This is a genomic window from Telluria sp. BA11 (assembly GCF_056680305.1).
Window position 1 is genome coordinate 2,639,702 of the sequence record NZ_CM155275.1, and the last position, 57,671, is coordinate 2,697,372.

The window sequence follows — 57,671 nt, forward strand, 5'->3', positions numbered from 1 at the left end:
GGGCAGGAAGTCCGGCCCGGCACGGTTGGTGCGTTCGCGCGCAATGATGATCTGCAGGCGTTCCTTGGCAGCTGTCGCGCTCTTCTTTTTTTCGGGGAAGAGAAAGGATAGCAGTGCCATCTTACTTGGCTCCGAAGATACGCTGGAACAGTCCCGGCTTTTCGTAGCTGGTAAAGCGCAGCGGGCGTTCTTCGCCCAGGAAGCGCGCGACCACGTCTTCATAGGCTTCGGCCACGTCGGTTCCCTTGAAGTGAATCGCCGGGTTGCCCTGGTTCGATGCGTGCAGCACCGATTCGGATTCAGGGATGATGCCGATCAGCGGAATGCGCAGGATTTCCTGGACGTCCTGGTACGACAGCATTTCGTCGGCGTCGACGCGCTTTGGCGAGTAGCGGGTGATGAGCAGGTGTTCCTTGACCGGCTCCGAGCCGCTCTGGGCACGGCGCGATTTGGCCTGCAGGATGCCCAGGATGCGGTCCGAGTCGCGCACCGACGACACTTCGGGGTTCGTCACGACAATCGCTTCGTCGGCGAAGGTCAGCGCCATCAGCGCGCCGTGCTCGATACCGGCCGGCGAATCGCAGATGATGAATTCGAATTCCATCTTGACGAGGTCGTTGATCACGCGCTCGACGCCTTCTTCGGACAGGGCGTCCTTGTCGCGCGTCTGCGATGCCGGCAGGATGAACAGGTTGTCGCAGTGCTTGTCCTTGATCAGCGCCTGGTTCAGGGTCGCTTCGCCATTGACGACGTTGATCAGGTCATACACCACGCGGCGCTCGCAACCCATGATCAGGTCGAGGTTGCGCAGGCCGACGTCGAAGTCGATGACGGCGGTCTTGTGGCCACGCATGGCCAGCCCGGAGGCGAAGCTGGCGCTCGAGGTCGTCTTGCCAACACCGCCCTTGCCGGACGTCACAACAATAATTCGTGCCACAAATAAGTCCTTTTCAGTATCTGTTCAATTCGAAAGATCAGGCGCGCGACGGCGCTGCGAGCGACTGGATATCGATCCGGTCGCCGACAAGCCGGATCTGCGTCGGCTGACGCGCCAGGTCGGTCGGGAAGCCTTCGTCGAACGTGCGGTAAACGCCGGCGATCGAAACCAGCTCGGGCTGCATCGACAGCGCGAAGATCCGCGCATCGGCATTGCCCGAGGCACCGGCCAGCGCGCGGCCATTGAGCGGCGCGTAGACATGGATGCTGCCATCGGCGATCAGTTCGGCGCCATTGTTGACGACCGCAGTCACGATCAGGTCGGTGCCGCGCGCATAGATGCGCTGGCCGGCACGCACCGGGGTGTCGATCACCATCGGCGCCAGGGCGGGTGCGCCCGGCTGGCTGGCGGCCTGGGCCGGAGCCGGTTCTGGGGCGGGCGCAGGTGCGGCTAGCGCCGGGGCCGGTTCCGGTGCAGGCGTGGCTGCTGCATGCACGACGAGCGGCGGCGGCGTGGCGTGGCCGCCGGCGTGCACGCCGCCCGAGCCATCGTCCAGCGCCAGGCCCTGGGCCCGGATTGCATCGATCATCAACGGACTGGCGCCGCGTACGGCCACAGCGTTGAGGCGATATTTCTTGAGCAGCGCCACGATGGCGGCCCAGTCGATCGTCCAGGCGCTCGAGGTGAAGGCGCTCACGTCGATCACCGCAAACTCATCCTCGAAAAAGTCCGACACGCCGCCCGTCATCGAGGCCAGTGCGGAATCGATCGCCTCGAGGTCTGCCGAGTGCAGGATCGTCGAAATGGCGACGACCGTGGAAATCTTGATCTCGATGGGAAGCGTGGTCTTGGGCATAAAACAGAGTGGTTGGCATTGCGCTTGTGCATTCTACTGTGAAAATTGTAGAAAAGGACAGAAGCGCACGCATCATTCCTAGTGGCAATTGAACATGCATCGAGTTGGAAATTAAGTTCTGTTCTACATCAAGCTCAGGCGCTTGCAACCTTGTTTTTGATGAATAAACTGCTAAGATTGCCAGTGCTTAAAGATCAGCATGGGTTCCTCGACCCTCGATCACCGCTGCTATTTTTTATGGCAGTCCGGGCGGTTGGGGCTTCATTATTCCCATGCGCATGGGCACCGCACCCGACAAAGCTGCGCCCCGTCCCAGGGAAGTCCTGAATAATGCCGGCCCCAGGCCGGTTGAACGGAGAATGAAATGGAAGACGTCGTCATCGTGGCCGCTGGCCGCACCGCAGTTGGTAAATTTGGCGGTACGCTCGCCAAGATCCCCGCCGCCGAACTCGGCGCACAAGTCATCAAGCACCTGCTGGACAAGACCGGCATCGATCCTGCCGCTGTCAGCGAAGTCATCATGGGGCAGGTGCTCACCGCCGGTGTCGGGCAAAATCCGGCGCGCCAGGCTCTCATCAAGGCCGGCCTGCCCGAAATGGTTCCGGGCTACACCATCAACAAGGTTTGCGGCAGCGGCCTCAAGGCCACCCACCTGGCCGCGCAGGCGATCCGCTGCGGCGACGCCGATATCGTCATCGCCGGCGGCCAAGAAAACATGAGCGCCTCGCCGCACGTGCTGTCCGGTTCGCGCGACGGTTTCCGCATGGGCGACGCCAAGCTGGTCGACACCATGATCAATGATGGCCTGTGGGATTCGTTCAACGGGTACCACATGGGCGTGACGGCGGAAAACGTCGCGCGCAAGTACGAGATTTCGCGCGCCGAGCAAGATGAATTCGCGCTGCAGTCGCAGCTCAAGGCCGAAGCAGCCCAGAAAGAAGGCCGCTTCAAGGACGAAATCATCCCGATCGAGATCGTCTCCAAAAAAGGCACCACGGTCTTCGACACCGACGAGTATCCAAAACAGGGCAGCACGATCGAAGCGCTGGCCAGCCTGCGGCCTGCCTTCAATAAAGAGGGTAGCGTTACCGCCGGCAATGCGTCGGGCCTGAACGACGGCGCCGCCGCCGTGATCATGATGAGCGCATCGAAAGCGCGCGAGCTGGGCCTGACCCCGCTGGCGCGTATCAAGGCCTACTCGTCGTCCGGGCTGGACCCGGCGATCATGGGCATGGGCCCGGTGTCGGCCTCGAAGCTGTGCCTGAAAAAAGCCGGCTGGACCCACGAAGACCTCGACCTCATGGAAATCAACGAAGCCTTCGCCGCCCAGGCCGTTGCCGTGAACAAGGAAATGGGCTGGGACACGTCCAAGATCAACGTCAACGGCGGCGCCATCGCGCTGGGCCACCCGATCGGCGCCTCCGGTGCGCGCGTCCTGGTCACGCTGCTGCACGAAATGATCCGCCGTGACGCCAAGAAGGGGCTCGCCAGCCTCTGCATCGGCGGCGGCATGGGCGTGGCGCTGGCAATCGAGCGCGACTGACGCTTTCAGTATCCAACACGGTGATGTGCGGGGCGGCCAGGACGGGCGCCGGCGCCGTCACCGGTTTCGACGTAGCAACCGACAATAAAACTGGAGAAGACAATGGCTAGAGTAGCGTTAGTAACCGGCGGCATGGGCGGCCTGGGCGAAGCGGTGTGCATCAAGCTGGCCGCGCTGGGGTACCAGGTCGTCACCACTTTTTCGCCGGGCAATACGAAGGTCGAGGGCTGGCTCGGCGCCATGCGCGAGCAGGGCTTCGATTTCAAGGCGTATGCCTGCGACGTTTCCGACTACGATGCGGCCCAGGAATGCGTGCGCCAGGTGATCGCTGACGTCGGCCCGGTCGACGTGCTGGTCAATAACGCCGGCATCACGCGCGACATGACGTTCAAGAAAATGGACAAGGTCAACTGGGACGCCGTGATCAAGACCAATCTCGACTCCGTCTTCAACATGACCAAGCCGGTCTGCGATGGCATGGTCGAGCGGGGCTGGGGCCGGATCATCAATATCTCGTCGGTCAACGGCCAGAAGGGCGCGTTCGGCCAGACCAACTACTCGGCGGCCAAGGCCGGCATGCACGGCTTCACCAAGGCACTGGCGCTCGAAGTCGCGCGCAAGGGCGTGACCGTCAACACCATTTCGCCAGGCTATATCGGCACCAAGATGGTGATGGACATCCCGAGCGAAGTGCTGGAAACCAAGATCATCCCGCAAATCCCGATGGGCCGCCTCGGCAAGCCCGAAGAAGTCGCCGGTCTGGTTGCGTATCTGTCGTCGGACGAAGCAGCCTTCGTCACGGGCGCGAATATCGCGATCAATGGCGGCCAGCACATGTCTTGATCGTGCTGGATAGCGTTATAAAGCCGTGGCGACACGGCTTTTTTCTTTTGGGGCCTACGTGAAGCACGCATTGCCATTGCCGCGCGTGATTGCGCACTGCGACTGGAGCATCCACCCTGGCAAGCGCTGGATGGCGGTCGCGCTGCGCGATGTCGACAGCGCCGGCTGGCAAATCGGTCTGCCCGAGCCGGTCGGCGTGACCGCCACGTTCCTGGAACGGCTGGCGGCGCGTTCAAAGGCGCCCGGCCCGGTGCTGGTGGGCGTCGATTTTCCCATTGGGGTGCCGGCGGCATATGGCGCGGCGACGGGGCTGGCGAATTTTGCCGAGCTGCTGGCCACTGTCGGCAGTGGCGCCTGGGAGCGCTGGTTCGAGGTCTGCGATGACCGCGCCGACATCGGCATCCACCGGCCGTTCTATCCGGCCCGCCCCGGTGGCCGCCTGCGTGAGCACTTGCTGACGGGTCTGGGCCACGCCGAGGCCGCCGACCTGCTGCGCGCCTGCGAGCGCAAGACCGACCAGCGACCCGCCGCGTGCAGCCTGTTCTGGACACTGGGCGGCAACCAGGTCGGCAAGGCCGCGCTGGCCGGCTGGCGCGAGGTGCTGCAGCCGCAGGGCGCGCGCATCGCGCTGTGGCCGTTCGACGGCGCGCTGCACGACTTGCTCGGTGGCGTGCGCACGATCGTGGCCGAGACCTACCCGGGCGACACCTACCACCGGCTCGGCATCGGCCGCCGGCCCGTGTGGAGCAAGCGCAGCCAGGCCGGGCGCGCATCCGTTGCGCCCCCATTGCTCGACTGGCTGGCGCAGCGGGGGCATGCGCAGGCGCCGGGTCTCGCGGCCGCGATCCGTGACGGCTTCGGTGCCCACGCCAGCGGCGAAGACCAGTTCGATGCGCTGGTCGGCCTGTGCGGCATGCTCGACGTGGTCGACGGCCACCGCGCCGAAGGCCCGCCGCTTGACGCGCAGGTGGGGCGTTGGGAAGGCTGGGTGCTCGGCCAGGCGGCGTGACCGTGCCCTCTGCTTCTGCATCGCATGCCCGTACGTTACAATCGATTTTCCCATTCACTGACCGTCAAAAGCCCCCATGCCAGTCACGCCGCCGTCGCTGTTCCCGCCGCTCCAGCCGCTTCGTAGCGGGATGCTGGCGGTCGACGAACTGCACACGATCTACTGGGAAGAAGTCGGTAACCCGGATGGCATTCCCGTGCTGTTCCTGCACGGCGGCCCCGGCGCCGGGCTGTCGCCGCAGCACCGCCGCTTTTTCGATCCTGCGGCCTACCGCGTGATCCTGTTCGACCAGCGCGGCGCCGGCAAATCGACGCCGCTGGGCGAGTGGCGCAACAACACGACGCAACTCCTGATCGACGACATCGAGCGCCTGCGCGCGCTGTTCGGCATCAAGCAATGGCTCGTGTTCGGCGGCTCGTGGGGCTCGACGCTGGCGCTGGCCTACGGGCAGGCGCATCCCGAGCGCTGCCTGGGTTTCGTGCTGCGCGGGATCTTCCTGTGCACGCGCGCCGAAGTCGACTGGTTCATCAACGACATGCGCTGGTTCTATCCCGAGCTGTACGATGAATTCGTCGCGCCGATCCCTTTGGCAGAACGCAATGACCTGCTGGGCGCCTACGCGCGCCGGTTGCTGTGCCACGATCCCGATGTGTTCTGGCCGGCCGCGCGCGCCTGGAGCCGCTTCGAAGGCCGCCGCGTCTTTCTGCTGCCGCAGCCCGAGGAAGCCGCCAGTGACACGCTCGACCTGGGCGTGGGCCGGCTCGAGGCGCACTACATGGTCAACGGCGCGTTTCTGGACGAAGACCAGCTGGTGCGCGACGTCGGGCGCATCGCGCATCTGCCGGCCGTGATCGTGCAGGGCCGCTACGATGTGATCTGCCCGCCGCTGTCGGCCTGGCGCCTGCACCGGGCCTGGCCGGGTTCGACCTTGCAGATGATTCCCGACGCCGGCCACGGCGCGCTCGAAACCGGCATCGCACGCGCACTGGTCACGGCCACCGAACAGTTCAAGCGCCACCGGCGCTCCGAATGAGCGGCGGCTGTTAAACTACGCCAGACCCACACTACAACAAGATCAACGCGTTCTCATGAATATCCAGATCAGCGATATCGGCCACGTCATCCAGCTGGCCATCGCACCCGTTTTTTTACTCACCGGCGTGGCCACCAAACTGACCGTGCTGACCAACCGGCTGGCCCGCATCATCGACCGCACGCGCGTGCTCGAAGACCGGCTCAAGGTCAGCCCCAACACCGAGTTTTCCAGCGAGCTCGAACTGCTGTACCAGCGTTCGCACCTGATCAACTTCGCGATTGCCTCCAGCACCGCCTGCGGCCTGCTGGTGTGCGTCGTCATCGCGATGCTGTTCGCGGGCGACACCACCGGCATCCCGCTCGACCAGTACATCGCCGCGAGCTTCGTGCTGGCGATGCTGGCCCTGATCAGCAGCTTCGTCTATTTTTTGCGCGAGATTTTCATCTCGTCGCGTTTCATGCGCATGCAGCACCAGCAAATCATGATGCAGCAACCGCCGGCACCACTGCCATAAGGCGGTTGCGGCCAGAAAGAATCCCATGCACGACTACCAACGCCCCCCGACCCTGCACCGCTATGCACTGCGCACCGAACTTGAAAACTCGCTGCGCCTTGGCCAGTTCCGCCTCGAGCCCAGCGGCGGCTTCTTGAACCTGTCGTTCTCCACCGCCTGGGACAAGGCCCTGTTCGACATCATCACGCCGAGTGACGCGTGCCTCGTGATCCACAATAGCGAAGAATTCGGCGAACGCCTGCACCGCGCCGTGCAGCGCATGCTGCCCAACTGGGCCGGCATCGATGGCGCCATCGAATACGGCAGCCGTTCGCCGCTGGGCGCCGCGTTCACCAAGAGCGCGGGCCAGGCGCGCGAAAAGGAATGGCAGTTCGCATGGCGCTCGATGTCGCCGGGCGCGAGCCTGAACCCGATCGTCGTCAAGATCGGCAGCATCGAAAGCTTCGCCGAGCTGCGCGACCGCGACAGCCACCTCGCGTAAAACCCGCCAGCCGTGTTTAGACGCACGGCTCGACAAAATCGCGGTGTAATGCCGCGATGACTATCTCTTCTGCCTACGCGCACCTGCTTGCGCCGCTCGACCTGGGTTTCACCACGCTGAAGAACCGCGTGATCATGGGCTCGATGCACACCGGGCTCGAAGACCGCTTCTACAACTACGGCAAGCTCGCCGCGTTCTATCGCGAACGCGCGCGCGGCGGCGTCGGCCTGATCGTCACCGGCGGCATTTCGCCCAACCGCCAGGGCTGGCTGCTGCCGTTTGGCGGCACGCTCAATTTTCTTGGCGACGTGCCGAACCACCGGCGCGTCACTCGCGCCGTGCACGAAGAGGGCGGCAAGATCGTGCTGCAGATCCTGCACGCGGGGCGCTACGGCTACCAGCCGTTCGTCGTGTCGGCGTCGAACCTGAAGTCGCCGATCTCGCGCTTCAAGCCCAAGGCCCTTTCTGAATCCGGCATCGAGTCGACGATTGCCGCCTACGTGCGCTGCGCGCGGCTGGCGCAAAAGGCCGGCTACGACGGCGTGGAAATCATGGGCAGCGAAGGCTACCTGCTCAACCAGTTCCTGTGCGCGCGCGCCAACCGCCGCACGGACGGGTGGGGCGGGCCGATCGAGCACCGCATGCGCCTGGCCGTCGAGATCGTGCGCCGCATCCGCGCGGCGGTCGGGCCGGACTTCATCCTGATGTACCGCCATTCGGTGCTCGATCTGGTCGACGGCGGCAACACGTGGGACGAGGTGGTGCTGGTAGCGAAAGCCCTGGAGGCTGCCGGCGTGACGATTTTGAATACCGGCTACGGCTGGCACGAGGCGCGCATTCCGACCATCGTCACGTCGGTGCCGCGCGCCGCGTTCGCGCAGGTGGCGGGTCGCTTGCGGGCCGCGGTGGGCATCCCGGTGGTGGCCTCGAACCGCATCAATATGCCGCACGAGGCCGAGGCCCTGCTGGCGCGGGGCGACGCCGACCTGGTCTCGATGGCGCGGCCGTTTTTGGCCGATCCCGAATTCGTGAACAAGGCGGCGGGCGGCCGCGCGGACGAGATCAACACCTGCATCGCCTGCAACCAGGCGTGCCTGGACCACACCTTCTCGAACAAGCGCGCTACGTGCCTGGTCAATCCGCGCGCCTGCTACGAGACCGAACTGGTGATCCGCCCGGCCGCGCAGCCGCGCCGGATCGCCGTGGTGGGCGCCGGCCCCGCCGGTTTGTCGGCCGCGACGGTGGCCGCAGAACGGGGGCACCGTGTGACGCTGTTCGATGGGCTGGATCGCATCGGCGGCCAGTTCAATGTCGCGATGCGCGTGCCGGGCAAGGAAGAATTCGCCGAGACGATCCGCTATTTCGGGCGCCGTCTCGCTTTGCTCGGCGTCGATGTGCGCCTGAATACGATCGTCACGCGCGAGGCCTTGCTGGCCGAAGGCTTCGACGAGGTCGTCGTCGCCACCGGCATCCGCACCCGCAAGCCGGCCATTCCCGGCATCGACCATCCGATGGTGCTCAGTTACCTGGATGTGCTGCGCGACGGTCACCCGGTCGGCGCGCGCGTGGCGATCATCGGCGCTGGCGGCATCGGGTTCGACATGGGGGAATTCCTCGTGCACGATCCGCAGGTGGCGCTGCCCATGACGCCCGCGCACTGGATGGGGGAGTGGGGCGTCGATCCAATGGTGGCCACGGCCGGTGGTTTGATGGCGCCGGTGGCGCCGCATCCGCCGCGCCAGGTCTGGCTGTTGCAGCGCAAGAGCACGCGCCCGGGTGCGGGGCTGGGCAAGACGTCAGGCTGGGTGCACCGCGCAACGCTGGTGCGAAACGGCGTGACGATGCTGGCGGGTGTGCAGTACGACCGCATCGATGATGCGGGCCTGCACATCACCGTCGGTGGGCAGGCCCGCGTGCTGGCGGTGGACAACGTGGTTGTCTGCGCGGGGCAGGAGAGCCTGGCCGAGCTGATGCCGGCCGAGGCAACCGGCAGCAGCGGGCCAGGTTTCCACAAGATCGGCGGCGCCGCGCTGGCGGCTGAGCTCGATGCGAAGCGCGCGATCCGCGAAGGGTTCGAGTTGGCCGCGCGCCTGTAAGGCTGGCGCTTACAGCTTGCGCACCACCACGCAGCCGATCGAGTAGCCGGCGCCGAACGAGCAGATCACGCCATTGGTGCCGGCCGCCAGATCGTCCTGGTATTTGTGGAACGCGATGATCGAGCCAGCCGACGACGTGTTGGCGTAGCTGTCCAGGATCACTGGCGCCTCGCCGGGTTCGGCGTCGCGGCCCAGCAGCATGCGCACGATCAGCAGGTTCATGTTCAGGTTCGCCTGGTGCAGCCAGTAGCGCGCGACGTCGTCGGTGCCCAGGCCAGCGGCAGTCAAGGTGTCCTTGATCGTCTCGGCTGCCATCGGGCAGACTTCCTTGAACACCTTGCGGCCCTGCTGGCGGAACAGTTTATCCGGCAGGCCGACGCCGGCTTCGTCGAAGCGGTTCATGAAGCCGAAGTTGTTGCGGATATTGTTCGAGAAGCTGGTCTTGAGGCGGCTGTCCAGGATTTCCCACTGGTGCGCGCCGGTGGCCGTGGCTTGCGCCTCGATGATGATCGCGGTGCAGGCGTCGCCAAAGATGAAGTGGCTGTCGCGGTCACGGAAATTCAGGTGGCCGCTGGTGATTTCAGGGTTCAGCACCAGTACTGCGCGGGCGCGCCCGCCGCGCACTGCATCCACCGCGGTGGCGATGCCGAACGTGGCCGACGAACAGGCCACGTTCATGTCGAAGCCAAAGCCGTCGATGCCGAGCGCTTCCTGCACTTCAACGGCCATCGCCGGGTAGGCGCGCTGCATATTGCTGCAGGCGACCAGCACCATGTCGATGTCGTGCGCCTGTTTGCCGGCGCGCTCCAGCGCCTCGCGCGCAGCAGCTACGCACATTTCGGCCTGCAGCGAAATCTGGTCGTCCGGGCGGTCGGCGATACGCGCCGTCATGTGGGCCGGGTCGAGGATGCCGCTCTTTTCCATCACGTAGCGCGACTGGATGCCGGACGCTTTTTCGATGAAGCCGCTGCTCGACTGCTCGAGCGCCGTCACCTCGCCGGCGGCGATGGCAGTCGCGTGTTCGGCGTTGTGCAGGTCGACGTAGGCGTTGAAGGCGGTCACCAGCTCGTCGTTCGAGATGGAATGCGGCGGCGTAAACAGGCCGGTGCCGCTGATGACGACAGGTATCATGTTCAGGAAACTTTCAAGGAAAATAAGGCCGCTTGGCCGCAAGATGCGCCGATTCTACACGCTCGGCGCGAGCGTGGGAATCGGGTAGAAAGCCGGGTAGAAAGCCGGGCAGAAAGCCGGGTAGAAAGCCGGGCGGGAGCCAGGCTGCAGCGCCATACCTTCAGCGCCCCTGGCGCGCCAGCGTCGTGCCATTGGCGCGGCCAGACAGCACCACCGGCTGGCCCTTCAGGTGGCGCAGTGCCTGGGCCAGCTGGAAGTCGTCGGCGCTGCCGTAATCGAGCGGCTTGCGCTGGCGCGCTGCGTTCAGGAGCCGCATCTGCTCTTCGATGTCGTCCTCGCGCGTGGCGACTTCGGCCCCGCCGCCATTGGTCAGGTGGTGCTGCAGGTCGGCTTCGCGCATGCGCAGGGCGTTCAGGCCATCGCCGTCGGGATATTCATCGACCGGGACATCGGGCAGGATGCCGCGCGCCTGGATCGAGCGCCCGGCCGGCGTGTAGTAGCGCGCCGTGGTCAGCTTGACGGCGGCGTTGCCGCCGATCGGGCGGATCGTCTGCACCGAGCCCTTGCCGAAGGTCTGGCTGCCGAGGATGGCGGCGCGCTTGTAGTCCTGCAGTGCGCCAGCGACGATCTCGGAGGCCGACGCGGAACCGGTATTGACCAGCACGACCATCGGCAGCTTCTTGAATGCCGGTGGCAGGCTTGCCAGCGGATCGGCGCCGCTGCGCAGCATGTAGAACTCGGGCCGGCCATAGAAGCGCTGGCGCGAGTCGGCCAGCTGGCCGTTGGTCGAGACGATTTCGGCGTTGTTCGGCAAGAACGCAGCGGCCACGCCGATTGCGCCCTGCAGCAGGCCGCCGGGATCGTTGCGCAGGTCGAGCACCAGGCCTTTCAGGTCGGGGTCTTCGCGGTACAGCGCCTGCAGCTTGGCGGCCATGTCGTCCACGGTCGGCTCCTGGAACTGCGCCACGCGCAGCCAGGCGTAACCCGGTTCGACCATTCTGGCCTTGACGCTTTTCTGGACAATCTCGCGCCGCTCGACGGTGATGGTGAGCGGCGCTGGCGCCGACTTGCGCACGACCGTCAGGGTCACGCGCGTGCCCGGTTCGCCGCGCATGCGCTTGATGGCGTCGTCGATCGGCGTGCCCTGGACCGGGTGGCCGTCGATGCGGGTGATCAGGTCGCCCTCCTTGATGCCGGCATGGTAGGCGGGCGAATCTTCCATCGGGCTGATGATTTCGATGTAGCCGTCTTCGCTGACGCTGATCTCGATGCCCAGGCCGACGAAGCGGCCTTCGGTGCCTTCGCGCAGTTCGCGAAACGCGCGCGCGTCGAGGTAGGCCGAGTGCGGATCGAGCGACGCTACCATGCCGGTGATCGCCTGCGACAGCAGGGCCCTGTCTTCGACGGGCTCGACGTAGCTGGTCTTGATGACGCCGACGACGTCGGCCAGTTCGCGCAACTCGGCCACCGGCATGCTCGATTCGAGCGACGGTTTGAAGGAAAGGGCGGAAAACTGCATCGTCAGGCCAACGCCGGCAACGATGCCCAGGCCGATCAGGCAGCCATTCTTGAAGGTGGAACCCATGTGATCCATTGTGGCAGCGCGCGCCGGTCGTGGAACCCGAGGCGCTGTGATCGGCCTGAGGTTGCGCAAGCGGAGTATAAACCGGTTCGCGCGCTGTTGTTGGTGGCCCCCATGGTCCTGGCAATGCCCTGCGATTTGGTGGGAAAAACAATATCGACCGAATTGGCTCGAATAGCGATTTGTTACACGCCGTTAGCGAGGGTAAGCAAATGTAAGAGTGGCGCCCGGTATAACAGTGCGCACCTATAGTCGTGACTAGTTTTTCTCTCTCTCTCCACTCTTGAAGTGGTCTTGTCCCGCGGCTTTACTGCCGCGGGATTTTTTTTGGGCGTGTCACCTTGTTGTCACCTTCCAACACATGCATACGCGAGATTTACCCGCCTGCGTGTATCGAAAAGTAAAAAAATCATCACGGCCAGCGCCGTTGCAAGTCCACCCGCTAGAATGTTCTTTTGCCGGCACGCAGCAGGCGCGACCGGTCAGACGTTGTTTATCCCTGCGAACACTTAGCAACCAAGGACTTACCCGTGAAGCGACTTCTCCTGAGTACCCTGACCCTGTCCCTGGCGGCAGCCTTCGCCGCACCGGCCATGGCCGCCGACGCCGCGCCTGCGGCCGCTGCAGCGCCGGCCACTGCCACCGCACCGGCCGGCGTTATCTCCGGCATCGACACCCAGTACATCGACAACAGCGTGCGTCCACAGGACGATTTCTTCACGCACCTGAACGGCAAGTGGCTGAAAGAGACCGAGATCCCGGGTGACCGCTCGAGCTGGGGCACCTTCATGAAGCTGCGCGAAGACACCACGCCGCAACTGCTGGCGATCATCGAGGCGGCGCAGAAGGACACCGGCGCCAAGGCAGGCACCGAAGCGAAGAAGATCGGCGACCTGTACGCCAGCTTCATGGACGACGCACGTCGCGAAGCGCTCGGCTACAAGCCGCTGACGGGCGAGCTGTCGCGCATTCGCGCACTCAAGGACAAGAAGGGCATTCCGGCGTTGGCCGCTCACCTGGGCAAGATCGGCGTGGCCAGCCCGTACGGCATCTACGTCGGCCAGGACATGCGCGAGTCGACCCGCCACGCAACCTACATCAGCCAAAGCGGCCTGGGCATGCCCGACCGTGACTACTACCTGAAGGCAGACGACGCCAAGCTGGCCGAGATCCGCGCCAAGTATCAGGTGCACGTCGAGAAGATGCTGGCGCTGGCCGGCGAAAAGAACGCCGCCGCGCAGGCCAAGGCGATCGTCGACTTCGAGACCGATCTGGCCAAGGTCCAGTGGACCAAGGTCGAGAACCGCGACCCGGTCAAGCGCTACAACAAGATGACGGTGGCCGAGCTCGCCAAGCTGGCGCCGGGCTACGACTGGAAGGGCGCACTGGCCGCCGCCGGTGTGGGCAACAAGATCGACACCATCATCGTCAACCAGCCAAGCTACTTCACGGGCTTCGATGCACTGCTGGCCAAGACCGACCTGGCCACGCTCAAGTCGTATTTCGAATGGCAGCTGCTGCGCGAATACGCGCCGTACCTGTCGAAGGCGTTCGTCGATGAGAACTTCGCGTTTTACGGCACCGCGCTGACCGGCGTGGCCGAGCAGCGTCCGAGCTGGAAGCGCGGCGTGTCGACCGTCGAAGGCACGCTGGGCGAAGCGCTGGGCAAGCTGTACGTGGCCGAGCATTTCCCGGCCGAGCGCAAAGAACGTATGGAACAACTCGTGAAGAACCTGATCATCGCCTACGGCCAGTCGATCGATAACCTGGAGTGGATGAGCCCGGCGACCAAGAAGGAAGCACGCGCCAAGCTGGCCAAGTTCACGCCGAAGATCGGCTACCCGGACAAGTGGCGCGATTACTCGCGCCTGACGATCAAGCGCGATGACCTGGTGGGCAATGCGATGCGTGCGTCGACCTTCGCCTACAACTACAACATCGACAAGCTCGGCAAGCCGATCGACCATACCGAGTGGGGCATGACGCCGCAGACGGTCAACGCCTACTACCGCAGCACGATGAACGAGATCGTGTTCCCGGCCGCGATCCTGCAGCCGCCATTCTTCGACATGCGCGCCGACGACGCGGTCAACTACGGCGCCATCGGCGCCGTGATCGGCCACGAAATCGGCCACGGTTTCGACGACAAGGGCAGCCAGTCCGATGGCGACGGCAATCTGCGCGACTGGTGGACGGCCGAAGACCGCGCCGCCTTCAAGGCCCGTACCGACAAGCTGGTCAAGCAGTTCAACGGCTACGCGCCGCTGCCAGGCTACAACGTGAACGGCGAACTGACGCTGGGCGAGAACATCGGCGACAACGCCGGCCTGTCGATCGGCTACAAGGCCTATAAATTGTCGCTGGCCGGCAAGCCGGCGCCGGTGATCGATGGTCTGACGGGTGACCAGCGCTTCTTCATGGGCTTTGGCCAGGTGTGGCGCTCGAAGATGCGTGAAGCCCAGCAGATCAATCAGGTGAAGACCGATCCGCACTCGCCGGGCCAGTTCCGCGCCAACGGCACCGTGTCGAACATGCCCGAGTTCTACGAGGCGTTCAACGTGAAACCGGGCGACAAGATGTACCTGGCCCCTGAAGACCGCGTCATCATCTGGTAAGGTTCCATGACAAGGGGCCGGCGTCACGAGCGCCGGCCTTTTGCATTGCACTCATACACAAAAAGAGAGAGATAACCATGCAACGAAAACTGATCAGCGCAGCAGCGCTGGTGTTGACCACGTCGTTCATCGCGCCAATGGCGCTGGCCCAGGCCACCACCGCCGCCACGGCGCCGGCCGGTGCATCGTCCGGCATTGCAACGCAATACATCGAACCGTCCGTGCGCGCGCAGGACGACTTCTTCGAACACCTCAACGGCAAGTGGCTCAAGAGCGTCGAGATCCCGGCCGACAAATCCACCTGGGGCGCGTTCCACCAGCTGCGCGATGACACGCTGCCGCAACTGCGCGCGATCATCGAGCGCACCGCCGCTGACAAGAACGCCGCCGCCGGCAGCGAAGCGCGCAAGATCGGCGACTTCTACGCCAGCTACATGGACGAAGCACGCCTCGAGCAGCTGGGCGCCACGCCGCTCAAGGGCGAGATGAACAAGATCGCCGCAATCAAGAGCAAGGCCGAACTGCCTGCGCTGTTCGCCAACCTGAATCGCGCCGGCGTGACCGTGCCGTTCACGTTCTTCATCCACCAGGATGCCAAGGATTCGACCAAGTACGTCGCCGACCTGTACCAGTCAGGCCTGGGCATGCCCGACCGCGACTATTACCTGAAGCAGGACGACGCCAAGCTGGCGGACGTGCGCGCCAAGTACCAGGTGCACATCGAGAAGATGCTGGCGCTGGCCGGCAGCAAGACCGCCGCCGCTGACGCGAAAGCCATCCTCGACCTGGAAACCCGACTGGCCAAGGTCCAGTGGACCAAGGTCGAGAACCGTGATCCGATCAAGACCTACAACAAGGTCGAGTTCAGCAAGCTGGCCGCGATGGCGCCGGGCTACGACTGGAACACTTGGCTGAAGGCCTCGGGCCTGCAGGGCAAGGCAACGTATCTGATCGTCAGCCAGCCAACCTACCTGAAAGGGTTTACCGACGTCCTGAACAGCGTGCCGCTGGCGACCTGGAAAGCATATCTGCAATTCCAGACCGTGAACAGCTACGCGAACTACCTGTCGAAAGCCTTCGTCGACCAGCGCTTCTCGTTCAACGGCACCACGCTGGCCGGCATTCCACAACTGGAACCACGCTGGAAGCGCGGCGTCTCGACACTCGAAGGCAGCCTGGGCGATGCCGTGGGCAAGCTGTACGTGAAAGACCATTTCCCGGCCGAGCGCAAGGCGCGTATGGAAGTGCTGGTCAACAACCTGCTGGCGGCCTACAAGGATTCGATCGACACGCTCGACTGGATGAGTCCGGCGACCAAGAAGGAAGCGCAAACCAAGCTGGCCAAGTTCACGCCGAAGATCGGCTATCCGAACAAGTGGAAGGAATACACAGCGCTGACCGTCAAGCGCGATGACCTGGTGGGCAACGTGATGCGTTCGCGCGACGTCGAATACAACCGCGAACTGAACAAACTGGGTAAGCCAATCGACCGCGACGAGTGGGGCATGACGCCGCAAACCGTCAACGCGTACTACAACCCGGAACTGAACGAAATCGTGTTCCCGGCCGCGATCCTGCAGCCGCCGTTCTTCGATGCGAAGGCCGACGACGCGGTCAATTACGGTGGCATCGGCGCCGTGATCGGCCACGAAATCAGCCACGGCTTCGACGACCAGGGTTCGCAGTACGATGGCGACGGCAATATGCGCAACTGGTGGACCGAAGAAGACGGCAAGCGTTTCGGCGAAAAGACCAAGGCCCTGATCGCCCAGTACGCCGCGTTCAGCCCGCTCGAAGGCTATAACGTGAATGGCGAACTGACGCTCGGCGAAAACATCGGCGACAACTCAGGTCTGGCAATTGCCTACAAGGCCTACAAGATCTCGCTCAAGGGCAAGCCAGCGCCCGTGATCGACGGTCTCACCGGCGACCAGCGCTTCTACATGGGCTGGGGCCAGGTGTGGCGCACGAAGATGCGCGAACCGGCGCAGATCGCGCAGATCAAGACCGACCCGCACTCGCCGGCGCAATACCGCGCCAATGGCACGCTGAAGAACCAGCCTGGTTTCTACGAGGCGTTCAAGGTCAAGGCTGGCGACAAGATGTACCTGGCGCCAAAGGATCGCGTGATCATCTGGTAAGCCTGTGCTGCTGGGAATGTCCCGGCGGCGTTGTATCTGATAATGAATGCAGGAAGGGCCGCTTGCGCGGCCCTTTTTCTATTGTGCTGCCAAGCAGGTTTACCGCGCCAGGCTCGAGTAGCTGCAGGTTTTGGCTGTACTCTTTTTTGGATCGCCGAATACGGCATTGGTGCAGGCAGTGCGTGACGTCAAGGTCTTGAAGTTGTAGTAGCCCGGTGCACCATAACGTACTTCACGGGTCCCAGTGAACGAACAGGTACCACCCTCGGTCGAGCAATTAGTCCAGGTGACTGCCGGCGTCGGCGTCGGGGCAGGCGCAGGCGCAGGCGCAGGTGCAGGCGCAGGTGCCGTCGATGCGGTGCTAGCAAAGCTGCACGTTTTGTTGGTGGCCTTCTTCGGATCGCCAAATACCGCGTTGTTGCAGAGGACCGAGCCAGTAAAGACTTTTGTATTGTAATAACCCGGCAAGCCGTAACGTACTTCGCGCGTGCCGCTGAAAGTGCAGGTACCCCCTTCATTCGCACAGAACGTCCAGCCCGATGGTGCAGGGGTCGGTGTTGGTTCCGGGGTCGGTTCAGGCGTTGGCGTCGGGACCGTCGTGGGGATACCAGCTTCATACGCACCGATATCGAGTGCACCGGATTGCGGACGGCCTTCGCTCGATGCCGTATGCCTGTATTGGGCAATTGGCGTCAAATCGACGCCGCTGGCCGACTTACCGGGGGCAGTACCTGCGTTAATCAAAAGAACATTGGCGAGCGGGTGCAGATCAAACAGGAGACGGTTGATGAATCCAGGCGCCACGGACTGGAAGTTACTTTTTTTGATCGCGTTTTCTTGACTCGTAACCGTGCCGGTACCGCCAAAAATATTATTTTGCAGCAGTATTGGCGTGGTGACCTTGTTGCTAACAAGCACGAACGTGCCGCGCGAGCTGTTATCGTTCAGAAAAGTATTGTTGACAACATACAGGTCCTGGCCCGGATTGGTGGCACCTTCAAGTGCATAGGCCAGCATGCCTGGATTGCTGTAATTGGACGGCTGGTGAATCACGTTGCCAATCACATACGCCGTGCCGCCGTTTGGCAAATCGATCTCGTAGCTTGGATTGCCCGTTGTGCTTGAAAAACGGTTGTAGCTGATCGTGTTGAGTTTGGCACGCGATTTCAGATTGTGGCCAACCTTGGCATCGTGTGAATAGTTGTAACGGAAATTTAGGCTGGCAACGTTACCCACATACAGATTATGGGTCCGGCCATCACCAATGCCATTGAAGGCGAACTCGCTGTATTCAACCACGATGTTGCTGTTCGTATTCGCGTTGCTGAGGATACCGTTTTCATTGTCGTGCAAGTATGAAGAACGCAGCGTGAAGTGGGTACCCTCCAGACGAAGTGCAGCGCCATTCTGGTCAGGAACTTTTGCCCCGTACATTTCCACGTTTTCGATCTTGATATTGTTGCCTTTGACAACCCAGATCCCCTTGCCTTGCGCATTTTTTCCAGCAGCATCAATTTTTGGACGGCCATTGACGCCACGGATAGTCAGATCGTTCGCGTTGATTGCGCACACATCGCCGCTATACGTCTTGTTGCCTGCAATCTCGACGATATCGCCAGTTTGCGCCTTGGCGAAAGCGGCACATGGTGCTGCGTAAGTTTTTCCTGGACCAACTGACAAGGTGGCGGCTGAAACGCTACCAGTAACTGCCAGCGACATCAGCAGCGCAGTGTAACGGAAAGTAGAAGAATTGAACTTCACGGTGCCGAGAGATTGCATGGGAATTATCCTATAAAAATTCCATTTGGGAATTTATCCGGTGGGAAAGTTTTTAAGAATACGATGTTTCTGACGGACAGTTTGTAACGAATTGTGACTTTGTATTCTGGTAATATTTAATAATTAACAATGGAAAGGGTAAATCGGCAACTAATAAGTCCTATATTTTTGGCAAGTCATATGCCGAGATGAAAACGGTTTTCGCGCTCAATGTGATTGTTGAATTGAATTGCTTGTGTCTCGTGCGTTGATTGAGCCAACGATTTTTATTACCTGTCTAATACACTATGAAGATAGGAAATATATTGAATTCGGTACATTGGGAAATTGTATGAATTTCAGGCAGTGGCAAATCTGGCCAGACGCCTGATGCATCGTTGTTCATCCTGCGTTGACGGTGGCAATACCCTCCGCAGAGATGGCGGAGACCGGGCACGCTGCCTGGCGTAGCCTATGAAAATGACGTAGTTTTACCCATTGCTGCCGCGGCCGGAGCACCGATGGCTGGGCGTAAGGGAACTCATTTGTAATTGTTTGCGCCGTCGCTTTTTCATTAAAAAATCAGACGGCTGCGTGACACGGTTGAGCTGTTAATCAGACGCTTTTTAGTTATCTGACCAAGCAGCAAATGCGGATGAAATCAATGCGATCGATCAGCACGGAAGTTATCCGATCTGTTCGTTGGTGCAGAGGTGTGGAGAAATACCGGCCCAGCTGATAAATTTGGGCAATCTTGAGGCAGTGGCAAGAAAGTTGTTACTCTAGTCAGAGCGAAATTATTTCAGTCTTCGTCTCTAGGTTGCACGCATACAACATAAGATGTATTTGAACAATAATGAACATATTCACTAGAACGTCTTTATTGGTCCGCTGAGAAACAATTGATAGATTCTGATGCGATGTGAATATGTGATGAACACTTACTTCAAAGCAGCAACCATATAGTCCACTGCCGCCTTGACCTCGGCGTCCGGGAGAGTGCTACCGCCTTTAGGCGGCATGACGCCTGCTTTTCCTTGAAAACCCTTGATCGCGTGCTCGTACATGACAGCAACCCCTTGATCGACCCGCGCGCTCCATGCGGACTTGTCACCGAATTTGGGCGCACCCACGATGCCAGCACCGTGGCAGGCGATACATGCCGTGTCGTAGGCTTTCTTGCCGCTATCCGCGCTCACCATGACAGGTCCTGCTACCGGCGCACTCATTGTGACGAGAGCCGAATTCACTGGCGCCGGCGCGGAGCCACTTTTCGGATCGGCCACGCTCGCCGGTGCAACGGCGCGCGCGGGTTCGACCGGCTCCTTGAAGCTTGCGCCACTCTGATTTGTCATGAACACGACGGCGCGCGCCACTTCCAGATCGTCGAGATCGGGGTTACCGCCCTTGGCTGGCATCGCGCGGATGCCTTCGACAGCATGTTTAAACACAGTGTCATAGCCTTGAGCCAAGCGTGCGGCCCAAGCATTGTTGTCGCCAGTCTTTGGCGCGCCCGCCAGTCCCTTGTCATGGCAAGCTGCGCATGTGGCGGCATAGACCGCGCTACCTGCCAGCAGGATGCGTGGTGCGTTGGCGTCACGCAGCGTAAAGTTTGCGTCGGAGACAGGGCGGATGCGTGCGGCAATCGCCTCGACGCTCTGGCTGTCAGTGCCCGCGCCCCTGGTTGAGGAGCTCGTCACGAAGGTAACTAACAGAATGATGCCAAGGACGATGACTAAGAAAAATCCCGCGACGGCGATGACCAGCTGTTTTGGCGTGCGAATGAGGGATTCGTGGTCGTGCTGTGCGTCGCTCATGATTTCCTTAATTCAATTAAAAAAACCGGCCACTGAGGCGCTGCGATCTAGTGGCTTTTTTGCAAGTGCCGTCGAGCATCTTATTATAGTGTAAACCTGTATTGATGCCAGGGTTTTTCTGGTGCTGCCCATGGACGTACTCGACGAAAGAATGTATCCTTCGCTACGCTTGTCAGTGCGGCTGTAGCTCAGTGGATAGAGTATTGGCCTCCGAAGCCAAGGGTCGCTGGTTCGATTCCAGCCAGCCGCACCATTTCAACAAGAACATCGATACCTTGCCGGGCCGTTGATGGACAGCTCACAGCCACGTGGCCTGTCATCACACCGAGTCACTGCGTCCCACCTGGTCCACACCCGCTTCGCATTCAGCTTTTCAGCTCCAGAACGCGACGCCCGTATGCAATTTGTCCATGCGGCCCTTCACAACTGTACTGGATACGGTTGTGCAAAGACAGGCGGACAGACGTGCCACATCAGAAGCGCGATGCCCGTGCTGACCACTGTGTCTTGCTTCTCTGCGCTTCCGCTATTTGCTCTTGAGCCCTGAAGTTCGAAAATTGGACATGCGTACCCTGGGTTCAGCAAGCCGCCCTTGGCTTGGGCGAGCAAGCGTTTGATAGGGTGTGGCTAAGCCAGACTGTAGGAAATTCCTTCTATTAAAATATTCATGACTTCTTCTTCCCACCTTTTAGCGGTATGGGAAGCCATGATGTCTCGTTCTCCTTCACCTGCTTTAACAGCGTCTATTATTTCTTCGCAGGGGACTAGCGCAGTCAGATCATTTTTCTCAAACGAGTTGACGGCATCAGCCTATACCAAACTGAACTGCGATCATGACATTGGCCGCGTCATTTTCTGCAAGTAGTGCTCGGAGTTCTGCGGCATGGAAGCCTTGCTGACAGCACATCTAACAGAGCTGAAAAAGCAGTTTGATCTTTCAAGAAGATGTATGGCCAGGGCACTGCGAGATCGAAATCGTTTTCTGCGTGCTGACGAAAATCGATTCCGTGATCTTCAAAAATTGCTCAGCGCGAGGTCCTGATTTCCAAGCACCTTGGAAAAGTCTCCTACGGCAGCTGTGCACTTTTAATGCGAAAAAATTAAATAAGGGTGCACAATTTTTTTCAAAATTCTATGAGCGTGCGATAATCCACGTGCTGTATCTGGCACATGTTAAATTACAACGTCGGCGAGACACGATTCCGCCGCTCATAAAAAGTCAGTCATACATATGTTTTCGGTTAATGCGGGTACGGATCGTCTCTCACTCGAAAGCGAACTGACGATGGAGCCATTAATCGTCGATCTCGACGGTACCTTGGTGCGAACCGATACGCTGTTCGAGTCGTTACTGCTACTGTTTCGCAACGCACCATGGCGGCTATTTGGCGCAATGCCTGCATTGTTACGTGGGCGTGCTGCTTTCAAAGCTTACGTTTCACAGTTTGTTATTCTCCCGGCAGACTCTCTTCCCTACAATGATGATCTGCTCGACTACCTACGCTCGCAGCGTGCGACCGGTCGGCATATAGTACTCGCCACGGCCGCTCATCACTCGATCGCGGGTCGCGTCAGCGATTATTTGGGATTGTTCGACCACGTCTTGGCCACCCAGGATGGCGCCAACCTTAAGGGGCATGCCAAGTTGGCCGAAATTCGCAAGTTGGTGGGTGCAAAGTTTGTCTATGCTGGAGACAGCAACGCCGATTTGCCAATTTGGTTGGAGGCCACTGGCGCCATTCTCGTCGGGGTATCCCCAGCGGTCGCCCGGCAGGTCGAAAAAACTTGCCGAATCGAACAGGTATTTGCGCGCTCAAGTCTATCTGTGGTGGTTTGGATGAAGGCGTTTCGTGTTCATCAATGGCTCAAGAATACCCTGATTTTCGTTCCCCTACTTACCGCATTTTCGTTTAATAATGTATCGAAGTTGATTCCGGTTATCGCAGGATTTATTGCGTTTTCACTGGCAGCTTCCGCTACATACATTTGGAACGATTTGGTCGATCTTGAAAGCGACAGGCGCCATCCGCGCAAATGCAAGCGTCCAATGGCCAGCGGCGCGATTTCGATCCCAAGCGCGATCCTTGCAGCTTGTGCACTAATGAGTACCGGCCTTGTTATTGCCTGTTTGATCTCTACACAGTTTCTGGCGATCTTGGTGGCATACATTGTTCTAACTACCTCGTACAGCCTGGTTCTCAAGCACTACGTACTGATCGATGTACTTATGCTTGCTGTTCTCTACACAGTTCGTATTCTTGCCGGCGCGCTCGCGCTCGAGGAAACAGTCAGCACTTGGTTACTGGCTTTTTCCCTGCTCATCTTTTATAGCCTGGCCATTCTAAAACGTTGCGCCGAACTGATCTCCTTGCAGCAATGCAATGGCAAAGTAACGGCTGGCCGAGATTACCGTGTGACTGACCTCGCTGTGCTGTGGCCCCTCGGGATTGGCGCGTCTCTCTCATCGGTCGTCGTATTTTGCCTGTTTATTCAGGCCGCTGACACCCAGTCAAATTACGTCAACCCCACCTTGCTTTGGGGAGTTGTTCTGGCGATGCTTTATTGGTTATCGCGTTTATGGGTAAAAACTTCACGCGCCGAAATGCACGACGACCCGCTGGTCTACGCAATCAAGGATCGGGGCTGTCGCATAACAATTGCTGCAATGGTTGCCTTTACCATTGGAGCACGCTTCGTTTCGATTTGATATTTGATTTCTCGGGGTTTTGCATGGCATTCAGTACTTTTATTCTTATCTTCAGTAGCGTACTGATTTCAGCGCTCGCGCAGATATCACTCAAGCAGGGTATGTCGTCCTCGACAGTCTCGGCTGCATTGGGGCAGGGCACGGCATCAACGATAACCGCCATTGCAACCAATCCTTATGTGATCGGCGGCCTGTCACTTTATGCACTGGGTGCCGTGCTTTGGTTGTTCGTTTTGTCACGTGTCGATGTCAGCGTCGCTTATCCGTTTGTCGCTTTTGGTTTTATCGTCACAATGGGATTAGCGATCGTCTTGCTTGGCGAGCCGCTGCAGCCCCTCCGCGTGGCAGGGACGTTACTCGTGGTTGCCGGTGCAGTGCTTATCACCCGTTAGTCTGCCAGCCATGACTACCACGCATATGCACCAATCCCGCATTGGCCCAATCAAGCCGATCGAGCGGCCACGCCAACTGCTTCCCGCTTTGGCTATTTTCCTGTTTTCGTTTGTAGTGATTTTTTTTGCGACAGGCTATTTCCCGCCCACCCGGTTCCATCTTGGGCTTGACAATGTCTGGTTTGATGCTGATGTGCCCCGGTATCTTTGTCAGATGGTTGACCGTTATGCCAACGACCACTGGCGCAACAAGGTGCATCCTTTGTTTTCATTTTTAAGTTATCCCATCCCTAATCTGCTTGCCGCCATGCAGATTGAGATTGGCATGGCAGTGCGAGTACAGGTCGCGCTAATTCCCGCAGTCGGTTTGGCTTTTCTCTTCTCGGCGCTCAACCTGGTTGGTTTGAACAGGCTGAACGCGGTGTTGCTTACGGGTATTGCACTGACGAGTTCATCTGCCTTCATGTGGTTTACCATCCCGGAAAGTTATGCATATACGTTTACGGCATTTTCGATTGTGCTGTACTTAGCCGCGCGCGAAGCAAATCAAGAAAAGGTAATGCTGACAAATTGGGTCGCTGCCACTGCATTGGCATTCTCCGTTACCGTCACCAACCTGGTAGTGGGGCTGTTCATCGCGCTCCAGTCTCAGGGGATCAAGCGAACCGTGCGTATTGCGATCTTGGCGGTAGCTGTGGTTGGCATCTTGTCAGTACTGCAGCGGCTTGCATTTCCCCGCTCGGGCTTGTTTTTTCTGCCTGCGGCTGTTCAGGAGGAAACGACCTTCTTCGTCAGCCTGTCCGTCGACCGCATCCGTCAGGTACTATCGATCTTGTATCTGGGCGGTGTAGTGATGCCCGACTTCTCCCGGCATGCAATGAACGCTACTGAGACGGTACTGACCGTGCAGCAAGCCAGTTGGCGTCAGGCTGGCACGACGGCTTTTGTAGCCCTTTTACTGGTGGTTATATTTCTTTTGGCTGGGCTGGGTACCATCGTCATGGCGTGCAAGAGGACTTTGCAGAGGTCCTATGATGGCGCCTTGTTCACGCGCGTTACCGGTCAGGACGGACTGCTGCTGGCGGTCGCCGGGTCGTTGGCTTTCTTGACTGCACTGCATGTCATCTATGGGCAAGAGACATTTGTTTATGTTGGTAGTGTGCTGCCGTTCTTGATCGTCGTATTTGCATATGGCGCGCTGGCCATTTCCCGTTACACCCGTGCCGGGGTCTCCCTGCTGCTGATCGGGTTATTATTAACGGGGGGATATCACAATTTCGCCCGTTGGAAGACTGCGGTAGCTGAAATTTCCGCTCTCAGTGCGCCTCCCAGCAGCAAGGTGATGAGTCGCAATACTTGCTCGTTTGTTAAAAATTACTGATCGCTTTCAATGAATTTGCGGTGTCCAGGCACCTTCGACGTCATCCCGGCATGGTTTCCCGTAGTGCAGCATGGCTCGTATTCCTGGTCTTGTCGTTTTGCCGTCACGGTCTGAGGCCTTGCAGCCGCATCGATGTCCGTGACGCTTCTTCTCTCATGCCCTGACCGTGTTTTCGCGAACAGCTTGTTTGTTCGGCATTCCTGTTTATCTGTGTAAATATGCGCACAATTGACATTTAATATGTCTACAGCTATTGTGCCCTTCGCAATATCATGTCGATGTACAGGTTGTTGAGATCACCTGGATACTCGCGTCACCATGTCCGCCTTGCGGTACTCCCCTGTAACTCGAAAGGCCTTTCATGACGATTGCCCATGGCGTCCGTGACCGTATCGCGCTGCTGCGCTTTGTCATGATCTTTGGCGTCATCGTGCTGCATACACCTGCCTATATCCCCATGGCCGCAGTCGGCTCTGGCTGGTTTGACACAGTCAAAGCATTTTTCCAGTTGGCTGTATTTCGGGCCAGCGTTCCAGTTCTAACGGTCATTTCAGGCTTTCTGCTGTTTGGTTCGGGCATCGACTGCGAACCTGCACGTTGCATCACCAAGAAAGCGCGCACGATCCTGGTACCGTTCCTGATCTTTAATTTGACCTTGCTGCCACTCGCCTTGAGCGCGGAAATGTTTGCAGGAATGGAGTTGTCAGCAAATTTGTGGCCATTCGATCCAGTGCGCTGGCTCAATGCTGCGTTTGGGCTGACGGGGTCGCCGATCAACTATCCTCTCAATTTTCTTCGTGACCTGATCGTGTTGATCCTGCTGGCACCAGTGTTCGGCTGGTTGCTGCGTCGCTACATGTGGCTGGGACTGGTGCTCGTGTCGATCATCTTCATGGGCAATTTTGATGGCAATCTGCTGTTGCGTGACCTGATGGCGGTGTTGTTCTACGTGGGTGGCATGGTGGCAGTGCGTCGCTGGAATTTGTGTGCGCTCGATCGTTATGGCGCAATTTGTTTTGTTGCTTTTTTACTAGCATGCGCCGCTATCGTGCATTTTCGGGTTGGAAATACTACTTACCTGCGCCTGGTGGCGCCATTTCTGATCTGGCCTGCTACCGTCTGGATCGTGCGTACGCCGCTTGGCGCATGGCTGGTTGGCATGAGCAAATATAGTTTCTTTCTGTTTCTGGCGCACGCACCGGTATTACTGCTGACTTGGGTTGTGTATGGGCGCTACGGTAGCGCTATCCCTTACCCGGTGTACTGGGTGTTGGCGCCGATCGCCGTGAGTGCCTTGCTGATCGCTGTGTACCAGGTGGCCATGGCCACGATGCCGCGGGTGTTCGGGGTCATGATCGGTGGGGGCGCCAGAGCACGGACGTCTGTCTCAGGGGCGCAACGCAGCAATAGCGACGATCCTGCCACGGTTGTGAAGGTTTAAGAAGTATCTGCGGTAGAGATCAGCCTGGCGTCGGGTAGCAGCGCACGATTGCATGCCTTCCAGTGCATGCTCAACAGTCAGTGCTAAAATCTTGAACTTTATTGCACTACGGAATTAAGCGAGGTAGTTGTAGTAACATCTCGTTGGTGAGCGATGTGGCGATGTGTGTTGCACCAAGCTGACGCGACCATACAGCGTCGTTGAGTAACAAGGTGTTTCCATGCTATATTGAATGTTAAAAATATGTCAAAAGAGTGAAGCGAAATCAATGTTTAAAAGAGTATGGTCGGACGAGGTCGGGCCAGCCACTACATCGATCTACTTGACCGGTTCTCTTGCCTGACGTCGTCGCGGTACTTGCCCTGCGCCTGAAATGATGGGGGCTTTGCTCGATCGTACCGGCATGGTGCCGATGCTGCGCAATGCCGTGATTAATTGCTTCAACAAACAACTCAATGCATCTTGTGACTACCGGCATCATCGACGGTAGGGAGACGGTCGTGTGGCGCATGCAAAGCAAGCCCCTGGCCTCTCAGCAGGTAAGCGTCATAAACAATTCTGGGGAATAACATGTTTCGGATCTCTAACCACTACGTGTCGAAGATCGTTTTCGTCCTGCTATTTGTGGAAATATTGATCCTGTTAGGCGCAGCCTATGCAGGCGCAGCCATGCGTTTTCTCGACATTGGCGCACCGCTCACAAGCGACCAGTTTGATCACTTCCTGGCTTCGGCCGTCGCCTTTGCCGTGGCGGTCAGCTTCAGCATGAGCGCCATGGGCATGTACCAGCTCGATTTCGACGAGGGCTTGCGCCATCCGTTCTTCATGAAGCTGATGCCGGCGTTCCTGATGGGTTTCCTGATCCTGACGCTGGTGTTCTATGTGGCGCCCGACTTGTACTTCGGTCGTGGCATCCTGTTGCTGGGCTTCGGCCTTGCCGCGGCCGGGATCTTCGTCGCGCGCATCATTTTCTTCAAGACGTCCGAACTGCGCCTGATGCAGTCGCGCATTCTGTTCCTGGGCAATGGCGCGCTGGCCAAGGAATGCAGCGACCTGGCCGTCAACAAGAACAGCTACCACCGCTACAAGGTCGTCGGCTTCATCCCAGTGGGTAGCGACGACATGTGCGTGCCGGCCGCTGACGTGCTCAAGGTGCGCGAAGGCGACTCGCTCGTCAAGATGGCGACCCAATATGGCGCGCAGGAAATCGTCGTGTCGGTGCAAAACAAGCGCGGCAGCTTCCCGATCAAGGAACTGCTCGATTGCAAGCTGCAAGGCGTGAAGGTCACCGATGCCGCCACGTTCTTCGAGCGCGAAACCTGCCAGATCCGGGTTGACTCGCTGCAGCCGAGCTGGCTGGTGTTCGGCGGTGGCTTTGACCAGAGTTTCATCCGCATCTTCATGAAGCGGGGGTTTGACCTGATCTGCAGCACCCTGATCATGGCTGTCACGTTCCCGATCATGCTCGGTGCGGCGCTGGCCGTGTGGCTGGAAGACCGCAATCCGGTGTTCTATTCGCAGGAGCGGGTCGGCAAGGATGGCAAGATTTTCCGTGTTCACAAATTCCGCAGCATGCGCGCCGATGCCGAAAAAGGTGGCACGCCACAGTGGGCGGCGCAGAACGATCCGCGCGTGACGCGTGTTGGCAATTTCATGCGCAAGACCCGCATCGACGAGCTGCCGCAGATCCTGAACGTGTTCAAGGGCGACATGTCGTTCGTGGGCCCACGGCCCGAGCGCGCCTACTTCGTCCAGCAGTTGATCGAAGTGGTTCCATATTACAATGTCCGTCATAGCATCAAGCCAGGCATCACCGGTTGGGCGCAGGTTCGTTATGGCTATGGTTCGTCGGCTGAGGACGCGTTGCAGAAATTGCAGTACGATCTCTACTACGTCAAGAACAACAGCCTGTTCCTGGATGTGCTCATCCTGATCAATACGCTCAAGGTCGTGCTGTTCCGTAGCGGACGCTGATCATCCCGGATCGGCTTGCGGTGTGCGCATCGCAGGTCGATGGCTTTAACGTTTCTATCCCGAATTTTTCAATGGTCGTTTTCATGGATGGCATACGTTGACCACCATTGCCGTCTATAGCTATAGCGTCGCCGCCATCGGTTTCTTGTTGCTGATCGGCCTGCTGTTTACCATCTGGCGCGGCCGCACACAGGTGGCCGCCATTGCCATCGCGTGCGGGTTCACCGCGCTCTGGTCCGCCGCCCTGGCCGGGCAGGCTGCCACTGGCCACGAACTCTGGTCAGTCTGGACCGACACCCTCGAAATCCTGCGCAGCGCCGCCTGGTGCATCGTGCTGCTGCTCTTGCTGGGCAACTCGCGCGACCCGGCCAGCCGCTGGCCGTTCAATCTGCGTACACCCATCTTCATCGGCGCCGTTTGCTATGGGCTTCTGTTGCTGGTGACGGTGTTCGTGCGGACCGACCTGATGCTCAATCTGGATGGCGGCCTGCTGCCCAACGTCACGGCGCGCGTGTGCCAGGCAGTGCTTGGTATGCTGCTGGTCGAGCAGGTGTACCGCAACAAGACGATCCAGGAACGCTGGGCCATCAAGTTCGCCTGCCTCGGCATCGGCGCAATGTTTGCCTACGACTTCTACATGTATAGCCAGGCGCTGCTGTTCCACGACATGCACCCGGATACCTGGGCCGCGCGCGGCATCGTCAATGCGCTGGCCATGCCGCTGATCGGCACCGCCGTCAAGCGCAGCACGTCGCGCTCGAACGCACTGGTGGTGTCGCGCCGTGTGATGTTCCATTCGACTGCACTGTTCGGCTCGGCGATCTATCTGCTGGCCATGGGTTTCGCCGGCTACTACCTGCGCTATTTTGGCGGCAGCTGGGGCGGCGTGATGCAGGTCGCGTTCCTGTGCGGCGCCTTGCTGCTGCTGACCGGAACCCTGTTCTCGGGCACCTTCCGCGCCTGGCTCAAGGTCTTCATCAGCAAGCATTTCTACAGCTACGGCTACGATTACCGTGAAGAATGGATGCGCTTCACCCGCACCCTGTCGTCCGACAGCACGCACATCGGCGAGCGCGCGATCGAGGCGGTCGGTGCGCTGGTCGAAAGCCCGGGCGGCGTGTTGTGGCAGCGCCGCGACGACGACGGCGGTCACTATCAGCCGGTGGCGGGGTGGCAAGCCACCAGCACCGCGACCGAGCCGGCCGACTCGAATTTCTGTCACTTCCTGGAAACCACCCAATGGGTGATCGACCTGCGCGAATATGCGGCCCTGCCCGAAAAATACGGCGAGCTGGTCTTGCCAGCGTGGCTCGTCGCATTTCCACGCGGCTGGCTGGTGGTGCCCTTGATCCTGCACGGCAAGCTGTTCGGCTTCGTCGTGCTGCAAGACGCGCGCAGCGCCGTGTCCCTGAACTGGGAAGTGTTCGACCTGCTTGAAATCGCCGGCAGCCAGGCTGCCAGTTACCTGGCGCAGCAGGATGCTGCCAACGAGCTGATGGTGGCGCGCCAGTTCGAGTCGTTCAATCGCATGTCGACCTTTGTCGTGCACGACCTGAAAAACCTGGTGGCCCAGCTGTCACTGATGAACGCGAATGCCGAGAAGCACCGCGACAATCCCGAATTTCAGCGCGATATGCTCGATACCGTGACGCACTCGGTCGACAAGATGAAAATGATGCTGCAAAAGCTCAGTCGCAACGATGCGCCGGAACGGCCGTTGCCACTGCGCGTCGAGAACGTCGTGCGCCAGGCGATTGCGCTCAAGAGCGCGTTCGAGCCACATCCGGTGCTGGACGTGATCGATGGCGGCCTCTTGGTACTGGCCGACGGCGAACGCCTCGAGCGCGTGCTGGGCCACCTGATCCAGAACGCGATCGAAGCCACGCCGCGCAACGGCCGTGTCAGCGTCTCGATTGCCCGCACGGGCGGGCAGGTCACCGTGACCGTGGCCGATACCGGCGCCGGCATGAGCGAGGAATTCATCCGCGAGCGGCTGTTCAAGCCCTTCGAATCGACCAAGCCGGCCGGCATGGGCATCGGCGTGTTCGAAAGCCGGGAATACATCCACGAATTGGGCGGGGCGCTGGCGTTGAGCAGCGTACCCGCACAGGGAAGCACATTTACCGTCACGTTGCCGCTGTACCGCGAGGCTGGCGAGCGCGCTGCGTGATGAAAGGACAACTGTGAGTCAAAACAAACCGAAACTGCTGATCATCGAAGACGATCCGGGCCTGCAAAAGCAGCTGCGCTGGAGTTTCGACGCGTATGACGTGGTGGTCGCCGACGACCGCGAAAGCGCGCTGGCGCAGATCCGCCGCCATGAGCCGGCCGTGGTCACGATGGATCTGGGCCTGCCGCCCGACCCGGACGGTTCGACCGAAGGCCTGGCCACGCTGAAGCAGATCCTGGCGCTGGCGCCGGAAACGCGCGTGATCGTCCTGACCGGCAACCAGGACCGCGCCAATGCGGTCAAGGCAATCGCCATGGGCGCCTACGACTTCCACCAGAAGCCGCCCGAGCCCGAGGTGCTCAACCTGGTCATCCAGCGCGCGTTCTTCCTGCACAATCTGCAGGAAGAAAACCGCCGCATGCAGTCTGGCCAGGCCGACTCGCCGATGGCCGGCGTGATCAGCCGCGATCCCGGCATGCTCAAGCTGTGCCGCAGTATCGAGAAGGTCGCCCCCACCTCGGCCTCGGTGATGCTGCTGGGTGAATCGGGCACCGGCAAGGAAGTGCTGGCGCGTGCAGTGCACGCGATCTCGCCCCGTGCCAAGGAGCGCTTCGTGGCGATCAACTGCGCCGCGATTCCCGAGAACCTGCTCGAGAGCGAATTGTTCGGCTACGAAAAAGGCGCCTTCACCGGCGCGGCCAAGCAGACCAAGGGCAAGGTCGAGCTGGCCCACGGCGGCACCTTCTTCCTTGATGAAGTGGGCGACCTGCCGATGGCGCTGCAGGCCAAGCTGCTGCGCTTTTTGCAGGAGCGCGTGATCGAGCGCATCGGCGGCCACGAAGAAATCCCCGTCGATGTGCGCATCGTCTGTGCAACGCACCAGAAGCTCAAGGAATTGTGCAGCACGGGGCGCTTCCGCGAAGACTTGTATTACCGCCTGTCCGAGATCGTCGTGACGATTCCGCCGCTGCGCAACCGCCAGGGCGATGCGGCCCTGCTGGCGCACCACTTCAAGAACAAGTTCTGCGCCCAGGAATCGCGCCCGACGCTGCACTTCTCGCCGGACGCAATCGCGGCAATCGAAGCCTATGCCTGGCCGGGCAATGTGCGCGAGATGGAAAACTGCGTCAAGCGCGCCGTGATCATGGCCGATGGCCCGACCATCGTGGCCGACGACCTGGGCCTGCCCGAAGGCGACACGCCGGTCGAAGAACCGCTGAACCTGCGCCAGGTGCGCGACGAAGCGGAGCAGGGCGCCATCGTCAAGGCGCTGGCGCGCGCGGATGGCAATATCGTCAAGGCCTCGGAAATGCTGGGTATCAGCCGTCCGACCATGTATGACCTGATGAACCGCCACGGCATCCGGGGCGCCGGGTGAGCCGCAGCAGGAAGCGCCCCGCGGCCGATGGCGTCATCGTGCGCCCACGCGCGCGCTCCCTGCTGCTGGGCGGCCTGATTACGCTGGCGCTCGGCGCCGGGGTGCTGGTCTACGCCATCGAGCAGGTCGGTGTGATGCCGCGCACGCTGGCGCCGTATATCGAGCGGCGCGCCAGTGGCCATAACCCGACAATTGTACAGACCGGCAGCCTGCTCAGCCGGACCTTGCTGACGCTGGACCGCGGCCCCTCCCACGGCGCAGTGGCCGGGCTGCCTTCATCCCTGGGTGTGCGCCCCGAGCCGGCCGGCGTGATCGGTGCGCCCGGCCTCACAGTCACCACGCCCGACGAACTGCGCGCCGCGCTGGCCCGGGTCGAACCCGGCACGACCGTGACACTGCTGCCGGGCACGTACCGCGTACGTGGGCGCGCGCTCGACGCTAACCGGCCCGGGCGTGCCGATGCGCCGATCGTGGTCCGCGCTGTGCAGCCAGGCAGTGTAGTGCTCGAACTGGACCTCACCGAAGGTTTTCGCGTATCTGCGCCGCACTGGCGTTTCGAGAACCTGGATATTCGTGGCGTGTGCCGCGACGATCAATGGTGCGAGCACGCGTTTCACGTGGTGGGAGAGGGCAGTTATTTTACGGCGATAAACAACCGTATCAGCGATTTCAATGCCCATTTCAAGATCAACGGCCGGCGTGGACATTTCCCCGATCATGGCTTGATCGCATCGAACACATTGTTCAACACGCGCGTGCGGCGTACGTCCAATCCGGTCTCGCCGATCGATTTGGTTGCAGCAAGCGGCTGGACGATCCGGGCGAACGTCATCACGGATTTTGTCAAGGATGGCGGCGATCGGGTCAGCTATGGCGGATTTGCCAAGGGCGCTGGCAGCGATAATGTGTTCGAGCGCAATCTGGTGTGGTGTGAACAACGCCTGGCCGGTGCGCCCGGGCAGCGTGTCGGGTTGTCGCTGGGCGGCGGAGGAACCGGTGCCAGTGTCTGCCGCGATGGCAAGTGCATTGTTGAACAGGAACGGGGCACATTGCGCGCCAATCTGATCGCGGGTTGTTCCGATGTCGGCATCTACATCAATGGCGCCGCGGCGAGTCAGGTTGCTGACAACACGGTGGTCGATACGGCCGGCATCGACGTGCGCTTTCCGAACAGCAGCGCGCAGTTGGAAGGCAACCTGGTCGATGGGCCAATCCGCAGCCGCGATGGTGCCTTGCTGCATCTGGGGGAGAATCGCAGCTCGCCGTTATGGCAAGCGTTCGTTGGCATGCATCCGGTGCGCAACCTGTTTGCTGCGCCGCTCGAGGGCGATCTGCGTTGGGACGGCGCCGCGCCACGCCGCGTCGGCAAGCCGGCGCCGGGTCCGGGGTTGTGTGGCACGCCCCGGACGACCAGCGCAGCCTATGGCGCCTTTGACGACTTCAATGACTGCTTGGGATCCGCCGGTCGCTGAGCGGCGTCAGTCGGCAAGGGTTCTGCAGGCTTTTCACGCAAGCGCTTCAGATAGTCAAAGCATGTCTGCATCGCGCCATACATGCGTGACATGCGTTTCTTGGCCGGGGTCAGGCGCACGATCGAGGCAGTTTGCAGGGAATAATGTCCTTTGAACACGCCGACGTGGACCTGTTCGCCATAGACGGTGTATTCCAGGCCCATGTCATTGCGTCCGTCCACCACGCGATGTGGGTGTGCATCCATGAGGCGTGAAATGGCCATCGTGTACGGCACCGGGCCCGTCACTCGCAGCACCCCCCGCTTGCCGGTCTGGTGCAGGTAGGGGTCATACGTATCAATGTTCTCGAAGACCGTTTCCAGGACCTCCTTGAGGAACGGATGGCCCGGCGAGCAGATGATGTGCCATTGCTGGTATTCGCCGCCATCGAGGTGGCGCAGGTCGTAGACCACACCGAAGTGTTCGAATTCACCGTTGACGTCACGCCATTTTGACAGGATGAAGCGATCATCGGGTTTGAGAACCGAGTCGAGTGGGCGGTTGGCCGAGCTCTTGATGTCCAGGTACACACCGCCGAGCTTGTACAACAGCAGGTAGCGGAAGATATCTGCGCGCGCTGCACCGTAGACCGGATCGATGCGCTGGTAATACTCCCAGACTACAGGCGGGTAGTTACTCTTGATGAAGCTCTCGATATCGGCGTCGTCGTAAAACCGGTATTCCCACCCCGGATTGAGCTCGCGCAGCCGGTTGACGTTCGCCTGCAGCCTTTCAGGAAGATTGCGGTCGTAGAAGGTCTGATGGATGATCCTGGGAATCGTCTGCCCCACGGGCAAGGCATCGAGCAGCTGGCGCTTCGGCGGATTATTCAGGGCAGGAATGAGCAGGGATTTAAGCGACATGGGTGACTGAACAAAAAAGACATGGACGAGGCAGGTAACAGCCCGGATGCAGTACGGTACGATCACCGTCAAGCTTGTTAAAATTTTATCATGGCTGCATTGACTGTCACGCTTATATTCAAGGGCGGCGGCCTTCTTTGCCAGCGCGTGGCGCTGCAGCCACTGCCCATGACCTACCAGGAGCGCATCCAGTCGCCAGTCCAGCGCGCTACTTGGTCGCGCCAGGCCTGGCGCGAGAACGTATGGTCCGCCTGGTCCAGCTGAAAACGGGTGACGCGGCGGGCGCCAAGCAGGCGCTGCCACTTTGGCGTGGCCTGCGCCAGATCGCAGAATTCCCGAGCCGTGAGATCGGCGCCACTGAGTACGACCAGCACGGGGCCGTCGAAGGCATGCATGCCTGCATACATCCGGTCCGGAAGAGCATCCTGGTCCGATGCCTTGGCGCGCGCGCCAGACGGTGAACCGAGCGCCATGCGCGCCAGCTGCAGCATCGATTTGAGGGAACGCGTGTAACTGAGCTTGCCACGCAAGACGTCGCGCCAGAAGGCCGCGTCCATCAGGCGCTCGCGGTAGTAATGCTTGAGCGTGGTGCGTGCGATGCCGTTGTCGGTGCGCACCCAGGGGTTGAGCAGCACCAGGCCGCGCACGCGTGCATCGGAGGCGGCATAAGTGACCGATGCTGATGCGCCGTCGCACAAGCCCCATAGCACAATGTCGCGCAAGCCCGGAACGGCGCGGGTAAACGCGTCGATGGCCGCACGCAGGTCGTCCTCGACCGACAGGAAATCGCGCGGCTCTCCCTGGCTGTCGCCCATGCCGCGGTAATCGAAGCGCATGGCTGCAATGCCGTTTTGCGCCAGGCTGCGCGCCAGCAGCGTGAACTGGCGGTGGCTGCCGGCCCGGTATTGCGGACCACCGACCACAATCAGGACCCCGCGTGTGCACTCGCCTGGCGGCAGGCTCACGACGCCATACAGCCAGTCCTCGTGGCAGCGAAACGCCAGCGCGTGTTCTTCAATCGTCATGGCGGCCCATGCGCAATGCTGCAGAAGTTGCTTCCAACCAAGCCGGGCTGATCGTAATTTCTGACGTTGACCAGAATGGCGGGCAAATCACGGCCTGAAAATGCAGGTCCACACCGGCATTGCGCCAGCTGGCTGCGGCCTGCAGCACGCGCGGCGACGGTTCCTGCCCGGCCGCTGCGATGGCCTCAAACCAGTGCACAGGACAAGACGGCGGCATGGCATCGAGGGGTGGAAGTGCGTCAATGGACGCCGCCAATGCCGGCGCCAGGCGGTAACCGGCCACTTCGACAGCCTGGCCGCTCTGCAAGGTCGCACGCAGGGCATTGGTGCCTTGCTGGCCTGCACCATCTTCGCCCAGCAGGGCGCCAGCCACGCGCAGGCGCAGGAACTGGGTCAGGTAAGCGTGGGCGCTCAGAATCGGCTGCCACAGGAGCATTGAGGCCACCGGATGGGGCGCTGTACGCGCGTAATCGAGGGCCAGCAGTACGCCCAGGCGTGAGCCCCACAGAATGAGCGGCTGGCCCAGACGTTCGTGCAGCCAGGCGGCGCCAAGGGCCAGGTCGTGTTTCCAGGTTTCCCAGCGCGCATCCATGAAATCGCCGCTGCTGTCGCCGCAGCCGTGCAGATCAAGTTGCAGGACACCATAGCCAAGCTTGGCGAGTTCGCGCGCTTGCAGGGCAGCCATCCGACGCGAACGATTCATCTCTTCGGCAAAGGGCGACACATACAGCACTGCGCCAAGGCAGGCCCCAAGCGGCGCGTGGAACAGGCAAAAGCGTGTCCCGCCGGCAGTCTTGAGAAAGAACGGTTCTGCGGCCGGTGCACCGCCGGAGGCGGTCATTCGGGGCGGTGTTGAGCGACGAACTCGGCCAGGGTACCCAAGGTCTCGAACGTTCGCGCGCTGATGTCGTCGTCGTTGACAGTGATGCCGAAATGCTCTTCGAGCGCAGCCAGCAGGCTCACTACCGCCATCGAGTCAAGCTCGGGAATGCTGCCAAGCAATGGCGAGTTAGCATGAAGACGCTCTCCAGCGTCGCCCAGGTTGAGCACATTCGTCAGAATTGTTCTTACTTCATCGAGGTACATATGCGATTCCAGTCCAGGGGATGCATGGCGTCCGTAAAATGAGCGGCACCATAACTTCATTATACATTCGGCAGGAAGCGGACAAGACGCGCCTTGACGGGCGCAGCCAGTCGATGAACTTCTTCCAGCATGGCGTGGCGCGTAAGGCGCAGACACAGGTACCAGACGGCTGCCAGTGGGACTGCCATGATCAGCAAACGCACCATCGATGGCAGACTGGCCGGCAGCAGCCATGCCAGCAGCATGGCAGGCACGACAGTGCCGATCGTGACCACGAGGCTCGGGATCATGGAGCGCAGCATGTTGCCATTGTTGACGCCAAGATTGCGATGCTGTTGCAGGGCATTGATGGGCGCAGTGACGATCGTCGCCAGGCACAGGGCCCAGGCAAATCCGCTCAGGCTGCCGTCATACAACAGCAGGCCGAAGCCGATCCTGGCCAGCAAGGTCACGGTGGTCGGCACTGCACTGAGGTAGGGGCGACCGATGGCCATGACGCCGATCGGGACATAATGGAACATCATGCCCACCGCAGCTGCCAGTACCAGCGGCGCGATTGCCGGCACTGCGGGCAGCCAGGTCGGTCCATACAGCGCGAGGATGATGTCTTGGCCGAGTACGGCCGTGAGCGCGAGGGCAGGCCAGCCGATCCCGGTAAGCAGAGAAGTAGCGCGGGACATGATCGGGGTCAGCGATTCACCACGATAATACGCCTGGGAAAGGTACGAAACAGCGCCATAGCTGACGGTCGAACCGGCTACGTAGCTGAAGATGGTAACGGTGGAATTGGCGCGGCTCAGAAGGCCGACCTCGCGGGCCGAGCCCAGTTTGCCCAGCAAGATGTCGGGAATGGCATTGTTGAGCGCACCGAGACAACTTGAAATAAGCGAACCCACACCGAAGTGGGCCACGCCGCGCCAGTGGTGGAAGGACGGCATCCAGGGCAGGTTTTTTGGGCGGAACGGCACCAGAGCGATCGCGCAGGCAATGATATTGACCAGGTTGCCCCAAGCCAGGCTCATGCTGCCGAAGCCGAGCTTGGCAAGTGTCAGGCAGGTAATGCAGAAGCTGATCGTGCCCACGGCCTGGACCACGGCCTGCTTTTCAGCTGCGAATTCACGCGACAGCATGGCATTGGTGACAGCCCCGAACGGAATCAGGAAAAAGCCCGCTGCCAGCACCTGCATCACGGGAATGATCTCCGGTTCGGCGAACCAGCGGCCGATGGCATTGCTGGCCACTAGCATGCTGGCGCCTATCAGCCAAGACGTTGCAAACACGATGCCGGTGGCCGAGCGGATTTTTTCCGGTGTGAGGTCCGGTTCGCGCTTGAGATAGGTGGAGACACCAAAATCCCGGAAGACGTGGGCAAAATTGACGAATACCAGCGTCATCGAATACACGCCAATCTCGCTGGGGCTGAGCATCCGCGCCAGCAGCACGCTGACCAGGAACTGCAGCAGAGCCGCACCGGAAGACGAAAAAAAATTGATGACCAGCGAACGCCGCAAATTTACCATGATGGACTGCTCAGGTTCGGGGTCGGGCTGAAGCGGGGCGCGTCAGGCGGCGCCGGCGAGCAGGCGCAGGGCCTGGCGCGACGTCGCTGCATACTTGCCGTTAATGAAACGCATGGAACCAATAAAATGGAAAAATGCCGTCTGGTCGGTGCTGCAATCGGGCGTGCCATACTTGGGAAATGGCAGTGCCGCCGCACCGGGCATGTTCGAGGCCAGGTAGTTTGACGTGACCTGCTCCGTGCCCCAGCGGGTCCAGTCCGCGCCAAGCTTGGCTGTCATACGGCGCGAAAAATCGGCCATGGCGTCGGGCATTGCGTCAGAGCGCGGAAAACCGGTGAAACCGGAACAGCCACGGATATAGCGTGCATTCTCCGGCAGGCCGACATTGACCATCTCGGTCTCGGCAATCCCCTGGATATGCGCGCCAGGCCTGATCCACGGCAGCGCATTCTCACGCGTCTGAGCCAGTGTGCGGATTGGCGTGTCAGGCATTTCTCCCAGCACGAAACCGGTACCAGCGCGGATTGCTGCGAGCACTTCCGGAATCGGCTGCACCGTCAAGGTGTCTGCATCGAGCTGGACCACATAGGTGTCACGCGCAAAGCCGGCAATGGCATACAAACGCTCCCAGGTACCGCCACGCGGCATGTCGGGATGGGTGAACTCGTCGGCAGCGCGTAATTCGACATGCGGCAGGTGCTGTGTCATGAGTGCCCGATCTGCCTGGTCGATCGATGGGTCGCAAACGACCACGATACGGCTGGGATTGAGGAAGTGGCAGAACGATTTCACGGCAACCAGGTAAGAATGGACGTCGCGCTGCTGAACCATCGAAAGCAGCATGAACGGCACGTCGCCACGTTGGACAGGAGGTGTTGCCAGGACTCGACTGGCAATCTGGCGGTACTGACGTCGGAAATAATCCTGCTTTACGCGCTCGATTACCCTGCTGACTAGTGACATTCCCACCGACTCCCTTATATCTGCACGCTGTGTCTATTGGCTGCTGTGCACTGATTTGAAATGAACGATTTGCTGGCGCAACGACGAATCCTTTGCATACCACCAACCATTATATGCTGCAACTGCGAAGGAATGCATTCCTGTAGAACATGTTTATTCGGCGTGCGATGGTTGCCGACCCGTAAATCCGTGCAGGGTAGGCGTATGCCGCTTGCGGATCGGCCTGGACCGCAGAGTGTTGACTGCGCCAAAAAAAAGGCTCTGCCGAAAGCAGAGCCAATGTTGCAGTGCGAGATCGATCAGCGCGGTACGATCGCAAACTGCGGCGCCGTCGAGTAGTCCGGCTTCATGCTGCGGTTGTTGAACACGTCCCATGCCCTGGCCGCTTCCGGAATACCGGCAGCATGGGCAACAGCCAGCGCCGGTTGCAAGTTCGCTGGGTAGCCCAGCGTTGAGCTGGCGTAACCCATCATCTGGCCAACTTGCCATTTCCTGCCATTGGCAGCGGTCAGCCAATCGGCCTGCGCCTGGCTGGCGCAGGGCTGGTCGATGAAGCGCGAGCCATCCGGATTGCGTACGTCCTTGCGTGAATCGTTCTTGATGGTGGCACCGCTGAAATTGGCCGCATACAGCTCAGCGAACGTGGCGTACGCCGGCGCCGCTGAGCTGGGACGGAAGTTCAGGTAGTATTCGGCGCCCGAAATCCAGCAATAGCCTGGTGCAGTCATGCGGCCTACCGGGTACTTTGCCTTCCATTGCAGAATTGGTGCGGCTTTTTCAAAGCCGAGTTCGGCCAGGTAGCCAAAGCTCCAGGTCAGGTAGTCATCCTGCCATGGCGCCGAGCCGTCCACCCTGAACGCGTTGCTGCCGGAACCATCGTACAAGCCGAGCTGATTCGGGTTACCTACAACATAGGTCTGGTGATAGAACGCCAGATTGTTGTCGAGCTGCTTGGTGAAGTACGCCTTCAGCGGATGCGCGTCCGGCGTGATGTAGGCAGCATGGCCCAGCGTACGCAGTGACCACGCCTGGCCGCGTACCTGCTGCCAGCGAACCAGACCCTGGCCATCGCCGTGGCCGCCCGGGGCAGTCGCCAGCGGGTTATGCGACGCCCAGAACTGCATCTCTTCCAGATAGTAATAATCGCCAGTCAACAGATACGGTACATAGGCCAGCGATGGCTGGTGTGCGGTATCCGATGCATTGGGCGTGTCGCAATTTGCATCGGCAGCGCAGCGCGGTACCGGCAGCGGACCTTTCTTGGCCATATTGCCATGCAGCGAAATGAACTTGTTCTTGTCGTTATCCGTACGTACCGGCTGGCCGGTATTGTCGTCGCGGTAGTGGATTGACCAAGTGCCGGAGCCGTCCGCGCCCGCCTTTGTAACGTCCCAGGCACGCTTGTCCATCGACAGCAAGTGCATGACGGTCCAGGTAGGCAGGGGACCGATATCGCCGCGACCGCCGGAAGTGTGCATTGCGCGGTTGGCAGGGCCGATCGTCATCGGGCCGGAGTTCGTGTCATTGAGTTGGTAGCCGGCCAGGACATTTTCTGCAGGAACAATGCTCTGGTCATAGTTCGGCACTGCCTTGGTAGCAATCAGATAAGCCGTATTGTGGCGGAAATTGACTGCGGGTTCGCTGGCAGGATTCCACCAGGCGGTCTTGTGCCAGCGCGAGTGGTGATAATGGGTCAGGCCCGTCTTGGCATAGATCGTGCGGCCACCGACATCGACGTTGACGTCATAGGTCAGCGTGCGACCGCTCACGAAGGTCTTGGTGTTTTCCACGATGACATCTACCCGTGCCTGCTTTTCCAGGGCGGGATACCAGCGCACCGCAAAGCGCGCAGTCAATACGGGATGGGGGGCACCGCTGCTGTCCTTGAGTGGCGCATCGGCAATCCACTCGTTGGCGACATTGCCAGCCAGCCAGGTCAAGCGGGCCGGATTGGTCATGGCGTCGCCCAGCGTGGCGGTGTACCTGATATTGTTTGCGGTAACGGTGACCTGGCTGTTCAAACCCTTCTCGAGCAGGCCTTGCGGCGTCGCGGTGATTGTGTCGGCGCGTTGCGCCTTGAGCAGTTCGAGCGGCTGAGACTGGCGGACGGCCAGCGCTGGCAAAACGCCCGAGATGACGACGTGGCGTACCGAGCCGTCGGCATGAGTGGCCTTGACATCGGTCTGGAGGTTCAGCACAGTACCATCCGCAAGCTTGGCCACCAGGCCATCTTTCGGGCTCATGGCACCGGCAGCAATGACCTGGCCAAACGTGAAAGGCACGTTGGTTTGCGCCGCACCGGTATTTTGCAGCTGGATGTCGGTGATCTTCGCGCCAATTTTGATTGTGCTGCCGCTGCTTGGCAGGGGGGCGAAGCTGGGGTTGTTGTTGTTCGTCGTCGTGGATGGCATTGGGGATGACATCCCGCTGCCTGACGTACCAGATGACACTGGCGTCGCCAGCGCAGGCAACGACGCTGGCGCTGGGGTTGGCGAGGTCAACGTTCCCGCAGGCGTTGCAAGTCCGTTGCTGGCAGGCGTGACGGCAGTAACGACGCCAGGAGACAAGCTGCTATTGAGGCTGCCGGCAGACGTAGAGACCAGCTCACCGCCGCCTCCGCCACATGCGCTCAAGACCAGGGCGGCTGCGCCACAACCCGCATACCGCGTCAATCGATAACTTGGGACGGTTGACTTGACAGAAGTCTTTACCGAGACGAGAAGAGGAGTCATGTTCATGGCCATAAGAAAAGTTAATCTGCGAAAATTGCCTTGTAGAACCGAACTGTACCGTGAGTAATTTTTCCCGTAACCATTAATTGCCCAAAAGAAGCTATTTATGCGAGAAAACAACGGAAATTCCTGTGCAAGATTGGCTTTTGTCAAGTAAAAATAGTGGCATTTGCATAAAAAATTTCTTCAAAACAACAAATGTTAAAAATTATTAACATGAGATGTCATGTTGGGTAGCGGGTGTTGTGACCGTGGACTGCAACGCTGCGGCAACGCTGTAGGCAATCGAATGGGACTGGGTCAATGCGTTATGTTAGGATTGCAACATTTATGCAGCGCAGCATCAGTTGACGCGTTCACCAGCACAGAAGGCACAGAAATTGTCATTCCCAGGCGTCGACCGCCCTCCCTCCAGCGATAGTGACCTGGGCCGCCACGACCGCGAGGCGTTCGTCATATCGATCATCGTCCCGACCCGGAACCGCCCTGTGCTGCTGACGCGGGCGCTGGAATGTATCCAGTCTCAGACATTCGGATCCTTTGAAGTCATCGTCATTGACGATGGATCGAGCGCATCCACGCGCGCGGGATACGCAGCACTGTGGGAGGGCCTGGATGACCGTTTTCATCTGCATTTGCTCGGCAGTCCCGATGGCCCTGCAGTCGGGCCATCGGTTTCGCGCAATACCGGCATCGAGGCCGCTCGCGGCGAGATCCTGACATTCTGTGACGATGACGATTTCTGGACCAGCAACGAGCACCTGGCAAGCATGGCGGACGTCTTTACCGCCGATGCGCGCGTCGACCTGTACATCGCCAACCAGAATGCAGTCGCCGCCAGTGGCGTCGTGGAGCGGGCCGATTGGCTACCCGCATTGATGCAGCAGGTAAGCAAGCGGACGCGCAGCCATCCCCTTGGCCATGTCATCGACCTGGACCAATTGATTGCCAGTGGAGGTTTTGCCCAACTGAACATCGTGGCGCTACGCAAGGCAACCGCCACCGCCGTCGGCGGCTTCTGGACCCGCACCACTTATGAGGAAGACCGTGACTTCTTCTGGCGCGTGGCCGATGCTGCGCGCACGATTTTCTTCAATCCCACCGTGGTAGCGCAGCACAACGTGCCGGATCCGACACGGCAGACCAATCTGTCGCGCAGCGTGTCCCAGGCCGAGCGCTGGTTGTTGTCGGTATTGGTGTCCCAGCACATCACGATGAGTGTCCGCAGCGCTGCCATCCGCAGGCTGTGCCAGTCATACGAAGGCGATATCCTGCGCCATCTGTCGCGCTACTGGTCGAATGAAGGCAGACATGAACTTGCTCTGCACTATGCGCGCCGTGCGCTGGCTGCCCGTGCTTCGCTCAAGTGGGCCTTGTATACGGCCGCACTGGCCGGTCGTCATCTGATGCGCGGAAGGACAGCATGAGCACACGACATAAAGTTCTTGTGATCGGCGATGACACGCGCAGTTTCCTGTCGACCGTCCGTTCGCTTGGCCGCCAAGGGCTCGAAGTGCACGTGGCGCCGTTCAACTTTCGCGCCACTGCGCTCAAGTCGCGTTACATCCGCGCGGTGCACTTTCTGCCGTATTACCTCGACGGCGGGCACGAATGGCTCGCGGCGATCGGTGCGCTGCTGCGCGAGCACCGTTTTTCACTGGTGATCCCGTGCGACGAGCGCGGCCTCCTGCCGTTGTGCCTGCATCGCGATGCGCTGGCGCTGTTGAGTCCTTTGGCAATTCCATCGCCCGATGCACTCGACATCTTCTTCGACAAGGTCGGTACGCGCGCGCTGGCCACCTCGGTCGATGTGCCGGTTGCCCCCGGGCGCATGCTCGATGCCGCCGATACGGTCGAGCAGATCGTGGCCGATATCGGTCTGCCGGTGGTGATCAAGGAGCCGATGTCGTACGCCTTGCCGGAGCTATATGTCCGCACCAGTACCCGCATCATCCAGGAGCGGGCCGAATTGCAAGCCTGGCTCGCGCGCCGCGTCGCCACGGGCGAAACCGGTCCGATCCTGCTCGAACAGATGTTCCCCGGCTTCGGTTTGGGTGTCTCCGTGCTGTGCCATGAAGGCGAAGTCCTGCAGGCGTTCGAGCACCACCGTGCGCATGAATTGAACGGCAGCAGCTATTACCGCAAAAGCGCACCGCTCGATCCGCAGCGCCTGGCGGCGGTGGAACGCATGGCGCGCGCCAGCCGCTACACGGGCCTGGCCATGTTCGAATTCAAGGTCGATCCGGCCAACGGCAGCTGGATCCTGATCGAAGTCAATGCGCGTCCGTGGGGATCGCTGCCGCTGCCGGTCTCGATCGGCGTCGATTTCCCGTATCGCTTGTACCAGCTGCTGGCGCTTGGCGAAGCGACGCCCCCGCGCCCTTATCCGGCCGGGCGTTATTGCCGCAACCTGGTGCTCGATATGTGGCAGGCCAGGGTCGGTGCCGCGAACCTGGTGCGTCGGCCCGCCAGACTGGCGCTGCACTGCGCTGCCTGGGCCTGGAGTTTTCACCGCGTGCTGATCGGGCGCGAGCACAACGACACGCTGGTGCTGGACGATCCGCGGCCGGGCTTGCAGGAACTGCGCGAACTGGTCGCCAGCCGGCTCGCGTCGCGTCGCGCCCCGGCGCCGGCGCCGCTGGCGCCGCGCCTGGCCGAACTGTTCGCAGCCAAGCGTGGCCACCCGGTCAAGGTGCTGTTTGTCTGCCAGGGCAATATCAACCGCAGCAGCTATGCGGAATTGAAAAGCAGCCAGCTGTTCGGCACCGTGGCGCACTTCAGCTCGGCCGGCATGCTGCCGCGCAACCAGCGGGGTTCGCCGGCAGTGGCAATCGCGGTGGCAGCGCAGCGCGGCGTCGACATGACGGCCCACCGCTCGCGTCATGCGAGCGCAGCTTTGCTGGAAAGCGCCGATCTGGTGATCGTCTTCGACCGCATCAATCTTGACAGCATCGCGGCGCGCTACCCGGACTTGAAAAACAAGGTGTACCTGCTCGGCGAAACCTGCGCTGAGGCTGGCGCCGACTGCCAGATCCTCGATCCCGAAGGTAAGGACGACCGTACTTTCCAGGCAACCTACGAGCGCATTGACACCTGCCTCGAACAACTCGCCCGGACGGCGCCTGCGCCTGCCACACCCCGGTAATTACAGATGCTCAGACAATCCCACCACCGTCCGGCGCGCCTTGCGCCGGGCACCCCGCCGGTCCTGCTGGTCATTATCGATACCGAGGAAGAATTCGACTGGGGCCAGCCGTTCGACCGCGCCAGCACCGGCACGACGTCGATCGCCGGCCAGCCGTTGATGCACGAGCGCGTGTTCGATCCGCTGGGTATCGTGCCCACCTACGTCATCGACTGGCCGGTGGCAACCACGCCGGCGTCAAGTGCGGTGCTGCGTGGCCTGATGGAAGCCGGCCGCTGCGAGATCGGCACGCACCTGCATCCGTGGGTTTCGCCGCCGCACGATGAAGAAGTCTCGCGCAGCAATTCCTACGCCGGCAACCTGCCGCGCGAACTCGAGTACGACAAGCTGCGCATGCTGACCGAGGCCATCACACGCTCGTTCGGACGCCCCCCGGTGACCTTCAAGGCCGGCCGCTACGGGCTCGGCCCGCACACTGCCGAGTCGATTGCCGCGCTGGGCTACCAGGTCGACGCCAGCGTGGTGCCGTACAGCGCCTTCCTGGACGATGGCGGCCCCGATTTTCGGGCATTCGACGAGCATCCCTACTGGTTCGAAGCCGGCGGGCGCTCGTTGCTCGAGTTGCCCGTCACGACCGGCTACGCCGGCTGGATGCGCAGTCATGGACTGGCGCTGTACGAAGCCGCCCAGCAGAATTGGGCACGCAAGGCGCGCCTGGGCGGCATCCTGTCGCGCAGCGGTGCGCTCGAGCGTATCCGGCTGAGTCCTGAAGTGGCCACCGGCGCCGAAATGCGACGCCTGAGCCAGGCCCTCCATGGCGATGGCTGCCAGGTCTTCACGCTGACCTATCACAGCCCGTCGATGGTGGCGGGCCACACGCCCTATGTGCGTACCGCGGCCGAGCTGGAGCGCTTCATCACGACCGTGTACGATTACTGCACCTGGTTCCGTGACGAATTGGGCGGGCAGTTCCTCAGCGTCTCGGGCCTGGCTGCGCGCCTGCAGGCCGAGTCGGCCCATGCCGGCACGCCGCATCAGGCAGCTATTTGAACAACCAGCAGCCGTCAGCGGCGCGAACGACTTTCGTGGAGAGCCCGACCTTGCCGACTTTCTCGGTCATTATCGCGACGTACAATAACGCCCCGACGCTGGCGCGCGCCATCGCGTCGGTCCTGGCCCAGACGCATGCAGCGCACGAGATCATCGTCATCGACGACGGCTCTACCGATCATACCGCCGAGGTCGTGCAACCTTTCGGTGACCGTATCGTATATGTGCGCCAGCCCAATGCCGGCGTCGCCGCGGCGCGCAACAAGGGCGTGGAGATCGCCACCGGCAACTGGCTGGCCTTCCTCGATGCGGACGATGAATTCACCCCCGAGCGGCTGGCGCTGCATGCCGACTGGATCCGGGTCGAGCCGGATCTTGACTTCGTGGTCTCGGACCAGGAAGCCTGCGAGCCTGACGGCAAGTACGTCTGCCTGTTCCTCGCCGGCTGCACATCGGGCGGCAAGCTGCTGGCCAAGCAGCCGGGCGCGCAGCGCATCCGGATTGAGGAAGCCGATTTCGAGGACCTGATTGGCGACGGCTTCATGGAAACCCGCACGATGAGCATGCCGCGTGCGGCGTTCCTGCGCCTGGGCGGCTTCTCGGTGGAGCACAAGGTGGGCGAAGACCTGCACCTGTTCATCCGCCTGCTGGCCGAGAGCAAGAAGGGCGGCATGGTACCCCAGGTCGTTGCCAAATACTATATTTATCCGACCAGCACCCTGCGCAAGGACCCGGTGGTGGCCGAGGCGCGCTATGCGGCCGCGCTCGAATCGCTGGCGCCGCTGCTGCGCCGCGCGTCCACTCCGGTACGCCGGGGCTACCGTGCCAAGCGCCACGTCGTGCGTATGCGCGCGGCCATGCTTTACCTGCGCACCGGCCGGCACCGCGAAGCGTTCAGGATGGTGCTGCCGTCGCTGTTCGATTCGTTTTCGCTGAGCACCGCGCATGACGTCATATCGATCGCGCGCGGCTGGCCGAAACCGCGCAAGGCCCGGTCGCGCTCTGTCTAGCTGGCGGCCGGCGGGTGGCGCCCGGCCACCAGTGCGCGCAGCCGGCCCAGCCAGGGCCAGCGATACGCGTTGAGGTGATACATGATGCGCACTTCGTCGGTCCAGCGCAGGTGCCATTCCATTACCCGGCCATAGAACTCGATGCGCGCGAAGCGCCCGGCCCCGAAGATCGCGCGCGTGGCTTCCTCACGCATGAGGAGCGCTGGCGAGAGCCCATTGCCAATGCTTTCGTCATACGCCGTCTTGAGCACCACCACGCAGCCACCGCCTTCGATGCACAAGTCCATCGCCGCCAGCCTGTCGGCGATCCAGTAGCGCATTACGCAGGCCGCGCCATGGCCGGCGTACGCCTCCAGCATCATGCGGTAGAAGCGCCCTTGTGCATTGCCGGCCTCCACCGCGGTGCCATCCCTCGACTTCCAGCCGGCGCTTTCGAGCCGTCCGTAATCGGCCACCGCATCGGCCATCTCGTGCACGTCGCGGCTCATCTGCAGGCGCAGCAGCACGCCCTCGTCGGCCAGGCGCTTGCGCTGCTTGCGCAAGTTGGTTCGCAGGTTCTTGCCACGCGTGTTCCAGTAGTCATCGAAGCTGCCGGCCAGGGTGATCCGGGCCGTCTGGATATAGTCGAGGGTGCGCACGGCGTCGGTATCCGCCGGCCGCGCCATCAGCATCGGATCGCACTGGGTCAGGCCGAGCATGACGCCGGCGCCGGGAAGGGCGCGCAACAGAGCCGCCAGCTGCCCCGTGCGCGGCTGCGCGTCGCGCTGCAGCCACAGGCCGACCGGCGCCTGCGCCGGCTGGAAGGTCTGCCAGGCGCCGGCCCCGGCCGGGGTCAGGATCGCCATGATGTCGGTCTGGCCGTCCTGTTCGTGCCAGGCCAGCTGTTCGCGTCCGTTGCCAAAGACAGCCAGTGCGGTCGTGACGAAGTCGAGCGTGAGCAGGGGCGAGCTGCCGGCTGCGGCATGCAGGGCGCGCCAGCGTGCGCAGTGGGCGGGATCGGCATCGAAGCCCGCCGCCGGGATCACCGTCCAGCTCATGACGCCGCTGCCTGCTCGAGCGCGCGGCGCACGGTCGCCGCAAGCCAGGTGCGTTCCGCATCGTCGAGCGCCTGGTGGCAGGGCAGGCCGAACAAGCGTCGCCCCAGTTCCACGCTGTTGGCGCACACGCCGGCATCGACGCCGGGCCACAGGTGCGCGCCAAAGCGCACCATCGGTACGCCAGCAGCACGCAGGTGCTCAAACAGCGCTTCGGGGTGCTCTGCCAGCAGCGGGAATACCCAGGGACAGGCACCGTCGGGCAGCGCGGGAAACAGGGCGCGCCAGCCGGGGGCGCCGGCCAGGGCGCGTTCCAGCGCCAGGTAGTGATGGCGTCGGCGCTGCACGAGGCGCGCGCGCGCGGCGCGGCGCGGCGCAGCACGGTGCGCGAGAACCATGACGAGCGCCGGTCGATCCAGCGCGGATCGAAGTCGAAGCTGCTGTCCGACGATGCAGGGGCCAGCGTTGTCGCGGCCGGCCCGTCGGCCGCTGCTGCGCGCCGCTTGACCCGGTTCCACAGCGCGGTGCGCAGACGCAGCGGCAGGATCAGGGCGGCGTGCAATAACGGCAGGCGCCCCTGGGCAAAGCTGGCCTCGAGGGCATTCAGGGCGGCCTTGGCCTCGAAACCGGCGCCGGCGCTGCGCAATTGCCGCGACGGCAGCCGGTGCCGGTACGAGACCAGGCAACCGCCTTCGAAGATCGGAAAGAATTTCATGCTGCTGCCGATCGCATAGTCGCCGCTGCTGCCGATGTTTACGCCGCCGTGCGCGCCGAAGAAGCAGTGGGCGCAATCCTCGACCAGCCCGATGGCGTGCGTATCGCACAGCGCGCGCAAGGGCGCGAGGTCTTGCGGAAAGCCGAAGAAATGGGTCGCCATGATCGCTTTGACACCCGGACCGATCTTGCGTGCGATATCGGCCAGGTCGATCGTGGTGTCGGGGTGAACGCGGTAGAACACGACTTCGGCGCCGCGCCAGTGCACCGGCGGGATCATCGACAGGCTGTGATAGGCCGGAACCAGCACCGTGTCGCCCGGGCCCACGCCCAGCGCGCGCAGCGCCATGCCGATCGCGATCCGTCCACTCGAAACCAGCTGCACCGCAGGCGCGTCGTCAAGCGCCGGCAAGGTCGGGCCATCCGACGCGAAAGTGGCCAGTGAAAGGACCGGAACGGCAGGGATGGCGCGCATGGGTGTGCTGTTGTTGTTTATTCGCTGCATGATTTCAATATAGCATGCGTTCCCGGCGTTCCAGCATACCGGCGCCCCCCCGGCCGGGCCGGCGCGCGGGTGGCGAAACGGCTATGCAAGCGCTTGCAGTCAGGCCCGAACTGGTAAGATGGCGAATGCGCCGCGCTACTCCCACCTCAGGCGGGCACCAGATCCGAACCCGATGAATTATCTGATCCACGACAGTATTTTCGAGAGCGCAGCGCGCACCCCGGATGCCGAGGCCCTGGCCCATGGCGCTTTGCGTTGCACCTATGCCCAACTGGCGGAGCAGGTGCGCGCCGCGGCTGCCCTGTTTCTGGCGCATGGCCTGCAGCCGGGCGAGCGCGTTGCCGTGTACATGGAAAAGCGCATCGAGAACGTGGTGGCCATGTTCGGTGCCGCTGCCGCCGGCTGCGTGTTCGTGCCGGTCAATCCGCTGCTCAAGCCCGAACAGGTGGCCTACATCCTGGCCGACTGCAATGTACGCCTGCTGGCGACCACGCCTGAACGCCATGCCCAGCTGGGCACGGCGCTGGCCGGCTGCCCCGACCTGGGCGCGCTGCTGCTGACCGATGGCGCCGCAGCCGCTACGTCCACGACGTCCCCCACGGATACTCCCGCGGCCCAGCCCGCGATTCTGCGCTGGGCGCAGCTTGAAGGCAGTACCGCCGGCATGGCTGCGACGCCCCATTCGCGCATCGATACCGACATGGCCGCTATCCTGTACACCTCGGGCAGCACCGGTGCACCCAAGGGGGTGGTCCTGTCGCACCGGAATATGGTCGCGGGCGCTGCCAGCGTTGCCAGCTATCTTGACCTGTCTGCCGCCGACCGCCTGCTGGCGGTGCTGCCACTGAGCTTTGACTATGGCCTGAGCCAGCTGACCACGGCGTTCCTGCGCGGCGCGGCAGTCGTGCTCATGAATTACCTGTTTCCGAAGGATATCGTCGCCCTTGTGCAGGCCGAACGCATCACCGGCCTGGCTGCAGTGCCGCCATTGTGGATCGCCCTGTCGCGCCTGGCGTGGCCCAAGGCATGCTCGCTGCGTTTCATCACCAATTCCGGCGGCGCCATGCCGGTCGTGACGGTGAGGGCACTGCAAGAGGCGTTGCCAGCGGCCGAGATCTTCCTGATGTATGGCCTGACCGAGGCGTTTCGCTCGACGTACCTGCCGCCGGCCGAGCTGGCGCGCCGCCCGGACTCGATCGGCCGCGCGATCCCCAACGCCGAGGTGCTGGTGGTGCGCCCGGACGGCAGCCTGTGCGACCCGGATGAGCCGGGTGAGCTGGTACACCGCGGCGCGCTGGTGGCGCTGGGCTACTGGAACGACGCGGCGCGTACCGCACTGCGTTTCCGGCCTTCTCCGGGCCAGCATCCGGCCCTGCCGTTGCCCGAGCTGGCCGTATGGTCGGGCGACACCGTGCGCCGCGATGCCGACGGCTTCCTGTATTTCATCGGGCGTAGCGACGACATGATCAAGGTTTCCGGCTACCGCATCAGCCCGACCGAAGTCGAGAGCGTGCTGCATGCAAGCGGCCTGGTGAGCGAAGTGGCCGTGTTCGGTGTTGACGACCAGCAGCTGGGCCAGGCCATCGTCGCCGTGGCGGTTGCCGATCCCGCAGTGATCGACCGCGCGGCCTTGCTGGCCGAATGCCGCCGCCGTCTGCCGGCCTACATGGTCCCGGCCGACATCGTGTTGCGCACCGAAGCGTTGCCGCGCAATCCGAACGGCAAGATCGACCGCAACCTGTTACGCCAAACCATCCTGCGCGGCGTGTGACGCCGCGCGCCCACCCATTCGTTTCGTTCGCACGCTCATGACCGGCACCAAGCCCCAGCACGCTCCCCAGATCCACTTTCCCGTGGTCGACGATGTCCTCCAGGTAGGCGGCATTGCGCTGCCCCGGCTGGCGCAGCGCGTCGGCCGCACGCCGTTCTATGCCATCGACCGCGCCGTCTGCAGCGCCCAGGTTGCCGGGCTGCGCGCCGTGCTGCCGCCGGCGGTCGCGCTGCATTACTCGATCAAGGCCAACCCGATGCCGGTGCTGGTGCAGCACATGGCCGGTATCGTCGATGGCCTGGACGTTGCATCCAGCAGCGAATTGAAGACCGCGCTCGATACCGGGATCGATCCGGCGCGCATCAGCTTTGCCGGCCCGGCCAAGCTGGAAGCGGAACTGAGCCAGGCGATCGCCAGCGGCGCGTGCCTGAATATCGAATCGGAACACGAACTGGCGGGTGCTGCGCGCGTCGGCGAGCGGCTCGGTATCACGCCGCGCGTGGCGCTGCGCATCAATCCCGAGTTCGAACTGAAATCGTCAGGCATGAAGATGGGCGGTGGCGCCAAGCCGTTCGGCATCGACGCCGAGCTGGCGCCGGACATGCTGCGCCAGGTCGCGGCGCTGGGCCTGGATTTCCAGGGTTTTCACATTTTCAGCGGCTCGCAGAGCCTGCGCCTGGACGCCATCATCGAGGCGCAGTCGCGCAGCATCGAGCTGGCGCTGCGCCTGGCGGGCGAGAGCCCGCTGACGGTGTACCAGGTAAACATCGGCGGGGGGCTGGGGATTCCCTACTTTCCCGGCGAAACGCGGCTCGATCCGGCCCCGATGGGCGAGCACCTGGCGCAATGGGTGCCGCGCCTGGAGCAGGCCCTGCCGCAGGCCCGTCTCGCGATCGAGCTGGGCCGCTACCTTGTCGGCGAAGCCGGTGTGTACGTGGCGCGCGTGATCGACCGCAAGGTGTCACGCGGCGAAGTATTCCTTGTCCTCGATGGCGGCATGCACCATCATCTGGCCGCCTCCGGCAATCTGGGGCAAGTGATCCGCAAGAATTATCCGGTTGCGATCGGCAACCGCATCAACGCACAGAATGACGCACCGGACAGCGGCCTGGCATCGGCCACGGGCCCGCTGTGCACTCCGCTCGACATCCTGGCCGAGCGCATGCCACTGGCGCATGCCCGCATTGACGACCTGGTGGTGGTGTTCCAGTCTGGCGCGTATGGCGCCAGCGCCAGTCCGGCGGGCTTTCTCGGCCATCCGGCGGCGCTGGAAGTGCTCGTTTAACGCCGCTTCGGCGGCGCCGCAGCGCGCGCCTTGGCGCGCTCGCTGGCACGCTGCTGGTAGCGCTCCAGGAATGGCAGCCGGATCGGCGGCGTATTGTCCGGTTGCGGGTCACGGATCAATACCTTGTCGAGCGTGATCAGGATCGCGATGATGTAGTAGATCAGGTCATAGTAGGCCAGCGTCAAAAATGCGCCTGCCGTCATGTAGCCGATGATGCTGACCTGGCACATGCGCGCGAGCATGGCCGCCCAAGCCAGTTCTTCCTTGTCGCGGCAATGGCGAATCACGCGTGAACCGGTACGCCAGGTCACGACGAACAGGGTCAGGAACAACAGCAGGCCAAAGTAACCGAGTTCTCCCAGGATTTGGAAATAGATGCTGTGGGCATCGTAGAAGCGGGTCGGGTCCGGCGCATACAGCTGGAACATGTTCGGCGTGAAGACGTTGGGACCGCCCCCGAGCGGATGGGCATTGGCTACATTGATCGCAAAATACCAGGAGTTGATGCGACCGGTGGCCGAGGCATCTTCGTCATAGGTCTCGATCGTATGCATGCGCCCCATCCATTCGGGTGGCATGCTCAGCAGGACGAACGGCACTATCACGGCGAACGCCACGCCGATCCTGACCTTGTGCGCCGATTTGATCCACAAGAAGAAGCCCATGGCAAACGCGCCGAGCAAGGCGCCACGCGAATACGAGCCGATCGCAGCCAGCGTGGTAAGCGCCGCCATCCCGATCACTGCGCGCTTGAGCCACTTCGATTCGACGAGGGTGATTACATAGACCAGTAACGGGGTGATGGTGACCAGCGCCAGCGCCAGGGTGTTGTTGTCGCTGATAAAGCTACTGCGCGGGCCGAGCATACCTGCGCCACCACCGCTGACGATCACGAAGATGCCGCTCTTGATGCCCCAGAAGCCGAGCGAGAGCGCGACTGCCAGCGCCAGTATCTTGACATCGTTGGCGGTGCGCACGGTCAGGAGCGTGACGAAGACCATCAGCATGATCTTGCTGGTACGGTCCCAGTCAATCCAGGCCTCGCTTGGCAGCTGGGCGAAGATGGTGGCAATCGTGATCCAGATACAGAACAGGATCAGGACCACGGTTGGCGCCGACATCGGGAGCTTCTTTTTCTCTTTCGAGATCACGACCGAGATCAGGGTCACGACGCACAGGATCAGCGCAAACTGGAACGACTGGGCAAAGCCGTACGTCAAGCGATGCGGATTCATCAGGCTGAACACCGCATAGGCGATGGCGCCCACCACCGGACGCTTGAAGATGAAAGGAATGACCGCAAGAAAAGCGGCAAACAGAATCAGGTCACGCACGGCGCTGCAGCCTCTCGAACAGTGCCACCGCGCGGCGTGCGTTGGCACGCCAGGTCAGTTGTTGCTCGTCGATGGTGGCGCGCGCATTGGCTGCCACTTTGGTGCGCAGCGCGATGTCGTCGCACAGGCGCTTGACCGCGCCAGCCAGGCCGGCCGGGGTTTCGGGATCGAACAGTACCGCGTTGTAGTCGGCGCGCAGGATTTCGCGGATATTCGGCTGGTCGGGACCAACGATGGCCTTGCCCAGTGCCAGGTACTCGAACAGCTTCAGGGGCGAGGCATACTTGACCACGGCCGGCTGCAGAGCAATGTCGAAGGCGGCCACATGGCGCGCCACGTCGTCGCGCCCGACGATGCCGGTGAACTTGACCCGGTGCGCGACCCCGAGATCGCGCGCCTGCTGCTCGAGTGTGGCGCGCACCGGACCGTCGCCGACCACCAGCAGGTGGCGGTGGGCGTCAGGCGGATCCTGGGCGATCAGGTCGATCACCTTGTCCAGGCCGTGCCAGTCGCGTACGAAGCCGGTAAAGCCCAGCACCAGGTATTGTTCCAGGCCGAGTGCGCGTTTGGCGGCCAGTACGTCCGGCGCATTGGCGAAGCGCTCGGGATCGATGCCGTTCGGGATCACCTCGATGCGCTGGGGATCGACGCCGTACGATTGCACGATATCGCCCAGCACCCGGGTCACCGGCAGCACCATGTCGGCATTGCGCCAGGCATACGCCTGCGACCAGCGCGCCAGTCCGGTGAGCGCCAGACCGTCGTAGCGCGCGCGTTCTTCGAGGATTGGGGCATTGACTTCGAGCAGCATTGGCAGCTTGTACTTGCGCGCCAGCCAGATACCAGCCGGCAAGAAGAGATTGTAGCGCTCGTACAGCACGTCCGGCCGATGCTGCTTGACGGCCTTCGCCAGGCGCCGGTAGGCAACCAGCGAATAGGACAGCTCCATCAGTTCATAGAACGTCTTCGGCAGATGGCGCTTGAGCCAGGCGACCGGCCCGGCGTCCGAGCCAAACGATTCGGTCTCGGCGCTCGGCGGCGCAACGATCACGACTTCGTGGCCTTCGGCACGCAGGGCGCGGATCATTTCTTCGATGTGGACGTACTGGCCGTCCTTGGAACGGGTGCGGTGATGGTAAAGGATTTTCACGCGGCTTTTCTCGCCATGATGGAGTGGAACAGGTCGATCTGGCCCTGGGTGGTCGGTTGCCAGCCGAAGTTTTCGGCATAGCGGCGGGTGGCGGCGTGTTCCGGGTAATTGGCGCGCAACTGGCCCAGGGCCTGGACCAGGCCTTGCGGGGTACGCTCCGGCATCAGGACGCCCGCGTCGGGCGACGCGACAACTTCCGGCGTGCCCCACACATTGCTGGCCACCACCGGGGTGCCGCACGCCATGCTCTCGAGCAGCACATTGGCCCAGCCTTCACGGCTCGAGGCCAGCACCAGCGCGTCGGCCGCGTTGTAGTAAGTTTTCAGTTCGGTTTGCGGCACGGCGCCCAGCAGCTTGACGCGCTCCTGCACGCCAAGTTCACGCGCCAGCTGCACCAGATTGTTCTTCTGCGGGCCGATACCGGCGATCAGGAGGTCGACCTCCGGCAGCAGCGGCAGCGCGCGAATGATCAGGTCGTGCGCCTTGCGCGGATCGAGCAGGCCCACCGAGAGCAGCGTGAAGCGACCCGGCGCCAGGCCGATGTTCGCTCTGGCCTGTGCGCGGTCGGCCGGCATGAAGCGCTCCAGGTCGACGCCGTTGCGCAACGGCGTGATGTGGGCGGGCGCAACACCGAGCTCGACCATTTCGTCCTTGAGCGCCTGGCAGACGGTGATGACGCCGTCAGCGTCGCGCGCTGCCTGCAAGATGAGCTGGCGCGGACGCGCGTACTGCGGAATCAGGTTGATGTCGGTACCGCGGGCGGTCACCACAACTGGTTTGTTGAAGTACTTGCCCAGCATGACGGCCGCCACGCCGTCTGGATAGAAATAATGGGCATCGATGGCATCGAAATCATAGCCTTCGTCGAGGATGCGGCCCACTTCCTTTTTCGCGGCGTGCGCCAGCGAATACGGCGTCAGGTTCATGCCAAACCGTGGCACCACCAGGTAGCGCGGGTGGGTGACGTGGATGCCGTTGCGGGTTTCCTGGCGCGGCACCTTGGCCAATGTGCCGTAATGGCCGAAGCTTTCTCCCTTGAGCGGGAACCATGGCACAGGGGCGACCACACGTGACTCGACCTTGCCGCTTGCAATCAGGTAGCGTAAACGGGTTTCCACGAAGATGCCGTGATTGGGCTGCTGGGCGTTGGGGTAGAGAGTGCTGAAGGTAAGTAACTTCATCGGGAGTGTCGAATGCCTGGTCAGTGCGCCATCCGATGTGCAATTCGGGCGGGTGATTGAGATGTGCTGTCGTGATTATGCGAAAAATTTTGCCTAGCGGCAGTACGATTGGCAGAGGACGCATAAATTTTTGACAAGCATGATACTATAATTCAAGTTCTGTTCCGCACTTGTTACGTGTGGCAAGTTTTTTACTTTATGTGGAAAAATAGCCAGCTTCGCCGCGCTGCTCTGCCGGTTCTTTTTGTTCAGTTACTCCATCTCCCTATTACATTATGAAGATTACTATCATTGGCACCGGTTATGTCGGCCTAGTTTCGGGCGCTTGCTTCGCCGACGTCGGCAATACCGTGCTGTGCCTTGACGTCAACGACGAAAAAATTGCGATGCTGAAAAACGGCGTCATTCCGATCCATGAGCCAGGTCTGGACAACATGGTCGAGCGCAACGCCAGCGCAGGTCGCCTTCTGTTTTCGACCAGCTATGACGAAGCAATTGCGCATGCCGAATGCGTATTCCTGGCAGTGGGCACCCCGCCGGATGAAGACGGCAGCGCCGACCTGACCCATATCCTGGCTGCAGCCCGCTCGATCGGCCAGCGCATCGAAAAACCAATCGTCGTGGTCGACAAGTCGACCGTACCGGTCGGTACCGCCGACAAGGTGCGGGCCGCCATCCAGGGCGAACTCGACAAGCGTGGCAGCACCGTGTCGTTCTCGGTGGTGAGCAATCCCGAGTTCCTGAAAGAAGGCGCGGCCATTGATGACTTCATGCGTCCGGACCGTATCGTGGTCGGCAGCGACGACGCCGTCGCCACCAAACTGATGCGCCAGCTGTACGCGCCGTTCAGCCGCAACCATGAAAAGCTGGTCGAGATGGACGTGCGCAGCGCTGAGCTGACCAAGTACGCCGCCAATGCGATGCTGGCTACCCGCATCAGCTTCATGAACGAGCTGGCCAACCTGGCCGAAGTGCTGGGCGCCGACATTGAAGCCGTCCGTCACGGCATGGGCCTGGACCCGCGCATCGGCTCGCAATTCCTGTACGCCGGCATGGGCTACGGCGGTTCGTGCTTCCCGAAAGACGTCAAGGCGCTGGTCAAGACCGGCGGCGACCACGGCCAGGTGCTGCACATCCTGGAAGCGACCGAACTGGTCAACGACAACCAGAAGAACGTGCTGTTCAAGAAGCTCGAGCGCTTCTACGGCGGCGCCGCTGCCCTGAAGGGCAAGACCATCGCTGTCTGGGGCCTGTCGTTCAAGCCGAATACCGACGACATGCGCGAAGCGCCAAGCCTGGTGCTGCTCAAGGAACTGTTCGACGCTGGCTGCCACGTGCGTGCCTACGACCCGGTCGCCAGCACCGAAGCGCTGCGCGTGCTCGAACGCGAACACGGTGCTGAACGCGTGACCGAGCTGCTGACCATCGTTACTTCGGCCACCGCCGCGACCGATAATGCCGATGCACTGGTGCTGGTCACCGAATGGAAAGAATTCCGCGCGCCGGACTTCACCGCGCTGGCTTCGATCCTGCGCGACAAGGCCATCTTCGACGGCCGCAACATCTATGATCCGCTCGAGGTCGCTGCAGCAGGCCTGTCGTACGAGGGAATCGGGCGCGTCAGCCGGACAGCTGCCTGATGCTCTCCGGTCACCATCGTATCCTGGTCACGGGTGCTGCCGGCTTTGTCGGCAGTTTCGTGGCCGCGCGCCTGGCGGCCATGGGCCATCAGGTCGTCGGCTGCGACAACTTCAACGATTACTACGATCCGCGCCTCAAGCATGATCGGGTGGCGGCGCTGCTGGCCCCGGCCGGCATCGCCTGCCATACCGTCGAACTGAGCGACATGGCCCAGGTCGAGGCGCTGTTTGCGCGCGAACAGCCCACGCTCGTGGTGCACCTGGCCGCCCAGGCCGGCGTGCGCTACTCGCTCGAGAATCCGGCTGCCTATGTGCAGTCGAACCTGGTGGCATTCGGCAATATGCTCGAA

Annotated in this window: 45 protein-coding genes, 1 tRNA gene and 1 pseudogene (2 of these 47 running past the window's edge); 27 read left to right on the forward strand and 20 right to left on the reverse strand. The window is 61.6% G+C overall.

Translation table 11 applies throughout. The features are described 5' to 3' along the window. The 3 genes in view from minE to minC are tightly spaced (at most 37 nt apart) and all read right to left on the reverse strand, a layout consistent with a single transcriptional unit that may run on beyond the window. Positions 1–120, reverse strand: the 5' portion of a protein-coding gene (gene minE / locus AC1MGT_RS11600) for a cell division topological specificity factor MinE (RefSeq protein ID WP_183554769.1). The gene continues 132 nt to the left of window position 1, outside the view; 120 of the gene's 252 nt are visible here — the first part of the coding sequence; it begins with the start codon at positions 118–120; the stop codon falls past the left edge of the window. Between the two features lies 1 nt (position 121). Beyond that, positions 122–937, reverse strand: a complete 816-nt coding sequence (gene minD, locus AC1MGT_RS11605) for a septum site-determining protein MinD (RefSeq protein WP_183554767.1) — start codon at positions 935–937, stop codon at positions 122–124. 37 nt (positions 938–974) lie between these two features. Continuing rightward, the gene (gene minC, locus AC1MGT_RS11610) at positions 975–1,793 is read right to left on the reverse strand and encodes a septum site-determining protein MinC (protein ID WP_499500285.1); all 819 of its coding nucleotides are present in this window, start codon (positions 1,791–1,793) and stop codon (positions 975–977) included. A gap of 364 nt (positions 1,794–2,157) precedes the next feature. Between minC and AC1MGT_RS11615 the strand changes: the two genes are divergently transcribed. The 7 genes from AC1MGT_RS11615 (at position 2,158) to AC1MGT_RS11645 (ending at position 9,315) form a co-directional block, all read left to right on the forward strand. Beyond that, on the forward strand, positions 2,158–3,336 hold the full coding sequence (locus tag AC1MGT_RS11615) for an acetyl-CoA C-acetyltransferase (protein ID WP_183554764.1): 1,179 nt from the start codon (positions 2,158–2,160) through the stop codon (positions 3,334–3,336). A 102-nt stretch (positions 3,337–3,438) separates the two neighbouring features. Continuing rightward, positions 3,439–4,179 carry an acetoacetyl-CoA reductase gene (gene phbB / locus AC1MGT_RS11620; RefSeq protein ID WP_258836962.1) on the forward strand — a complete coding sequence of 247 codons (741 nt, stop codon included), beginning with the start codon at positions 3,439–3,441 and terminating at the stop codon, positions 4,177–4,179. 58 nt (positions 4,180–4,237) lie between these two features. Then, positions 4,238–5,188, forward strand: a complete 951-nt coding sequence (locus AC1MGT_RS11625; protein ID WP_499500286.1) for a hypothetical protein — start codon at positions 4,238–4,240, stop codon at positions 5,186–5,188. Between the two features lie 76 nt (positions 5,189–5,264). Beyond that, a complete protein-coding gene (pip, locus tag AC1MGT_RS11630) occupies positions 5,265–6,221 on the forward strand; it encodes a prolyl aminopeptidase (RefSeq protein WP_499500287.1) in 957 nt (318 codons plus the stop codon). Between the two features lie 55 nt (positions 6,222–6,276). Then, positions 6,277–6,738 carry a DUF2721 domain-containing protein gene (locus AC1MGT_RS11635; RefSeq protein WP_183554758.1) on the forward strand — a complete coding sequence of 154 codons (462 nt, stop codon included), beginning with the start codon at positions 6,277–6,279 and terminating at the stop codon, positions 6,736–6,738. Positions 6,739–6,763: 25 nt separating this feature from the next. Next, entirely contained in the window at positions 6,764–7,219 is a 456-nt protein-coding gene (locus AC1MGT_RS11640) for a hypothetical protein (RefSeq protein WP_183554756.1), read from the forward strand. Between the two features lie 56 nt (positions 7,220–7,275). Further along, the gene (locus AC1MGT_RS11645; protein WP_499500288.1) at positions 7,276–9,315 is read left to right on the forward strand and encodes an oxidoreductase; all 2,040 of its coding nucleotides are present in this window, start codon (positions 7,276–7,278) and stop codon (positions 9,313–9,315) included. A 9-nt stretch (positions 9,316–9,324) separates the two neighbouring features. Here the strand turns inward: AC1MGT_RS11645 and AC1MGT_RS11650 are convergent, their stop codons facing one another. Next, positions 9,325–10,446, reverse strand: coding sequence for a beta-ketoacyl-ACP synthase III (locus AC1MGT_RS11650; RefSeq protein WP_499500289.1), 1,122 nt, complete (start codon positions 10,444–10,446; stop codon positions 9,325–9,327). 160 nt (positions 10,447–10,606) lie between these two features. After that, complete coding sequence (locus tag AC1MGT_RS11655; protein WP_499500290.1) at positions 10,607–12,031, reverse strand: S41 family peptidase; 1,425 nt, start codon at positions 12,029–12,031, stop codon at positions 10,607–10,609. Positions 12,032–12,558: 527 nt separating this feature from the next. Between AC1MGT_RS11655 and AC1MGT_RS11660 the strand changes: the two genes are divergently transcribed. Continuing rightward, positions 12,559–14,643, forward strand: a complete 2,085-nt coding sequence (locus tag AC1MGT_RS11660) for a M13 family metallopeptidase (RefSeq protein WP_499500291.1) — start codon at positions 12,559–12,561, stop codon at positions 14,641–14,643. A 77-nt stretch (positions 14,644–14,720) separates the two neighbouring features. Continuing rightward, positions 14,721–16,784 (forward strand): M13 family metallopeptidase, encoded by a 2,064-nt coding sequence (locus tag AC1MGT_RS11665; protein ID WP_499500292.1) that lies wholly within the window; start codon positions 14,721–14,723, stop codon positions 16,782–16,784. 99 nt (positions 16,785–16,883) lie between these two features. Here the strand turns inward: AC1MGT_RS11665 and AC1MGT_RS11670 are convergent, their stop codons facing one another. Further along, positions 16,884–18,563: a hypothetical protein gene (locus AC1MGT_RS11670; protein WP_499500293.1), complete on the reverse strand. Its 1,680-nt coding sequence runs from the start codon at positions 18,561–18,563 to the stop codon at positions 16,884–16,886. A 920-nt stretch (positions 18,564–19,483) separates the two neighbouring features. Further along, the gene (locus AC1MGT_RS11675) at positions 19,484–20,359 is read right to left on the reverse strand and encodes a c-type cytochrome (protein WP_499500294.1); all 876 of its coding nucleotides are present in this window, start codon (positions 20,357–20,359) and stop codon (positions 19,484–19,486) included. 177 nt (positions 20,360–20,536) lie between these two features. On the opposite strand from AC1MGT_RS11675, the gene AC1MGT_RS11680 reads away from it, so the two are divergent. From AC1MGT_RS11680 to AC1MGT_RS11720, 9 genes are all read left to right on the forward strand, one after another. After that, a tRNA-Arg gene (locus AC1MGT_RS11680) sits at positions 20,537–20,612 on the forward strand. A 1,032-nt stretch (positions 20,613–21,644) separates the two neighbouring features. Beyond that, positions 21,645–23,066, forward strand: coding sequence for a UbiA family prenyltransferase (locus tag AC1MGT_RS11685; protein WP_499500295.1), 1,422 nt, complete (start codon positions 21,645–21,647; stop codon positions 23,064–23,066). A gap of 23 nt (positions 23,067–23,089) precedes the next feature. Next, positions 23,090–23,458: a DMT family transporter gene (locus tag AC1MGT_RS11690; RefSeq protein ID WP_499500296.1), complete on the forward strand. Its 369-nt coding sequence runs from the start codon at positions 23,090–23,092 to the stop codon at positions 23,456–23,458. Positions 23,459–23,483: 25 nt separating this feature from the next. Continuing rightward, positions 23,484–24,839 (forward strand): DUF6080 domain-containing protein, encoded by a 1,356-nt coding sequence (locus AC1MGT_RS11695; RefSeq protein WP_499500297.1) that lies wholly within the window; start codon positions 23,484–23,486, stop codon positions 24,837–24,839. Between the two features lie 361 nt (positions 24,840–25,200). Then, positions 25,201–26,280 (forward strand): acyltransferase family protein, encoded by a 1,080-nt coding sequence (locus AC1MGT_RS11700; protein ID WP_499500298.1) that lies wholly within the window; start codon positions 25,201–25,203, stop codon positions 26,278–26,280. A 570-nt stretch (positions 26,281–26,850) separates the two neighbouring features. Further along, entirely contained in the window at positions 26,851–28,254 is a 1,404-nt protein-coding gene (locus AC1MGT_RS11705) for a TIGR03013 family XrtA/PEP-CTERM system glycosyltransferase (RefSeq protein WP_332531824.1), read from the forward strand. A 97-nt stretch (positions 28,255–28,351) separates the two neighbouring features. Continuing rightward, the gene (gene prsK / locus AC1MGT_RS11710) at positions 28,352–30,424 is read left to right on the forward strand and encodes an XrtA/PEP-CTERM system histidine kinase PrsK (protein ID WP_499500299.1); all 2,073 of its coding nucleotides are present in this window, start codon (positions 28,352–28,354) and stop codon (positions 30,422–30,424) included. Between the two features lie 13 nt (positions 30,425–30,437). Further along, the gene (prsR, locus tag AC1MGT_RS11715; RefSeq protein WP_499500300.1) at positions 30,438–31,802 is read left to right on the forward strand and encodes a PEP-CTERM-box response regulator transcription factor; all 1,365 of its coding nucleotides are present in this window, start codon (positions 30,438–30,440) and stop codon (positions 31,800–31,802) included. Continuing rightward, positions 31,799–33,274 (forward strand): right-handed parallel beta-helix repeat-containing protein, encoded by a 1,476-nt coding sequence (locus AC1MGT_RS11720; RefSeq protein ID WP_499500301.1) that lies wholly within the window; start codon positions 31,799–31,801, stop codon positions 33,272–33,274. Before prsR ends, AC1MGT_RS11720 begins: the two co-directional genes overlap by 4 nt. Here AC1MGT_RS11720 and AC1MGT_RS11725 read toward each other — a convergent pair. From AC1MGT_RS11725 to AC1MGT_RS11755, 7 genes are all read right to left on the reverse strand, one after another. After that, positions 33,223–34,176 carry a glycosyltransferase family 32 protein gene (locus tag AC1MGT_RS11725; protein WP_499500302.1) on the reverse strand — a complete coding sequence of 318 codons (954 nt, stop codon included), beginning with the start codon at positions 34,174–34,176 and terminating at the stop codon, positions 33,223–33,225. The genes AC1MGT_RS11720 and AC1MGT_RS11725 overlap by 52 nt on opposite strands. A gap of 173 nt (positions 34,177–34,349) precedes the next feature. Continuing rightward, entirely contained in the window at positions 34,350–35,201 is an 852-nt protein-coding gene (locus tag AC1MGT_RS11730; protein WP_499500303.1) for a hydrolase 1, exosortase A system-associated, read from the reverse strand. Further along, complete coding sequence (locus AC1MGT_RS11735; RefSeq protein WP_499500304.1) at positions 35,191–36,042, reverse strand: hydrolase 2, exosortase A system-associated; 852 nt, start codon at positions 36,040–36,042, stop codon at positions 35,191–35,193. The genes AC1MGT_RS11730 and AC1MGT_RS11735 overlap by 11 nt, the downstream gene beginning before the upstream one ends. Beyond that, entirely contained in the window at positions 36,039–36,287 is a 249-nt protein-coding gene (locus tag AC1MGT_RS11740; RefSeq protein WP_499500305.1) for an acyl carrier protein, read from the reverse strand. The genes AC1MGT_RS11735 and AC1MGT_RS11740 overlap by 4 nt, the downstream gene beginning before the upstream one ends. A 59-nt stretch (positions 36,288–36,346) precedes the next feature. Continuing rightward, positions 36,347–37,807, reverse strand: coding sequence for an oligosaccharide flippase family protein (locus AC1MGT_RS11745; protein ID WP_499500306.1), 1,461 nt, complete (start codon positions 37,805–37,807; stop codon positions 36,347–36,349). A 42-nt stretch (positions 37,808–37,849) separates the two neighbouring features. Continuing rightward, positions 37,850–38,770: a hypothetical protein gene (locus tag AC1MGT_RS11750; RefSeq protein ID WP_499500307.1), complete on the reverse strand. Its 921-nt coding sequence runs from the start codon at positions 38,768–38,770 to the stop codon at positions 37,850–37,852. A 299-nt stretch (positions 38,771–39,069) separates the two neighbouring features. After that, a complete protein-coding gene (locus tag AC1MGT_RS11755; RefSeq protein ID WP_499500308.1) occupies positions 39,070–41,052 on the reverse strand; it encodes a hypothetical protein in 1,983 nt (660 codons plus the stop codon). On the opposite strand from AC1MGT_RS11755, the gene AC1MGT_RS11760 reads away from it, so the two are divergent. The 5 genes from AC1MGT_RS11760 to AC1MGT_RS11780 all read left to right on the forward strand — a co-directional run bounded on the left by AC1MGT_RS11760 (position 41,027) and on the right by AC1MGT_RS11780 (position 46,707). Continuing rightward, positions 41,027–41,449 carry a hypothetical protein gene (locus AC1MGT_RS11760; RefSeq protein WP_499500309.1) on the forward strand — a complete coding sequence of 141 codons (423 nt, stop codon included), beginning with the start codon at positions 41,027–41,029 and terminating at the stop codon, positions 41,447–41,449. The genes AC1MGT_RS11755 and AC1MGT_RS11760 overlap by 26 nt on opposite strands. A 400-nt stretch (positions 41,450–41,849) precedes the next feature. Next, on the forward strand, positions 41,850–42,929 hold the full coding sequence (locus AC1MGT_RS11765) for a glycosyltransferase family A protein (protein WP_499500310.1): 1,080 nt from the start codon (positions 41,850–41,852) through the stop codon (positions 42,927–42,929). Then, positions 42,926–44,647, forward strand: coding sequence for an arsenate reductase/protein-tyrosine-phosphatase family protein (locus AC1MGT_RS11770; protein ID WP_499500311.1), 1,722 nt, complete (start codon positions 42,926–42,928; stop codon positions 44,645–44,647). Before AC1MGT_RS11765 ends, AC1MGT_RS11770 begins: the two co-directional genes overlap by 4 nt. A 6-nt stretch (positions 44,648–44,653) precedes the next feature. Then, positions 44,654–45,697 (forward strand): polysaccharide deacetylase family protein, encoded by a 1,044-nt coding sequence (locus tag AC1MGT_RS11775; protein ID WP_499500312.1) that lies wholly within the window; start codon positions 44,654–44,656, stop codon positions 45,695–45,697. A gap of 50 nt (positions 45,698–45,747) precedes the next feature. Then, positions 45,748–46,707 (forward strand): glycosyltransferase, encoded by a 960-nt coding sequence (locus AC1MGT_RS11780; RefSeq protein ID WP_499500313.1) that lies wholly within the window; start codon positions 45,748–45,750, stop codon positions 46,705–46,707. On the opposite strand, the gene AC1MGT_RS11785 is transcribed toward AC1MGT_RS11780, so the two are convergent. The 3 genes and pseudogenes from AC1MGT_RS11785 to AC1MGT_RS11795 all read right to left on the reverse strand — a co-directional run. After that, positions 46,704–47,744, reverse strand: a complete 1,041-nt coding sequence (locus AC1MGT_RS11785) for a GNAT family N-acetyltransferase (RefSeq protein WP_499500314.1) — start codon at positions 47,742–47,744, stop codon at positions 46,704–46,706. The genes AC1MGT_RS11780 and AC1MGT_RS11785 overlap by 4 nt on opposite strands. Then, a complete protein-coding gene (locus AC1MGT_RS11790) occupies positions 47,741–48,139 on the reverse strand; it encodes a hypothetical protein (RefSeq protein ID WP_499500315.1) in 399 nt (132 codons plus the stop codon). Before AC1MGT_RS11790 ends, AC1MGT_RS11785 begins: the two co-directional genes overlap by 4 nt. A gap of 146 nt (positions 48,140–48,285) precedes the next feature. Next, a pseudogene (locus AC1MGT_RS11795) lies at positions 48,286–48,960 on the reverse strand (aminotransferase class I/II-fold pyridoxal phosphate-dependent enzyme); the annotation flags it as partial. Between the two features lie 172 nt (positions 48,961–49,132). Here AC1MGT_RS11795 and AC1MGT_RS11800 point away from each other — a divergent pair. Both AC1MGT_RS11800 and AC1MGT_RS11805 read left to right on the forward strand, forming a co-directional pair. Then, positions 49,133–50,731, forward strand: a complete 1,599-nt coding sequence (locus AC1MGT_RS11800; protein WP_499500316.1) for an acyl-CoA ligase (AMP-forming), exosortase A system-associated — start codon at positions 49,133–49,135, stop codon at positions 50,729–50,731. Between the two features lie 37 nt (positions 50,732–50,768). Beyond that, positions 50,769–52,016, forward strand: coding sequence for a pyridoxal-dependent decarboxylase, exosortase A system-associated (locus tag AC1MGT_RS11805; protein WP_499500317.1), 1,248 nt, complete (start codon positions 50,769–50,771; stop codon positions 52,014–52,016). On the opposite strand, the gene AC1MGT_RS11810 is transcribed toward AC1MGT_RS11805, so the two are convergent. The 3 genes from AC1MGT_RS11810 to AC1MGT_RS11820 are packed head-to-tail and all read right to left on the reverse strand — an operon-like array spanning position 52,013 to position 55,681. After that, positions 52,013–53,350 (reverse strand): putative O-glycosylation ligase, exosortase A system-associated, encoded by a 1,338-nt coding sequence (locus tag AC1MGT_RS11810; protein WP_499500318.1) that lies wholly within the window; start codon positions 53,348–53,350, stop codon positions 52,013–52,015. The two genes, AC1MGT_RS11805 and AC1MGT_RS11810, sit on opposite strands and share 4 nt — an antisense overlap. Continuing rightward, positions 53,343–54,500 (reverse strand): glycosyltransferase family 4 protein, encoded by a 1,158-nt coding sequence (locus AC1MGT_RS11815; RefSeq protein ID WP_499500319.1) that lies wholly within the window; start codon positions 54,498–54,500, stop codon positions 53,343–53,345. Before AC1MGT_RS11815 ends, AC1MGT_RS11810 begins: the two co-directional genes overlap by 8 nt. After that, positions 54,497–55,681 carry a glycosyltransferase family 4 protein gene (locus AC1MGT_RS11820; protein WP_499500320.1) on the reverse strand — a complete coding sequence of 395 codons (1,185 nt, stop codon included), beginning with the start codon at positions 55,679–55,681 and terminating at the stop codon, positions 54,497–54,499. The genes AC1MGT_RS11815 and AC1MGT_RS11820 overlap by 4 nt, the downstream gene beginning before the upstream one ends. Before the next feature lie 275 nt (positions 55,682–55,956). On the opposite strand from AC1MGT_RS11820, the gene AC1MGT_RS11825 reads away from it, so the two are divergent. Both AC1MGT_RS11825 and AC1MGT_RS11830 read left to right on the forward strand, forming a co-directional pair. Then, complete coding sequence (locus AC1MGT_RS11825; protein ID WP_499500321.1) at positions 55,957–57,321, forward strand: UDP-glucose dehydrogenase family protein; 1,365 nt, start codon at positions 55,957–55,959, stop codon at positions 57,319–57,321. After that, on the forward strand, positions 57,321–57,671 hold the 5' end (the start) of the coding sequence (locus AC1MGT_RS11830; protein ID WP_499500322.1) for an NAD-dependent epimerase/dehydratase family protein. The gene runs 645 nt beyond the window's last position; the window shows 351 of its 996 coding nt (coding positions 1–351); its start codon is at positions 57,321–57,323; its stop codon lies beyond the right edge, outside the window. Before AC1MGT_RS11825 ends, AC1MGT_RS11830 begins: the two co-directional genes overlap by 1 nt.

Excerpts from the sequence above, each read along its gene's own strand:
- AC1MGT_RS11760 (WP_499500309.1), top strand. The coding sequence starts at position 41,027 with ATGACCTGGCCAAACGTGAAAGGCACGTTGGTTTGCGCCGCACCGGTA.
- AC1MGT_RS11800 (WP_499500316.1), top strand. The coding sequence starts at position 49,133 with ATGAATTATCTGATCCACGACAGTATTTTCGAGAGCGCAGCGCGCACC.
- AC1MGT_RS11675 (WP_499500294.1), bottom strand. The coding sequence starts at position 20,359 with ATGAGCGACGCACAGCACGACCACGAATCCCTCATTCGCACGCCAAAA.
- AC1MGT_RS11750 (WP_499500307.1), bottom strand. The coding sequence starts at position 38,770 with ATGTCACTAGTCAGCAGGGTAATCGAGCGCGTAAAGCAGGATTATTTC.
- AC1MGT_RS11740 (WP_499500305.1), bottom strand. The coding sequence starts at position 36,287 with ATGTACCTCGATGAAGTAAGAACAATTCTGACGAATGTGCTCAACCTG.
- AC1MGT_RS11725 (WP_499500302.1), bottom strand. The coding sequence starts at position 34,176 with ATGTCGCTTAAATCCCTGCTCATTCCTGCCCTGAATAATCCGCCGAAG.
- AC1MGT_RS11730 (WP_499500303.1), bottom strand. The coding sequence starts at position 35,201 with ATGACGATTGAAGAACACGCGCTGGCGTTTCGCTGCCACGAGGACTGG.
- AC1MGT_RS11645 (WP_499500288.1), top strand. The coding sequence starts at position 7,276 with ATGACTATCTCTTCTGCCTACGCGCACCTGCTTGCGCCGCTCGACCTG.
- AC1MGT_RS11615 (WP_183554764.1), top strand. The coding sequence starts at position 2,158 with ATGGAAGACGTCGTCATCGTGGCCGCTGGCCGCACCGCAGTTGGTAAA.
- AC1MGT_RS11825 (WP_499500321.1), top strand. The coding sequence starts at position 55,957 with ATGAAGATTACTATCATTGGCACCGGTTATGTCGGCCTAGTTTCGGGC.
- AC1MGT_RS11670 (WP_499500293.1), bottom strand. The coding sequence starts at position 18,563 with ATGCAATCTCTCGGCACCGTGAAGTTCAATTCTTCTACTTTCCGTTAC.
- AC1MGT_RS11635 (WP_183554758.1), top strand. The coding sequence starts at position 6,277 with ATGAATATCCAGATCAGCGATATCGGCCACGTCATCCAGCTGGCCATC.
- AC1MGT_RS11690 (WP_499500296.1), top strand. The coding sequence starts at position 23,090 with ATGGCATTCAGTACTTTTATTCTTATCTTCAGTAGCGTACTGATTTCA.
- phbB (WP_258836962.1), top strand. The coding sequence starts at position 3,439 with ATGGCTAGAGTAGCGTTAGTAACCGGCGGCATGGGCGGCCTGGGCGAA.
- AC1MGT_RS11790 (WP_499500315.1), bottom strand. The coding sequence starts at position 48,139 with ATGGTTCTCGCGCACCGTGCTGCGCCGCGCCGCGCCGCGCGCGCGCGC.
- AC1MGT_RS11695 (WP_499500297.1), top strand. The coding sequence starts at position 23,484 with ATGCACCAATCCCGCATTGGCCCAATCAAGCCGATCGAGCGGCCACGC.
- AC1MGT_RS11785 (WP_499500314.1), bottom strand. The coding sequence starts at position 47,744 with ATGAGCTGGACGGTGATCCCGGCGGCGGGCTTCGATGCCGATCCCGCC.
- AC1MGT_RS11770 (WP_499500311.1), top strand. The coding sequence starts at position 42,926 with ATGAGCACACGACATAAAGTTCTTGTGATCGGCGATGACACGCGCAGT.
- AC1MGT_RS11685 (WP_499500295.1), top strand. The coding sequence starts at position 21,645 with ATGGAGCCATTAATCGTCGATCTCGACGGTACCTTGGTGCGAACCGAT.
- AC1MGT_RS11735 (WP_499500304.1), bottom strand. The coding sequence starts at position 36,042 with ATGACCGCCTCCGGCGGTGCACCGGCCGCAGAACCGTTCTTTCTCAAG.
- AC1MGT_RS11745 (WP_499500306.1), bottom strand. The coding sequence starts at position 37,807 with ATGGTAAATTTGCGGCGTTCGCTGGTCATCAATTTTTTTTCGTCTTCC.
- minC (WP_499500285.1), bottom strand. The coding sequence starts at position 1,793 with ATGCCCAAGACCACGCTTCCCATCGAGATCAAGATTTCCACGGTCGTC.
- AC1MGT_RS11700 (WP_499500298.1), top strand. The coding sequence starts at position 25,201 with ATGACGATTGCCCATGGCGTCCGTGACCGTATCGCGCTGCTGCGCTTT.
- AC1MGT_RS11650 (WP_499500289.1), bottom strand. The coding sequence starts at position 10,446 with ATGATACCTGTCGTCATCAGCGGCACCGGCCTGTTTACGCCGCCGCAT.
- AC1MGT_RS11775 (WP_499500312.1), top strand. The coding sequence starts at position 44,654 with ATGCTCAGACAATCCCACCACCGTCCGGCGCGCCTTGCGCCGGGCACC.
- AC1MGT_RS11705 (WP_332531824.1), top strand. The coding sequence starts at position 26,851 with ATGTTTCGGATCTCTAACCACTACGTGTCGAAGATCGTTTTCGTCCTG.
- AC1MGT_RS11640 (WP_183554756.1), top strand. The coding sequence starts at position 6,764 with ATGCACGACTACCAACGCCCCCCGACCCTGCACCGCTATGCACTGCGC.
- AC1MGT_RS11820 (WP_499500320.1), bottom strand. The coding sequence starts at position 55,681 with ATGAAGTTACTTACCTTCAGCACTCTCTACCCCAACGCCCAGCAGCCC.
- pip (WP_499500287.1), top strand. The coding sequence starts at position 5,265 with ATGCCAGTCACGCCGCCGTCGCTGTTCCCGCCGCTCCAGCCGCTTCGT.
- AC1MGT_RS11655 (WP_499500290.1), bottom strand. The coding sequence starts at position 12,031 with ATGGGTTCCACCTTCAAGAATGGCTGCCTGATCGGCCTGGGCATCGTT.
- AC1MGT_RS11665 (WP_499500292.1), top strand. The coding sequence starts at position 14,721 with ATGCAACGAAAACTGATCAGCGCAGCAGCGCTGGTGTTGACCACGTCG.
- AC1MGT_RS11805 (WP_499500317.1), top strand. The coding sequence starts at position 50,769 with ATGACCGGCACCAAGCCCCAGCACGCTCCCCAGATCCACTTTCCCGTG.